Origin of the sequence: Lactiplantibacillus daowaiensis (assembly GCF_005405085.1) — a bacterium.
GTDB lineage: Bacteria > Bacillota > Bacilli > Lactobacillales > Lactobacillaceae > Lactiplantibacillus > Lactiplantibacillus daowaiensis.
Map to the genome: position 1 here is coordinate 1 of NZ_BJDJ01000001.1, position 57671 is coordinate 57671.

Sequence of the window (57671 nt, forward strand, 5' to 3'; positions counted from 1 at the left end):
GTAAAGAAAAGGAACCCCGTTCGCAAGTGAACGAAGTTCCACATAAACCCTCCATCAACACCCGTTGACAAAGAGCCCAATATGTAAATGTTGCGTACGCAACCGCCTTAACGTGGTACTGTTCGCCGCGGTCGATGTTTGGCCCGGTCGGCGAGCCCAATACTAATTAACAACGCCCCATCAACTCGTTGCATCGTTTGCTCATCTAAATGAGTTACGCGATCTTTTAAACGCTGCTTATCAATCGTTCGCACCTGTTCCAATAAAACCACTGAATTTTTTTCGATTCCAGTATGCGCAGCATTGATATTGATATGCGTTGGCATTTTTGTTTTTTGGACTTTCGCGGTAATGGCCGCTACAATGACCGTCGGACTGTAGTGATTCCCGACGTTGTTTTGAATGATTAAGACCGGCCGCATCCCGCCTTGTTCAGACCCCACGACTGGCGATAAGTCAGCATAAAAGATGTCGCCTCGCTTAATGTCAGCTGCGGCCATCGCCTCATCTCCCTTTATACAGACGCCTTGCAAACTAACGCCCCCACAGCTACGTCAATCTGCCTATTCTTGAAGTTAATCATAGCATGAAAGCCCGCCATTTAGCAACTGTAAGCGTATGACGGACCAACAACGCCCCTCGACTAATCAGCCAAGGGGCGTTGCTTTGTTTAACTTGATTTAATTTTTACACGACTGGATCACTTATTCAGCATCGGTATAAACACGTGGCAATCGTGTGGCTAACCCACAAGCAATCTCATAGTGGATCGTCCCACAATAATCCGCGATATCTTGCAACGAAATCGTCTGATCACCGTCAGTCCCAACCAATGTGACCGGCGTGCCGACTGGAACTTCGTGTGGTAACCGGACCATCATTTGATCCATGCAGACCCGGCCCACAATCTCACAAACTCGACCGTCAACTAAAACATGGAACCCTTGTAAGCGCCGTTCATACCCATCGGCATAGCCAATCGGAACGGTACCAATCCATTCTGCTTGCTTGGCAGTATACGTCGCACCATAGCTAATCGACTTACCCGCAGCGAGATGTTTCACAAACGATAATTCCGCAGTCAAACTTAACGCCGGCTGTAACCGATAGGGCGCACTTAACGCCGTGCCTGATGGATTCAAGCCGTAGAGGGCAACCCCAAAACGGATCATGTTACCATTGCAAGCTTGGTGCCATAAACTAGTGGCTGAATTTGAGACGTGTACATAGCGTGGCAACTCATCCACCGCCGCGATCAACGTCTTCCAATTAGTTAATTGTTGTATGAAGTACGTGTCATCTGCTTGATCAGCAGTTGAAAAATGGGTAAAGATGCCTTCGAAATCAAATGGCGATTGTGGTTGACGCAACGTTTGTACCGCAGCGGCCAAATCGGCTGGTGTTTGAAAACCGATTCGTCCCATCCCAGTATCTAGTGCCAAATGCACATGTAACGGTGCGTTAACTTGATTTGCCGCCAAGACAGTTGCGGCTTGTGTCAGCCAAGCTTGTGACCCAACTGCTACTGAAATCGCCTTTTCGGCAATTAAAGCCGCATATTCTGGTTCCACGATTCCTAAAACTAAAATAGGTTCCGTCAATCCCGCCTGGCGTAATGCTAAAGCCTCATCTAAAATAGCCACACAAAATCCCGTTGCGCCAGCTTGTTTAGCAGCTTGCGCCACTTGAATAATCCCATGTCCGTAGCCATTGGCTTTAACGACCGCCCACAACTCGGTCAAGGGATCTTTGCGTGTCATTTCCTCACTAATATTATGTTTAATTGCCTGCAAGTCGATTTGAACTTGTGTGTGGCGGTGTTCCCCAATTACAACCATCACTCATTGCCTCTTTCCAAAATTACTTGTGTCATGACGAATTGATCAGTATGTGATATCGAAACCCAAGCTGACCCGGCATAAGGGTGTTTGGTGATTTCCGGCCGCCCAGCCGCATTATCCAAGATTTCAATATCTTGGAAACTCACTTGAGCGCCAATCCCAGTCCCAAAGGCCTTACTGTAGGATTCTTTAGCTGAGAAGCGACCCGCGATAAATTCGACCCGGCGTTTAGCCCCATAAGTCGCAAAGACCGCGCGTTCGGCTGGTGTCAGCACCTTTTCCGGTAATTTTAACCCAGCTTGTAACATTGCATCGATTCGAGATAGTTCCGTTAGATCAATGCCAGTTCCGTAAATCACGACCCCATCGCCTTTCAAATATGATATTTCCAATTTACCACAGTCGCTTAGAATGTAACAGTCCGTTTACATGCAATCTTTTCACTCACGAGTGAAGTCTACGCACGTAATGGTTCCCTATCATTCTAGCATCTCTGGGTACTAAAAAAGTCGAGGCAAGCCTCGACTTCTCTTGAAAACTAGCCGTTAGCTAGTTCACTTTATTTGTCTTAATCGTTTGTCCGGATAGTGAAGTTCCGCTTGCTACTTTGCTTACGGCCATCATCATGGTTCCGGTTGTTGCTACGATTGTCTTCGCGACTCCGACTCTTGTAACCGTTGCTCTTACGATCGTTGTTATTACGACGATCCCGATCGCGGTCACGATCACGGCTCCGACCATTGTGTGAGTAATCACGGTGACGACCATTGCCGCCGCCCCGGTTACCATTACTACGGTTCCGGTTACCACGATAACCACCACCACGACGGTTACCGCCGCCACCCTTGTGACGAGGTAATGGACGTTCTGGGGTAATCTTAACAGGTACAGCCGTTGCATCGTCTTTAGTTAAGTCGTTCAATAAAGCTGCGACCAAGTCAGTTGCATCATACTTTTGTAGTAATTCAGCAGCTTGTTCAGCATACTTATCTGTTTCGGTCTTAGCAACCAACGTATCAACATCTGCTTCAGCAGCGGCGATTTGGCCGGCAAAAGCTTCAGCTTCAGTTGGTGGCTTCAATGGTAACATCCGCTTCTTAGTCAACTTTTCGATGACCCGCAAATATTCCATTTCATTTGGCGTTACAAAGGTCAATGAAACCCCTTTGTGTCCGGCCCGACCAGTCCGACCAATCCGGTGAACATAACTGTCTGGATCTTGTGGAATATCATAGTTATAAACGTGAGTCACACCAGAAACATCAAGTCCCCGGGCAGCCACATCCGTTGCCACTAAAATATCCAACTTACCAGCTTTGAATTGACGCATGATTTGTGTCCGCCGTTGTTGGCTCAAGTCCCCATGAATCCCCGCAGCATTGTAGCCACGAGCTTCAAGACCTTTAGACAATTCGTCAACGCGACGCTTCGTCCGACCAAAGACGATCGTTAATTCAGGTGCCTGAACATCGAATAAACGCGTCATAATGTCGAATTTTTCGTATTCTTTGGCTTTAACGTAATATTGATCAACCGTATCAGCGGTCATTTCTTTTGATTTAATCTTAACGTGATGTGGTTCCTTCATGAACTGAACCCCGATCCGCTTGATTTCAGGCGGCATCGTGGCTGAGAACAACATCGTTTGCCGTTCGTCGGGCACTTGTTTGATAATTGATTCGATATCTTCTAAGAAACCCATGTTTAACATTTCATCGGCTTCATCTAAGACCAACATCTTGACGTGGTCTAACTTAACGGTCCCACGACGAATGTGATCTAATAACCGACCTGGCGTCCCAACAATCACTTGTGGGTTTTGCTTCAGGTTTCTGATTTGGCGGCGGATATCCGCACCACCGTAGACAACTTGGACTTTCGCCCGTTCGTCTTTACCCAAACGGAAGATTTCTTCTTGGGTTTGGATGGCTAATTCACGCGTTGGTGAAATAACTAAAGCTTGGATATTATGATTGTCAAAATCCAAGCGTTGGAGGATTGGTAACGCAAACGCGGCGGTCTTCCCGGTCCCGGTTTGGGCTTGCCCAATCACATCTTTACCAGCTAAAACCATTGGAATGGTTTCGGCCTGGATGGGAGTAGCTTCCTCGTAGCCTGCTCGATTAACTGCTTTAAGTAGGCTATCGGATAAGCCTAATTCTGTAAACTTCAAATATGTTTCCTCCTAAGGATGACACCATGGGATTACTGGCAGCTAGAGAAAAATCCGTTCTCCGTGATGCGCATGCAAGTAAGCCAACGGTCTGACTTGTTTCTATCTTTCAAAATGGTACAACTGAATTATCATACACCGGTTATTCTAAATTAGCAAGCACAGGAAATCAACGGTCAACCCTTGCTAAATCACCAATCACAGGCCCCGACTCAATTGGTTATGCTTACAAGTCATGAAAAAAAGACTAACTTTTCAGTCAGTCTTTCATAATTATTTTAATTTTAAGCTTCTAGCGCCGCCAAAACATTTTCCAAATGAATCCCATGACTACCTTTTAATAAGACTTCATCATCCGCCGTCACGTTTTGTTTTAAATCACTAATTAATTGGGGTTGTTCATGCGTTGGGTAATAATGGATGGCCGCTGCCGGATACTTGGTCGCCAAGTCTTGCGCTAAAGCCCGCATATGTTCACCATTCAAATAAACGGTTTGAATAGTTTGCGGATCAAGCTCGGTTGCTAGACTAGCATGTAAGGCATCGGCTTGTTCACCAAGTTCCAGCATATCGCCTAATACCGCGATGCGCTTACCACTCGTTGGGGTCGCTGCAAATGCTGCTAAGACCCGTTTGGCGGCCGTTGGATTTGAGTTATACACATCACTCAAAATCGCTTCACCATGCTGGCCGGTTAACCATTCAGTCCGGTTCTCAGTTGGGACAAACTTAGCCAAGGCGTTCCGGGCTGCGGTATCACGAATATGGAACGTATCAGCAACTAGCAAGGCCGCCATCGCATTGTTTACATTATAAGCACCCATCATCGGAATCGTGAACGGCGTTTCTGGCCATAGGTTCGCTGTAAACTCAGTCGTCGCTCGACTTGTTTTGATCTCACTTGCCGCCAAGGTATTCGTTGTGGCTAAGCCGAAGGTCCGTTGCCGTTGGTCAACGTCTTGGGCACGGGCTTGTAACAACGGTTCATCACCGTTGAAGATAAAAGTCCCATCTTCTTTTAAGCCATGAATGATTTCCATCTTGGCGTCCGCGATTTTATCCCGGGTCCCAAAGAATTCAATGTGAGCTTCGCCAATCATCGTAATCACAGCCACATCCGGTTGGACTAACCGACTGAGAAAATCAAGTTCACCAAAATGATCCATGCCCATTTCAACGACCACAACCTCTGTATTGGGTTCCATACTCAATAACGTAATCGGCACGCCGATTTGATTATTGAAGTTTGCATGGGTCTTCGTCACATTAAATTGCGTGCTCAACACACTGGCAATCATGTCTTTCGTCGTTGTTTTCCCATTACTCCCCGTAACGGCCACAACTTTAGGATTAATCTTTTGTAAATAGTACTTGCCTAGTTGTTGGAGGGCCACTAACGTATCTGGTACCAAAATAACCGGCAAAGACGTCGGTGCTTGTTCAGCATGTTCAGTTGACCAGAGGGTTGCCACGGCACCATGATCGATTGCACTTTCAATAAAATCATGCCCATCATTAGCACCCATTAACGGGACAAACAAATCGCCGGCCGTTAATTGCCGACTATCAAATGCGACCCCCGTAACCTTAACATCAGGCCAAGCTTGTTCTGCATTAGTCGCTTGGACGGCTTTGGCAATTTCGGTAACTTGCATCTTCATAAGTTATAACTCTCCATTCACGGTTCTTCATTGGCTGAGAACCCGTATTCCTGACTATTCGTTCATTAATCGAGCGAGTCAGTTTTTCAGCTGACAAAAAAATGACTGTTCGCACTCAAAATTATACCACTTTGTCCCGTGAAAGTGGGCATCACCGATAATCAGCCACCAAAAAACGAGTTCAAGAGACCGCTCCCAAACTCGTTATAAGTCCCGTATCACGGGCACTAGGTGCTTATAAATGATCCTCAAAAGCCGTTTGATCATGCACTTGCAACTCCCATACACTCGTGACGAAGTTAAACTTCAACGTCGCAACATTATGGGTATGTTGGCCTTCATCATTGCGGGCAGGATCAAACACTTCAATGTCGTCATTCGCTACTTCAGTATGCACTGGAACTAACAACTGACGTTGCCGGACCATCGACTGATCAAAATAAATGAACAAACCATCTGCCATCAATTGAACCAACTGTTTAATGATTGGTTCTGGTACCCGTGGGACCCGAATCGTCCGCATAAACATCCGGCGACCATGATAAGCCGCTAGTGTATGCCGAACAATCGACGCATTCAACACATGGCTAAATGCTGAGATGTAATAGAAGTAAAACTTAATGCCACCATTGCGTTGTTCCAAAAAAACATAGTGGTTGCGTAATTTATAATTAAACGGCGAGCGAATCGGCCGATTCATGTGACCCAAATATAATAACTCCGCAATCTCAGTTGCCGTTAAAAAGTCCAAATCACCGACTTCATCATAATCCATCCACTTGACTTGATTGGGATGGGTCTGCAACAAGAAACGACGAATATCATTTTCATCATTGATGACGTTCAAACCAGTATGGGCATTCACCGCATGCTGCTCATCATCAACACCGACTAACGAGACTAAGTTATCGGGCAAGCGTTTGATACCGTGCACGAAATCGCTCTGGTCAATTCCATAGGCAAACACTAAATTATCAATTTTTTCTAAATTGGCGTAAATATATCTGCGTTGCAATCGACTCACTCTTTCAACTGTCTATTTATTAATTACATTATAAGCCGTTCAGCTCAAAATAGCTGGCTTGAATTACATCTTTTTTAATCGCGCGATCCGATCCGCAATCGGCGGATGCGTCGCTAGTAAATGGGCCCAAGACTTTTTCTTGATTGGATCAGCAATGTACAAAGCTGCACTACTGGGATCGGCTTGTTGCATCGGCTGACTATCGTCGATTTTGGTCAGTGCCGCAATCATGCCTTGGGGGTTACGGGTCAATTCAACACTCCCCGCATCCGCTAAGTATTCCCGATTTCGTGACAAGGCCATTTGGACCAAGCTAGCTGCTAAGGGTGCTAAAATAATCACCACAATCGCCACTAACATCAAAATCACTTGTAAACCACCATTGCCGCCTTCACGGTCATCATCTCGGCGCCGGCGACCGCCGCCCCACCAAAATGAATTCATGCCCCAATTAACCAGTAAGCTAATCGCAGCCGTTAACGCTAAGGCAATCGTTTGGAGCCGGATATCATAATTACGGACGTGGGTCATTTCATGACCGATCACGCCTTCCATTTCTTCTCGATTCAAACGTTGCTGAATCCCAGTAGTCACGGCAACGGCCGCATGCTTAGGGTCATTCCCAGTCGCAAAGGCATTCGGGCTAGGGTCATCAATAATAAAGACACGCGGCATCGGTACTTTGGCTACCAGTGCCATATCTTCAATGATATGCCATAGTTCTGGATCTTCATCAACACCATGCAATTCACGCGCATGATTCATATTCATGACCACATCGGTCGATTGTCCGACCATCAAACCCACATAAACCAACGACACGATCAGGGCTAAAATCAAGCCCCCAACAGTACTATCAAAGAACACGTACCCGACTGCCGCACCAATTGCGGCAACTAATAAGACAAAAGCGGCCATCACGTAAACCGTGTGCCGCTTGTTGCGGGCAATTTGCTCAAATAACATGGGCGTAACCTCTAATCTTGGTCATCATCATCAAATGAAACCGTTGGTGCGGTCTTTTCAGCTTCAGGAACAGCCAAAAATTCAGCCGGTTGAAAGTGATGAATCCCCGCCACAATATTTGTGGGAAATTGTTGTAACTTCATATTGTAACTAGCCGTGCTGGAATTGAAGAGTTGCCGCGAATAAGCAATCTTATTTTCCGTATTGGTTAATTCTTCCATTAATTTACCAAATTCTTGGTTTGCTTTTAAGTCAGGATAACTTTCAGCTAACGCAAAAATAGACTTTAATGAAGACGTCAATTGATCCGAAACCGCCATCGCTTGTTGATGATCACCAGTCGGAATCTGAGTCATTTGGTTCCGCAGTTCGACAACCTTTGCTAAAGTCGTCTTTTCATGTTTGGCGTAACCTTTGACCGTATTGACCAAGTTTGGAATCAAATCATTTCGCCGCTTTAATTGCACGTCAATTTGACTCCATGCTTCTTGTGTATACATCCGGGCCTTGACCAAGCCGTTATAAATAATGGCATAGATCGCAATAATCACCAGGATGATCGCAATAATAATTAATCCAACCATCGAGTGGTACCTCCTTCTATATTCCTACCCATTATTATTGTAACGTGAATTGGTCACGAACAACAACTGGTCGTGAAAATTTAATACTTGTTATTGAAATGACTCGTAAATGACTTTTGCACTTTGGCAGGCGCTTGTTTAAAGGCCCACTTTTGGACATACTTGCCGCGAATCATCAGACGGCCGGCACCTGTTTTATCACACGTGATCAACGTGACTAACTTCTGACCGACAACATCATCGATCACTTGTACATCGGTTGCCTTAATGAAGGTCCGTTCAGTCGTCTTATACGCATAAATGTGAGTCACATCTGACAAGTAGATCATCTGACCGACTTTGCTCTTATAGTAGAGTGGGCTAAATAATGCACCATGTTTGATCATGTGGTGACCAGCTAACGCATAGTTGCCTTGCCCCATCGTCTGATCAGCTTTCATGGTGCCCGCCGCTAAAGCGAGCGTCTCATTACTGACCCCTTTGCCAATTGGCAAGTACAGGTCAACTGATGGAATTGCAATCGAGCCAACCACATTGATGGCGCTTTTATTTAGTCGCGCTTTGGCCACCGTTTGAAAGTCGAGCGACTTTACTTTTGAAAAATTAAAATTGCCCGTTTTCTTTTGATTCTTTTTGACTGCTTTGGCCGTGACCGCCGGTGAATACGAACTGACCAACCAACTCTTAATTTGTTCATTAAAGATCAATGCCAGTGAAATCGCAATTAAAATTACGAAAACACCGCGCCCCAACCATTTCAATCCGGAATGTTGCTTTTTTTGCATGATTCCGCCTCCCATATACTCAACGACCCCATTAACGATAGTCTACCGTAAATATACCTTAATTTGACTTAATAAGAAAGGTAGCGGTTTTATTTCGCCTTAATAATTATTTAATACTTATCAAAATCATAACACTTGATTTATTTAATTGTTTTCTGATATGCTAGGTCCAACAAATATAGAAAGTAGGTTGGACCTATGGATATCTTGGTAAAAAATGATCTCACCCAATTAATGCAACAACGCGATGCTGGACCATTCATCGCCATCTATCTGAATACTGATGCCGTCTTAAACGACCTAAACCGCCGCCGCTTACAATTAAAACAACTTGTCGCTACGGCAGAACAGCAGTTGGCCCAACGCTTTCCCAAAGCCAGTTGGCGCCCATTCAAGGTTCAATTCGACCGTTTAGCTGCCGATAATAGCTGGTGGTTACAACACACCGGTCCGCATACTGGCCTGATTGCTAATGCCCAAAGTTTAATGGCCTTTGATTTACAAACGCCAACTGAAACTCAGGTCATCGTCAACAGCATGCCGGCGATCCGCCCAATCATTGCCGACCGTCAGCAGCAATTCGACTTTGACTTGCTCGCGCTTAGTGAAGACAGTATGGCCCTCTATCAACAACGGCAGGGGCAATTGATTTTAGCGCCGTTACCAGCAGATGCGCCGACTGATTTAAAACAAACCTTAGGTGACGAAAAACGCGGTGGTGATTTGAACTTTAACTCCAGTCCCGCTCACGGCGTTAATTACCACGGTCACAATGCGAAAGCCGAAGAACGTCAAATCGACCAACGTAACTACTATTTACAAGTCGATCAATATATTTTAGACCACTACTCCAAGCAATCACAGCGGCCGTTAATTCTAATTGGTTTAGGCCATAATCAAGCGGTCTACCGAAAGTTAAGCAAGAACCCGTATTTGTCACAACACTTAATGCTGGAGCAATCACCAAACGGCATGGACTTAACAGCGATGCAAGCCGCCGTTAAACCGATTCAAACCAAATGGCATACGCAACTGACTGATATCTTGCTCAGTCGTTACGATCAAGCTAAGTCGCGTCAACTTGCAATCGATGACCCATTCGACATGATTCGACCTGCCCTAGCTGGCCAGATTGACACGCTTATTATCGCCGACGATGCTCAAGTTAGCGGCACCTTACATCCAAGCGATGGCACCGTCACCACTGATTTGCCGTTACCAGATAACTTGATCGACGACCTAGTGGACGAAGTTATGAGTAAGCAAGGCCAGATTCGGATTATCCCAGCCAGTCGAATGCCAGTTGAAACTGCCGCTTTAGCACTACTACGCTACTAAGTATTAACTTGCTAAAAGCTACTGTAATCAAAAAAGTCAACCGACAATTGTTGGTTGACTTTTTTCAGTCTTATCGAATTAAGCTAAGCGATTGCACCTTGCCCATCACCACTTAGATTATACTTGACAGAACGCTAAAGTAAGCGGTACCATAGACTGGTAAAAATAGCGTGTTACTGATTCGATCAGGCATAACCTACATTACACACGTGTCACGTGCAATTGTAGGCTTTTTTTATGCAACAAACGGGTTTGCACACTCAGTTTGGGGGCGCTTAAGTGAAATACATTAAAAATTTCAACAACAACGCGGCGCTGGTCGTGGATGAACATCAGACTGAATGGATCGTACTTGGAAACGGCGTTGGGTTTGGACACCATCCCGGTGACCATATTCCAAAAGACAGGGTTGCTCGCTACTTTAAGGCCGATACAGCTAATAGCGAGGTTCTCGACACGCTGGGAAACTTTCCATCGGCAATTACAGATGCAACACTACAGGTAGTCAAAGCAGTAGAAACTACCTTGCAAGTACAGTTCACTGATTATCAATATCTAATCTTGGCGGATCACATTGACTTTGCCTGTACGCGTGCGCGCAACGGCATTACCCTATCGGACCCTGCCAATAAATGGGAAGTCCGCCAACTATTTCCGAAAGAATTCGAAGCAGCGCGTCAAGCAATACTAACGCTGGACGCAGCGTTAGGCATTGATCTACCCGATGACGAAGCGACATATCTTACTTATCACTTCGTTAATGTGAAAAATGAACAAGAAAATCTGCAGGACACCATTGCGATCTCACAACTCACTGTCAGTGTCATTAAAATTGTCCAATTGCAGTATCAGATGACATTAGATGCGGAATCTTTCAATTATAGCCGCTTTGTGTCACATTTGCGGTACTTCTTCATTCGTAAGATCAAAGGCGATACAGATGTTAGTCAAGCACTGGATCCTAGCTTATTGATGCTAATGCGCAGCAAATATCCACGGGAATCTGCCGTGGTTAATATCATTACAAACTATCTACACAAAGCTCGTGGGTGGGAGATGGCAGACAATGACAAGGTGTATCTTATCTTACATGTCTGGCGCGTCACGCACCGCGAACAAACTAAATAACCGGGTGTGTTACTGGTAAGCAGGCATAAACCCAAGGCAACCCCTCACCGGGGAGGCCTTGGGTTTTGCTGTTTTCAGACACAGAAAGGGTGACAAACATGGCTTACGAACAACTAGCTGACGAAATCATTAAAGGTATCGGCGGCAAAGACAATGTAATTAGTGTAGTTCATTGCACAACGCGGCTCCGTTTCAAACTAAAAGATGAGCATCAGGCCAAAACCGACTGGCTTAAGGCGTTGGACGGCGTGGTCACAGTCGTTAAAAGTGGTGGTCAATATCAGGTCGTCATTGGTAACCAAGTCGCCGATGTCTACGATACGCTGATTCGTCGTGCCAATCTGCCAGATGGCGGTATCGTACCGGATGATACGCCCAATGTTGCAGAAAATACCGGCAAGAAACTGAGTTTGTTGGATAAATTCATTGACCTTATTTCAAGCATTTTCACCCCAACACTAGGACTCTTAGCGTCTACAGGAATGATCAAAGGCTTTACTTCAATGTTTCGTTCATTAGGCTGGCTGGCACAAACTGACGGTACATTTATTATTCTCAACGCAATTGGTGATGCGTTCTTCTACTTTTTGCCAATCCTACTTGGTTACTCGGCAGCCAAGAAGTTCAAACTCGATCCATTTATTGGTATGGCGATTGGGGCGGTCTTAGTCTATCCAGCAATCGTCGGACTAGCACCGGCGAATATTGCGGCGGGCACTAAGCCATTGATGACACTTTTTGCCGGCACATTTCTTGAATCACAAGTGTATACCAAGTTTTTCGGCATCCCAGTGTTAATGATGAATTACACGTCATCAGTGATTCCTGTGATTCTCTCTGTTTGGGTAGCATCAAAACTAAAGGTCATCATTGACAGAGTCATTCCCGCAGTCGTTAAAACGTTTCTTTCTCCACTTTGTACCCTGCTAATCGTGGTCCCACTGACACTTCTAATCATCGGACCACTGGTAAGCTGGATGAGTGAAGGTGTATCCGCTGGCGTAATCTGGCTATACAAACTCGCCCCAATTTTGGCCGGTTTGATTCTCGGCGGTCTCTGGCAAGTTCTTGTGATGTTTGGTTTACACTGGGGATTAATTCCAGTTGCCATGCTCAATCTGTCAACTATTGGTAAAGATCCGATCCTTGCTTTAATTACCGGTGCTTCTTTCGCACAAACCGGCGTTGTGTTAGCCATTATTCTGCACACAAAAAACGTCAAACTCAAGGTACTAGGTACATCAGCCTTTATTTCCGGGATCTTCGGTGTAACCGAACCCGCAATCTATGGTGTCACCTTACCACGTAAAAAGACATTTATCTTCAGCTGCATTGGCGGTGGCATTGCCGGCGGCTTACTAGGTCTTTTTGGCAGCCAACAATATATTATGGGCGGTATGGGCATCTTCAAGTTTCCCGCTCTGATCAGCCCTAAAGGAATGTCATGGGGCTTTTACGGGGCATTAATTGCTAGCGCTGTAGCCTTTGCAGTTGGCTTTTTACTCACGATGTTTCTGGCTAAACGTCACGACATCGATCCAGAACCAGTCGCTGTAATGGCTAGTGACACGAACACGACTCCAGTTAGCACTCCCGCACCAAGTCCGACAACAACCGTTGCAACCGAACAGTTGCGCGCTCCAATCGCTGGCACCGCACTCCCTTTGACAGCAGTACAAGATGAAGTTTTTTCGTCTGAATCAATGGGACAAGGTGCAGCAATCGAACCAAGTGATAATAAAGTCGTCGCGCCGGCGGATGCCACAATCAGTCTGGTTTTCCCTACCAAACACGCAATTGGCCTGCATACAGATTTAGGGGCGGATATCCTGATTCATATTGGCATGGATACGGTACAACTAGAAGGTGAATACTTCACGGCTGCAGTCAAACAAGGTGACCATGTTTCGGCCGGGCAATTATTGATGACCTTTGATGCCACAGCCATCAAAAATGAAGGTTACGTTCTCACGACGCCAATCATCATTACTAATACGACTGATTACAATCAAGTTCAAGCGCTAACTACAGGCGTCGTCACCACAGATAACACGTTACTGACACTTACAAAATAATGATTATGGAGGTTAATATGACAACAACACATTTTCCAGATGGCTTCTTGTGGGGTGGCGCTACTGCCGCAAACCAATACGAAGGTGCTTGGCAAGCGGACGGTAAAGGTGAAAGTATGGCGGATCATTTATTAGGTGGCACTTTTGAGAAACGACGGCGTTTTGCTGCTAACGCTCATCAAGCGGGCTACTTTCCTTCCCATGAAGCTAGTGCTGGCTATCACCACACAGAAGAAGATATCAAGTTAATGGCAGGGATGGGCTTTAAGGTCTATCGACTTTCGGTAGCTTGGACAAGGATTTTTCCTAACGGTGATGAGACCGAACCTAACCGTGCGGGACTTGCATATTACCGTCATGTCTTTGAGCTTTGTCACCAATACGACATCGAGCCGTTAGTTACGATCTCCCACTTCGAGATGCCTTATCAGTTAACCGTACGCTATGGCGGATGGGCCAATCGTCATCTCATTGACTGCTACGTCAACTACGCCACTACGCTGTTCAAGGAATATGCCGGCCTAGTTAAATATTGGTTGACATTCAATGAAGTCAACATTGGCTTCTTGCTTGGCGGACACACCTCACTTGGTCTACCAATGGTTGATGGACGCCCATCCATTCTCGGTGAACAAGATGACACTCAGACTCAATTATCACTACAAGCCTTGCACCACCAACTTGTTGCCAGTGCTAAAGCAGTCCAAATTGCCCATGCGCTTGATCCCAACAACTTGGTCGGCTGCATGATTGCCGGACAAGTCACTTACCCACTGACTGCTGACCCAGCAGATGTCTTGTTAGCACAGCGCGTCACTGAACTGAACAACTTCTACTGTGGTGATGTCCAAGTACGGGGGAATTATCCAAGCTTTGCCAAACGCTATTGGGACGAGCATCACGTTACGCTAGCAATGCTACCTGAAGATCTCGTCACCCTCAAAGCAGGTACGGTCGACTTTTACGCCTTTAGTTATTACAGCTCGTCAGCAGAAACGACCGATCCAACGCAACGAGAGTTTACTGGCAATCTGAGTTTTGGTGTCAAGAATCCCCATCTAAAATACAGCGAGTGGGGCTGGTCAACGGATCCAAGTGGTCTACGCTGGTATCTGAATACTGTAAATAGCCGCTACCAACTGCCGATGATGGTCGTTGAGAACGGACTCGGCGCCGTTGATACCGTCACCGAAGATAACAAGATTTATGACGACTACCGTATTGACTATCTTAAGCAACACATTGAGTCAATGGCAGCTGCTTTAACTGACGGTGTAAACCTAATTGGCTACACCGCTTGGAGCTGGATTGACATTGTCTCTGCCGGTACTGGCCAGATGGGCAAACGCTATGGCTTGGTTTACGTGGCACGTGACGATACCCAGCAAGGTGATTACCATCGCATCCCCAAAAAGAGCTATTATTGGTACAAACGCGTGATTGCATCTAATGGCACTAATTTAGATGTTTCGATAGATTATTGAGCACCACTACCATATAGCTGAACTGAACTAATATGTAAACCAATAAATTAGCCAACGTACAAGTTTTAGCGTTGGGCCAAAAGAAAAAGCCAACCGACGACTGCCGGTTGGCTTTATTAGTATCAAAATTATTTGAGACCGTATTTCTTGTTGAAACGATCGACCGCACCATCGGCCTTGGTGAACTTTTGTTTACCAGTGTAGAATGGATGTGAATCTGAAGTAATTTCAACCCGGATCAATGGGTAAGTGTTACCATCTTCCCATTCAACAGTTTCAGCAGAAGTTGCTGTTGAACCTGAGATGAACTTGAAACCAGTCGTTGAATCTTGGAAAACGACTTGATGGTAATCTGGATGAATTCCTTTTTGCATAATAATACGCTCCTTTGCCCTGAATCATTTGCTGAAACAGAGATTATCATAGTTTTTAACAACGCTTGATAGTTTATCATGAATGCTGGGATGGCGTCAAGCAGCCGACCAGTGTCAATGCCGACTAAAACCCATCACCATACCCTACCGGCGTGGTCGCCGCGTCGACGTACCACTGAACTTCAATCCGGCCAAGTCATGCAAGAAATCGGTATTCGTTGCGCTGTGTTTTAAGAATTGTAGTAATTGTTCTGTATATTCCAACGCACTACCCGTCATGGAGCGGCGAATCTGCCAGATTGGCTCTAACGCGTCTCGACTAAGCAGCAGTTCTTCTTTTCGGGTACTTGATTGTTTCAAATCTAAGGCTGGGAAGACCCGCCGTTCGGCTAGCTCCCGTGACAACTGAAGTTCAGAGTTCCCTGTCCCCTTAAATTCTTCATAAATCATATCGTCCATCCGACTACCTGTATCGACTAATGCGGTCCCTAAAATCGTTAGTCTACCGCCTTCTTCAATATTACGTGCCGAACCAAAGAACCGTTTGGGCTTATAAAACGCGGTCGGGTCTAACCCACCAGATAACGTCCGCCCACTTGATGGCATCGTTAAGTTATAAGCCCGCGTTAACCGTGTAATTGAATCAAGCAAGATGACAACATCTTGCTTGTCTTCAACTAACCGGCGTGCCCGTTCTAAAACTAACTCAGCGACCCGCACGTGATTTTGCGGTTGCTGATCAAATGTGGAACTGACGACTTCACCTTTGATCGAGCGCTCTAAGTCCGTCACTTCTTCTGGACGTTCATCAATCAATAACATGATTAGCCTCACGTCTGGATAATTTGTCATAATCCCGTTGGCAATATTTTTTAATAGCGTCGTCTTACCAGCTTTAGGTGGCGCCACGATCAAGCCACGTTGACCAAACCCAATCGGCACAAACGTATCGATCAAGCGCGTTGATAAGACTTGCTTAGTTGTCGTCAACTTGAGCTGCGTTTGTGGGTACAGTGGCGTTAAGGCTGGAAAATGGGGCCGTTGTTTGGCTTCATTGGGGTCCTTACCATTAACCGTACCGACTCGCATCAACCCATAGTAGCGTTCATTCGGCTTCGGTGGCCGCGCTTGTCCAGCGACATAGTCGCCATTTCGCAAGCCGAAACGATGAATTTGGGATTGGGAAATATAGATGTCTTCTTGGGAAGGGCCATAATTAATCGGTCGTAAAAAGCCATAGCCTTCTTGACCAATAATTTCTAAGACACCTTCCATTTGAACAAAACCACGTTTTTTATCTTGTTCGCGTAAAACGGCTAATGAAAGTTCCTTTTTATTCATCTGTGAATAATATTGAATCTTATAGTCACGCGCATAGTTATAAATTTCTTTGAGCGTCTTTTGCTCAAGGTCGTGCATGGTTAAAATTTTTTCCATTCTCTTTGCGCTTTCTCAGCTAATGCTTGGTTAACCTAATTTTAGGTACACTAAATAAAGGGTCTAATGCCCCAGTTTTAGCGCTTGGTTAGCTTTAAACTTGAACTTCATCAGCGGCAATTTCTACATTAGCCCCTAATGAATGTAACTTATCAATCACGCGATCATAACCACGTAAGATGTTATCAGCCCGTGAAATCTCGGTTGTGCCACTGGCAATTAACCCAGCAATCATCAACGCTGCGCCAGAACGAATTTCGCCGGCTTCAACGTGGGCCCCTTGGAGATGTGACGAATGACCAACAACAATCAGATTATCTTGAACCCGAATATCAGCGCCCATTTTACGGAGTTGCGCAATATGTTGGGTGCGTTGTGGATAGATCGTATCAATGACCACACTATTGCCGTTAGCTCGCAGCAATAATGGGGTGATCGGCTGTTGTAAATCAGTTGCAAAACCTGGATACGTCATGGTTTTGACCCGCACTGGGCTTAAATCACTGACCCGGGGAACATAAATGCTGTCTTCATTAATTTGTAAGTCAACACCCATTTCGATCATCTTAGCGGTAAAGGATTCCATATGTTCTGGAATCACGTTTTTCAATAAGATGCCATCGCCAATCGCGGCTGCTAACGACAAATAAGTCCCGGTTTCAATCCGATCGGGAATAATCGTGTGGGTTGCCTGTGAACGCAAAGAATCAACGCCTTCAATCCGGATGACGTCAGTCCCAGCACCACGAATTTTGGCACCCATGTTGTTTAAGAAAGTTGCTAAATCAATAATTTCAGGTTCTTTAGCGGCATTTTCAATGGTTGTTGTGCCATGCGCCTTAACCGCTGCCAAAATAATGTTAATCGTCGCCCCAACAGAAACGACGTCTAAGAAAATCCGGGCACCGTGGAGGCCTTCAGTACCAGTCGAAATGAAGACTGAGTCATTCTTTTCAATGACATTAGCACCGAGCGCTTTAAATCCTTTAATATGTTGATCAATTGGCCGGGGACCAATATTGTCCCCACCTGGGAAGGTGACGGTTGCACGGTTAAAACGACCGAGCAACGCGCCCATAAAGTAATACGATGCACGCAAGCTTTTAATTGCGTGACTTGGCAATTCAGATTCTTCAATATGAGTTGGATCAATTGTTAATACATCATTTTCAAAAGTGGAATGGACATTCATCGATTCCAAAATAATTTTTAAATTGTGAACGTCTAAGATGTGCGGAACCGTGTCAAATCGGACCGGAGTGTCTGCGAGAATCGCAGCAGGAATCAGTGCGACGGTACTATTTTTTGCGCCACCGATCGTCAATTCCCCAGAAAGTCGTTTTCCGCCATGGATAATCATTTTTTTCATAACATAACTTTCCTCGCTAAATAAGTGTCACACTGTACAATTACAATCAATAACCATAATAAAGAATCTCTCACAAAAAAACAACCAATATCAGGAAACTGTAATCTTTTAACGTTAAATAATCGGAAAATATGGTTATTTAACCGTTTTCACGACTGATTTATGTCAATTGGTTAATTTTTGGTAACGTGATCGTCATAAAAAAGCACGACCGAAAAATCGGTCGTGCTTTTAGTAGTTATTTTTAATTAAGCGATCGCACTTATTTAGCCGTACCAGTTTCGTTAGCCGCATCAATAAAGGCTTTGAACAACCCTTCTGGACGATTTGGCCGTGATAAGAATTCTGGATGGTATTGGCAACCAACGAAGAAACGTTTCTTTGGTAATTCGATGATTTCAACTAAGCGGTTGTCAGGCGATGTTCCTGAGAATACCAAGCCCTTGGCCGTCATCGCTTCACGATACTTGTTGTTGAATTCATAACGGTGACGATGCCGTTCCATGACAACTTCTTCATTGCCATAAGCGTTAGCTGCAACTGTACCCGGCTTCAACTTGCATGGGTAAGCACCTAAACGTTGCGTGCCCCCCATATCTTCAACATCTTCTTGGTCCGCCATTAAATCAATGATGTTATCTGGCGTATTTGGATCGATTTCAGCTGAGTTCGCATCCTTCAAGTCCAAGACGTTGCGGGCAAATTCAACACTGGCCATTTGCATTCCTAAGCAGATTCCTAAGAATGGCACATCGTTTTCACGCGCATACTTGATGGCCGTGATTTTACCTTCAATCCCACGATCACCAAAACCACCAGGTACTAAGATCCCATCAGCATCACCTAACAAGTCTTCCACATTTTCTGGGGTAACTTCTTCAGCGGAAACCTTCTTCAAGTCGATTTCAGCATCGTCGGTATAACCAGCATGCTTCAACGCTTCGGTCACCGAAATATAAGCATCTTGTAAGGCCACATATTTCCCAACCAAGGCAATCTTGATAGTCCGTGATAAGTTTTGCACGTGATGTTCTAACTTAACCCAGTCGCTCATATCCGCCTTAGGTGCTTCAACACCAAAGTGATCCAAAACGATTTGATCCATATTTTGTTTTTGCACATTCAATGGAATTGAGTAAATCGTCTTAACATCTAAGGATTCAATAACGGCTTCTGGTTCAACGTCACAGAAAGAAGCAATCTTATTGCGCATTTCCCGGGTAATTGGTTGTTCCGTCCGAACAACTAACATATTTGGTTGAATCCCATAGCTCCGGAGTTCCTTAACTGAATGTTGCGTTGGTTTCGTCTTCATTTCACCAGCGGCCCGTAAATACGGAATCAAGGTCGTGTGAATGTAAAAGACGTTGTCAGAGCCTAAATCACTCTTCATTTGGCGCAATGCTTCGATAAATGGTAAGGATTCAATATCACCAACAGTCCCACCGATTTCAGTAATCACGATATCTGAATCTGTAGTGGTCCCAGCGCGCATGATTTTTTCTTTGATCGCGTTAGTAATATGTGGAATCACTTGCACAGTCGCGCCTAAATAATCACCACGACGTTCCTTTTGTAGGACTTCTGAATAAATCTTCCCAGTCGTTACGTTAGAGTACTTGTTCAAGTTAATGTCGATGAACCGTTCGTAATGTCCAAGGTCCAAGTCGGTTTCAGTCCCGTCATCGGTTACAAAGACTTCACCATGTTGGTAAGGACTCATCGTACCAGGATCAACGTTGATATATGGATCAAACTTCTGAATGGTGACTTTTAAGCCCCGATTTTTCAGTAATCTCCCTAATGAGGCTGCGACGATACCTTTACCAATTGACGACACAACGCCACCAGTTACAAAAATATATTTGGTCATGTGATAACTCCTTAAAGATTTATTTCGTGGGGATTTGCTAAATAAAGAAAACTCCCTATTCAATGAATAGGGAGCTTGATTTCGTTTGAATGTCCTTGGTCATAACGACCAAGGAGCCCAATAAAGATAATACAAGTAGATTTAACATTCGTCAAGTTAAATCACAAACTCGCTTTATTTATTGTTGTCGTCTTCGTCTTCATCATCGTAGTCGTCATCATCATCGTCATCGTTTAATTCAGATAATTGACCTTCGATGCCATCAGGTAACGTTTCTTCGGCAGCGTCGTCATCAGTATCATCGACCCCAGCAAGTTCATCGTACTTGTTAGAGCTTTCAGAATCATCATCGTCGTTGTCAGCGTCATCGTCATCTTCATAGTTGTCGTCGTCTTCGGGATCATCGTCATCATAATCAATGACATCATCGTCGTCGCCAGCGTCAGCTAAAAAGGCGTTAACTTTCTTGCGCTTTTTACGCTTTGGTCGATCTTCGTCTTCATCATCGTCGGTATGGATAACCGCTTCATCGATGGATTCAAATGGGTACCATGCACGCAGGCCCCACATATTGTCACCGAGCGAAATGAAACTACCATCGATGTTAAGATCCGTATAAAATTGTGATAACCGTTCCCGAATCTCTTCATCGCTTTTACCTAAATAAGATTGTACCGCGTTGGTCAAATCGGCGAACGCCATCACGTCACCATGTTGTGCCAAAATCGCATGCGCAACCTCGATTAAAGATAATTCGGACTTTTTCTGTCCATCAAATTGTTTTAGTTCCAAACTGGTGCACGTCCTTTCCACAGTTTACAGTTCATCATACCAAATCAAGCGGTGAATTGCAATCGCAACTTATAGTCCCCAATGCGTTGTTCGCCCGCATAAAGTTGGTAATTAATATTGACTTCACCTGAAAACGGTCGTTCCCGTAACCGCACTTGCAGTAAGGGCGTGACCGTTTCAACTGGTAAGATGCCCATTGGGGTGCGATAACGGGCTTGGACACGTTTGCCATTGGCGAAATGCAAGCGCAAGCGATTTTCCGCACTCCGGGTTAACACCACATCACCATTAGCAGCCAGTTTAATCGTCACTGGAATCGGTTCTGGGTGATCATCGCTCACTTCTTGATAACGTAAATAAAAGGCATCGCCCATTTGGACTAGCTGACCATCGACATCTAAAGCATAGTTGGCCGCCTCGCCGTCTTGAACTGCTTGCGTCTCCAAATGAATTGCGACGGGAACCCCCGTTGTTAAATCATCCATGTTTTTACCTCCAAATCGGTGTCGCCTGATCCGGGACTAGTCGGATCACCACATGACACCACCATAATCTTCCTAACAATTATAAGCCATCTCTATCAAAAAGACTAAAAATCCACCTACTGCTGGCAATTCTCCTGTGCACTGGCTAGGATTCGAGTATAATTAAATGCGAAACTACGTAATGAGGTGAAACTAACATGGCACAACCAACCATTGCCACGTTAACGCAACGTTATCAACCAGAAGAACTGCTCGATAGCTTTGCTTATATGAATGCATTACTCGCGTTAACAGCCCAACGCCAACAGCCGATCGTCCATTATTGGCAACTACCGACCACGGTGATTTTAGGCCTGCTCGATCAACAACTCCCCGCATTATCCGCGGGCTTAACTCAGCTCAAAAAAACGGGCTATCAAGTGCTCCTCCGCAATTCTGGCGGTCTAGCGGTCGTTGCTGATACGGGGGTCTTAAATGTCTCGCTATTCTTACCAGCACAACGTGACACTTATTCAATCGAAGCGGCTTATCAACTAATGACTCGTTACGTGCAAGCCGTTTGGCCAACGTTACCAATCGTTGCTGGTGAGATCAAACAGTCTTATTGTCCCGGTGACTATGACTTAAGCATCAACGGTCAAAAAATCGCCGGCATGTCGCAACGACGAACGGCCAACGCCTTGGTCATCATGCTCTATATTAGTATCAACGGTGACCAAGACCAACGCAGTCAATTGATTCAAGCCTTCTATACGACGAGCTTAGCTGGCCAACTTGATGACCGTTTTCCACAAGTTGACCCCGCTGTCATGACGACCGTTGCTGACCAACTCAACCAACCCTTGACGGTTGACCAAGCCATCGCCCGTTTCAATCAAATACTGGCGCAACATGGGGCCGTTGACCCTAACCAATTACCGCAATTAATCGAAGAACCTGAATTTCAGGCCCACTTAACGCATGCGTATCACGACATGCAACGCCGCCAACAACGGTTACACCAATAATAGTAACGAACGGAGGAATATTTTTGGCCTATCGTAATCAACGCTTACCAATGGAAAAGGTCTTTCGCGACCCCGTCCACGATTATATTTATATTCAGCATCAAGTCATTTTAGACCTGATCAACACGTCCGAATTTCAACGCTTACGGCGCATCAAACAACTCGGGACGACTTCTTTAACTTTCCACGGGGCGGAACACTCCCGCTTTGGTCACTGTTTAGGCGTCTATGAAATTACCCGTCGGATTTGTGATAACTTTGAACGCAACTATCCCACTAAGACACCCGGTGACGGTGGCTGGGATGATCATGAACGGTTAGTGGCTTTATGTGCCGCTTTACTTCACGATATTGGTCATGGCCCTTATTCCCACACCTTTGAACATATTTTCCACACTGACCATGAAGCGTTAACGGTGCAAATCTTGACCTCACCCGCTACAGAAGTTAATCACGTGTTACGACAAGTCTCACCTGACTTTCCGGCCCAAGTGGCAGCTGTCATTCAAAAAACGTATCCGAATCCACAAGTCGTCCAAATGATCTCCAGCCAGATCGATGCCGATCGCATGGACTACTTACTACGTGATTCCTACTTCACCGGCACCAATTATGGGAACTTCGACTTAACGCGGATTTTACGCGTGATGAAGCCGTATCAAGGTGGCATCACGTTTGCGATGGAAGGCATGCATGCTGTTGAAGACTATATCGTTAGTCGCTTCCAAATGTATATGCAAGTTTATTTCCATCCAGTATCACGTTCAATGGAAGTGATTTTGGATCATTTATTAGAGCGGGCCAATGATCTATATCAAAGCCATGACACTGACGCTGAAGCCACACCGCATATGTTGTTGCCATTCTTTAATAACAACTTTACGTTACATGATTATTTGCGCTTAGATGACGGTGTCTTAAATACTTACTTCAATCATTGGCGTGATAGTAAAGATGCCATCTTAGCAGATCTCGCCATGCGCTTTTTAGATCGCCGGCCGCTTAAATCCGCCCGGATCGATACTGAAACTAGTCAATTAGTCCCACAAATGCAAGCGTTGATTGAAAAGGCAGGCTTCAACAGTCACTACTACACTGATATCAACGATAGTTATGACTTGCCTTATGATGCCTATGATCCTAAGATGAAAAAGCCCCGCACGCAAATCGAATTGATGCAAGAAGACGGTAGCTTAGTTGAGCTTTCGACCGTCAGTGACTTAGTCCGGGCGATTACCGGGAAAGTTTCTGGTGACCGCCGCTTCTTCTTCCCTAAAGAGATGCTCAGTGGGACGGATCAAGTTGATTTGTTTGATCCGATATATCAAGCATTCCAACAACATATTCAAAATGATCGGTTAATTGTTTAGGAGGAATTTTTTTACATGTCAGTTAAACTTATTGCCATTGATATGGATGGCACCTTGCTCAATGAACACAGTGAACTCAACCCAGCAACCATCGATGCCGTTCAGGCCGCCCGTGACCAAGGCATCAAAGTGGTCATCTGTACCGGTCGCCCGCTCAGTGGCGTGAGCCCATTTTTGAAACAACTACACATCAGTGGCGATGATGAATATGCGATTACGTTCAACGGGTCAATGGCCCAAACGACTAGCGGCCGCATCATCACGAGTCACACGCTAACCCATGCCGATTATATCGATATCGAAGCGTTGAGCCGTAAATTAAATATCCATTGTCATGTCGAGAGTGAAGATCATATCTACACTGCCAACCGGAATATCAGTCCTTATACGGTCGGCGAAAGCGCCCTCGTCAATATGCCGATCCGTTATCGGGCCCCTGGTGATATGCGGGTCGACATGCCAGTCGTCAAATGCATGTTTATCGACCAACCGGAATTATTGGCCACCGCAATCACCCAAATTCCAAAGGCCTTTCGGGATAAATACTACATCGTCCAATCCGCACCATACTTCTTGGAATTCATGAATCCACAAGCTAGCAAAGGTGCCGCTTTAAAAGACTTAGCGGAACGTTTGAAACTAACCCCCGCTGAAGTCATGGCAATTGGCGATCAAGGTAATGATCTCAGCATGCTCAAATACGCCACCAATAGTGTCGCAATGGGTAATGCCATTCCACAAGCCAAACAATTAGCTAAATACGAAACTAAAACCAACATCGAAGATGGCGTTGCCCATGCCATCCGAACTTGGGCCTTAGCCTAAGTCACTGCACGAAAAAAAGGCCGCCAACGCACAAATTGCGCTGACGGCCTTTTTGGTACTCACGACTATCCAAACTCACCGGTCGTGGTATTTTGCTTGGTGACGCGACCACTGGCTGGGTAATACCGGTAAATATCCGTCAAGTTCGTGACATTTTCATCACTACTATCATGCATGACTTCAATTTGGTAATACTTGCTCGTTTGTTTGGCCACATTGAACTGATCATCTTGATCAAAACTAACCCCAGATGCGGCTTTAAACTTACTTAAAATCTGCTTGGTCGTTAACGTACTGCTACTGCTGTCACTGCTAGTTTCACTATCGGCTGAGCTAGTGGCGGTACTGCTACTCGTGCTGCTATCAGTACTACTGCTACTGTCACTACTATCTTGGGTGCTGCTAGCATCCGTTGTGGCAGTGCTGTTATCACTTGTTGAACTGCTACTCGTCGCGGTGACCGTTGAGCTGTCACTACCAGAACTCGTCGATTGTGACGCTTCATAATTCATGATGGCCTGCTTCATCGCCAACGTTTTTTGTTGCAGCTGCTTAACGACTGGATGACTAGCCGATAACTTATCTAACTTATCGATATTGGTTTTAGCGGCAGTTAATTCGTGCACACTCATTTCATCACGCGCACTATTATAATAACTATTCGCTAACTTAACTTGCTGATACTGTTTAATTAAAGCGGTCTTGGCAGCCATAAATGTGGCATCCGTTGTCGCTTGGTAATTAGACAACGTATTAAAATACGTCTTAGCCGTACTTAGCTGGTTTTTATTTAACGCTGTCGCGGCTTTTTGATAATGCTTTAAACCGGTCAATAAGTTTTTAACACTACTATTACTCGTGTCCCCGGTCTTCAAAGTCGCGATAGCCGCTTTAATTTGAAGATGTGAAATTTGTTGATCTGCCTTGGTTAAAATCTTGGCTGAGCCACTGGTCGTTACCGATGACGCGGTGCTACTGCTACCGCTAGTAACGTTCGCACAGCCTGATAGGGTCAATAGGCCCATTAAGAGCATCACTATTAACCCAAAATGTGGTCGATGCGCATGATCCACGGCGAATCCCTCCCTTTAACTTCGTTCATTATACCATGAACAACTTTCAACCAGCCTTTTTTCCCGCCAAACGCCAATTCCTTAGATAATTTTAATTAACCAAAAAAGATAACTTAGCGTTAAAATCCCGACGGCACTGAGGTTAGTCCACCGATACATCATAATCAATGCCAAGTACTCCCGAAAAATGGCAAACGGCAAATAATACCATGGCGTTCGAGCACCATAGCCATAAACATTCAGACGCATTTGCCGCGCTAAAATATTGGCTCGCAACACATGATAGTCACTAGTCACCATCGCGGCCCGGTAAAAAGGCTGTTTTTTGACAAGCAACGTATGTGAGAACCGCAGATTTTCGGCTGTCGAAGTCGACTGATTTTCTTCTTTAATCACATCCAACGGAATCCCTAACGCCACTAAATAATGGCGCATCGCTGTACTTTCTGGCAAGACTTCATCTGCACCTTGACCACCAGAAACCACAATCGTCACCGCATGGTGGTCATGGGCCCGTTGTTGCCGATACAACTTAGCGGCTGCTTTTAGTCGATAACTTAGGGTACGTGTGGGCCGACCATCTGGCATTAGCCCCGCCCCTAATACGATAATCGCATCTACTGGCCCTAAGCGGCCTAATCGCGTCGTACCACAGGCTACCAAATACGCTAAAAAACTAAACGTAAAATAAGCCGTTAAGACTAACGCTAATCCTAATAGCTTCCACAACCATTGCCAATGCCAGGTTAGGCCGTTGATCACCGACAACCCTAACATCAACACCAACAAAATGCCAACAATCGCTAACAACGTATAATGAAAATGCCAGCCTTCTTTACGTAATAACCGATAACTATACCGGACAAAACTAACCGCAACCACTAAGATCACGATTGGCAAAATAATATAAGCCGCCACCTTGAGGCCAACGATCACTAATTGCCAAAAGGGACTGGCTTGGGCGCTAACGGAACGATACCCGGCTAGAGCTAAGCCAGCTAGTGCAATCAACAATAAGTGGCCTGTTAACCAGCGGCGTCGGTCCGTCAACTGTAAGGTCACCGCACTCACTAATGCTAAACTCCCCCAGTAAAACCAATTCACGTTACTCACCTTCTCAATCTGCTTTCAACGCTATTATAGCTAAGTTTTCCAGGCGATACCAATGCCAAGTTTAATGGTACTAAAAAAGCGACCACCGTATGCGATGGTCGCCAAGCAAACCTGCTTAGTTTTCTTCGTTATGGAAACGATTCTTAAATAAAGGACTAACTGGTTTGTTTTCGTGGATAAATTTAATGGCTTGACCCATCAATTGACCAACGGAAACTTGCACAATTTTGTCGATTTGCTTTTCAGCGGGTAATTCGATCGAATCCGTCACAATTAACTTCTTAATTGGTGACTTTTCAATTCGTTCGATGGCAGGACCAGAAAGCACTGGATGGGTACAACTAGCATAAACATCCGTCGCACCAGCATCCATCAAGGCTTGGGCACCTAAAGTAATCGTCCCAGCCGTATCGATCATATCATCGATCATGATGGCCCGTTTGCCCTTCACGTCCCCGATAATGTTCATCACTTCAGCAACGTTAGCCCGTGGCCGACGTTTGTCGATAATCGCAATTGGCACCTTCAATAATTCGGCCAATTTACGTGCCCGTGTCACCCCACCATGATCTGGTGAAACCACAACGGCATTTTCATCCAAGTGATTGGTTAGGAAGTAGTCAGCCAACAGTGGCGCACCCATCAAATGATCCAAAGGAATATCAAAGAAACCTTGGATTTGGGCCGCATGTAAGTCCAACGCTAAAATCCGCGTGGCCCCAGCCGTTTCCAGCATGTTAGCGACCAACTTAGCGGTGATTGGTTCCCGTGAACGCGCCTTCCGGTCTTGACGAGCGTACCCGTAATAAGGAATGACCACGTTGATCGTCTTGGCACTCGCACGCCGTAACGCATCAATCATAATCAACAATTCCATTAAGTTGTCATTAACCGGTGCGGAAGTCGATTGAATGATGTACACTTGGTCACCACGAATACTTTCCTCAATGTTAATGCGAATTTCGCCATCACTAAAACGATCAACCGAGGTCTTACCTAGTTTAACCCCAACGGCTTCAGCGATCTTTTCTGCCAATGGTTTATTTGAATTCAAAGCAAAAATCTTTAACTTTGGATCAAAATACTGTTCTGACATAATTTCCTCCATTCGAAAATTTATTACTTCTTAAATAATATGCATTTTGGTCTTGAAAATCAAGCCCCTTTGGCGGTTGGAAATTGCGTCAGACTGGGCTGGAGGCGGATATTTCGGGTTTTCAGCGTGGTTCAGTTTTTAATATTAAAGTTTCGTGAGTTCGGTAAACCGCCTTAATGACCATTAAAGCAGTCTTAAACGTTCGTTGATGGTAGCGGTACCACTACCGTTGGTCGCAACAGAAATGCCCATTCGGTCGTCAACTGCCGAAAATCCGAACAATTAAGGCAAGCAAAAAAGCTTTTCAAACAGCCCGTTTGAAAAGCTTTTTACAATTAAATTACATATTTTCTGGTTCGTGTGGGAGTCGTTTCCAAAAATCGGGCTTATTGGTTTGCCGTGCCCGCGCAATTGCCATGTCATGGAAATCCACGTCATCAGTAATCGTTGAGCCAGCGGCGATAAAGGAATGATCCGCAACTTCAACTGGGGCAATGATGTTAGAGTTACTCCCAATAAAGGCTGAGTCGCCAACATTTGTATGATGCTTGTTGACCCCATCATAGTTGACGAAGACGACCCCACAACCGACGTTGATGTCTTCACCTAAAGTGGCATCACCCACGTAAGTTAAATGACCAACCTTAGTTCGATTGCCGATTTGAGCTTTCTTTACTTCCACGAAGTTCCCTAAATGCACGTGTTCACCAATTTCAGCTTGTGGCCGTAAGTGGCTGTATGGGCCAATATTGCTGTCCGCATGCATGATTGAATCTTCTAAGAAGGAAGCTGTAACCGTGACGCGGTCTTCAATCGTCATGTCATGGATTTCTGAATGTGCACCGATGAAACAATCTTCACCAATCGTTGTCTTACCCTTGATCAAAACACCCGGTTCAATAATCGTATCCGCACCGATTTTAACACCGGCGTCGATATACGTATCCGCTGGGTTGATGATTGAGACCCCATCAGCCATATGTTGTTCATTGATCCGGCGTTGCATGACTTTGGTTGCTTGTGCCAAAGCCGCACGGGTATTAACCCCCATCGATTCATCAAAGTCTGACATCCGATAAGCCGCAACAATATCGCCTTGATCTTTCATGATTTGAATCACGTCGGTCAAGTAATATTCACCTTGCGCATTGTTGTTAGTCACTTGATGCAGCGCCTTGAACAACGCTTGGTTATCAAAACAGTAAACCCCGGTGTTGATTTCATGGATTTCTTGTTCTTCTTTAGTAGCGTCTTTTTGTTCAACGATCTTTTCAACGATGCCTAAGTGATTGCGCACGATGCGTCCATAACCTTGTGGGTCGGGGGCATCGGACGTTAAAATCGTCCCGGCAGCTTTTTTAGCTTGATGATATTCAAATAATTCTTCTAAGGTTTCGGCCCGAAATAGCGGGGTATCCCCACTAATAATCAAGGTCATCCCATCTTTATCTTTCAATAATGGTTCGGCTTGCAAGACTGCATGGCCGGTCCCTAGTTGTTCGGTTTGTGCCGCATAAGCGGTCCGATCACCTAAAGCGACTTCAACATCTTTAGCACCGTGACCCACGATTGTCACCACGTTGTCCATTGAAACAGCTTCAACTTGGGTCAACACGTGATCAACCATCGACTTGCCACACACCTTGTGTAACACTTTGACTAACTTGGATTTCATCCGCGTCCCTTTACCAGCAGCGAGGATAATTGCATTTTTAGTGGTCATAACAAAACTAGCTCCTTAGTCTTCAGATAAGTTAATGATACCAAAGATTGGTACAGTTGTCGCAATTCTTCGATAACATCGCCCTGACATGTGCCCAAAGACAACGATACAACACCTAATTACTTTTGGTCTTCAGCCCCGAAGACCTTTTCTAAATAGTTCCCTGGGACAACTTTGATGGCCTTTTCGTTATCATTGACATTGGTGACCCGCAATAATGACGTATAATCATCGATCAATCGATTACCCGTAAAGGCGGCTTCCGCAAAGACCGTAATGCCAATCAAGTTCGCGTCGAATTCTTCAATCAACGTCTTCATCCCGTTGATAGTGCCGCCGCCCTTCATGAAGTCGTCGACGATCAAGACATTGGCGCCTTCACTCAAGCTCCGTTTCGATAATTCCATCTTTTTGATCCGTTCAGAAGAACCGGAAACGTAATTCACACTAACCGTTGAGCCTTCAGTAATCTTAGAATCGTTGCGCACGATGACAAATGGCACATTTAAGTAAGTCGCCACACTTTGGGCAATTGGAATCCCTTTAGTTGCTACCGTCATCACGGCATCAATCTTTTGATTCAAATATTGCGTTGCAATGACCCGACCAACTTGGCGTAAAATCTCGGGTTGACCTAAGATATCAGATAAATAAACATAGCCACCTGGTAACACCCGGCTCTTGTCCGCCACTAAATCGGTCATTTCATCAATAAATTCTTGGGCTTCTTCTTTTAAAATATAGGGGATAAATCGCGCACCACCGGCAGCGCCAGGAATCGTTTCCAAAATCCCAGTGCCCCGCATTTGAAAGGTGCGCTTTAAAATCGTTAAATCTTCACTAATCGAAGATTTTGCAGATTCGTACCGTTCTGCAAAAAACGTCAACGAGACTAATGTATGGGGCCGTTCTAATAAATAGCGCGTCATATCGATTAATCGTTCGCTTCTACGTACTTTCATGTTTCCACCTCAACCTAAATCATCTTTTTTAAAGTCTATGCAAAATGATAACACAAACGTTCGGAAATTAGCCAGACTTTTACAACTTTTTTAGGAAACAATCGGAATTTCTTAATATTTCTGCCAGAATCTTCAATTTTATCGGGCTAGACGCGTGGAAATTGAGAACATTCCCTTAATTTACTTTAGTTACTGCGGCTAGTCTGCCCAACTTTAGCCCCGCTTAGACCCAAAAAGAGCGGTCACTGCATTTGCTTGCAATGACCGCTCTTTTATTCAGCGCATTTAATTAACATCTAAATTTTAACCAATTAGTTCCAACTTAACTTCCCACTCGTAGGCGTTGATAGCCCAAAGCGGCAAAGTAAAATAGACATTCAATCGATGCGATAAAGAAACTGACCGGTAAATTGGTGGCATAACTTAAATACAACCCGACCCAAACACCTAATAACGCAAACAGGATTGACAGCCCAATCATTTTGCTAACGGTGTGCACAAAGTATCTTGCCGCCGCGGCCGGTAACGTCAACAAGATAAAGATCAATAGTGACCCGACAATTTGGGCCGCAACACTGACACTCATTGCGACTAACACTAAGAAAACCACCGAGATGGCCGTCGTCCATAAGCCGCTGACTCTGGCCCCAATCGCATCAAATGAATCAAACTTCAAGGGGCGATACAAGGCTAGCATCACTAACAGCACGATGCCAGATAATACCGCCACGCGAATCACATCCGCTTGCGCAATCCCAATGACACTCCCAAATAAAATACTCGTCGCATAACTAGACGTCTGATTCGATAAGGACAAGAACAAGATTCCTAATCCAATAAACAACGCTGAGATAGCGGAAATCGACGCTTCCCGCCGCGATTGTTTGACACTCATCTGACCGACGATCACTGAACTGATCACGGTAAAAATCAACATTCCAGATAAAGCGGTCCACCCCATAAAGATACCAAAGGCGGCCCCGGCAAAGCCAATTTCGGATAACGTGTGGGTCAAAAATGACAAGTTGCGGGCAATCACAAAGACCCCAATCGTCCCACAAATAATGGCAATAAACGTCCCCGCTAAGTAGGCGTGACGCATAAACGCTAAACTAAACATCGCTGGCCTCCTTCAATTGTTCAATCGACATCCCCGCCATCGCGCCAAACTGTTGTTGGCCGGGGCGTAATGCCAAGTAATGCTTGGCATACTTTTGGGCTAGTGGTAAATCATGGGTAATAAATAACACCGTGATGCCACTTGTCTGATTGAGATTTTGAACCAGGTCGAGCAATTCATATTTCATTTCATTATCTAAACTGGCAGTCGATTCATCAAGGATCAAGAGTTGCGGCGCTTCAACAATCGCTTGGGCTAAATACGCCCGTTGCTTTTCGCCACCCGATGCCATCCCTAATGGGCGCTGTTTAATTTTCTTAACATTAGTGACACTTAACGCCGTATTGACTTGCTGGTGTTCAGCTTTCGAAAGCCATGGTAACCAGCCACGGACGTTTAAGCCCACGAAGTCTTCAATCGTCAATGGATATTCTTGATCCAAGTTCCGAAACTGTGGCACATAGCCAATCTTAGTGGCTTTTCGACTTGGATAATACTTAATTTGACCGGTGGTGGGTTTGACTAGGCCGAGCAGTGCTCGAATCAAAGTTGTCTTACCAACCCCATTTTCACCGATGACCGTTAAAAAGTCGCCCCGTTGAATGTCAAAATTCAAATCTTTAAACACTGGATGATTAGGAAAACTAATCCCTAAGTGTTGGACGGCAATTAAGGGTTCCGTCATATTTTGGCCCCCATCTCTCTTTGTAAGGTAAATAGTAATGATTACTATTTTAGTTTACCTGATTCGTTTGATTTGTCAATAGGCCACTGCAATTGCCTTTTCGCTTAAAAGATAATCTTTATTGTAAAAAATCACAGAGAAATAAATATTGAAATATGACTTGTTTCAAAGATTTTCATATGTTACTTTTTCTATGAAAAGGAACTAATTAATTAGCGAACTATACATAAAATTTTCAGGCCAGTAACTAAACGACAAAGCTGATCCTACGCCACTAAAATAATATTAAATAGGGGTTGTAAATTTGAAAATTTGGCAGCATTTAAAAAAGATCAAATTCAAATCAGTCCTTTATGATCTGACGCTTTTAAGCAGTCTCTTTTTAGTATTCACTATTGTCGGAAAAGTAACCTTGTCACCGTTAAGATTTTATTTCGCGAATGCACTTTTCCTAACTGCATTACTGCTCTCTTGGTGCATCTATCGACATTTTCATAAATATCCTTAAAACCAATTATTCAAAAGTTTCACGACTCATTGTCAACCGTTGTTAATAATGAGTTTTTGACTTAGCGTCCAGCCATAAACCGGCTGGGCGCTTTTTTATGAATACCTCATCTGAAATTAAAGCAACGCTTGAAACCAGATACTGTTCACTTTAATAAGTGTTAGTTTCGCTAGTGGCTTATGCAATAAAAAAGTCTTTCAGCGCACAACTCCTAGTTGCGTCGTTGAAAGACCTTTTAAGCTTCAGTCACGGCTGGCCGTAATGCCATCAGTCGCTGTAGCTGTTGTTGATAATTTAAAAACAAGCCGGTAAACTTGCTGTCACTACTAGCATCCCAAGGTTTGGGCGTGCCACAGTAATGCAAGATTGCCGTATGCGCCATCACCCAGTGAATATCTTGTTCATTCAAACTGCGTGTCTGATAGACCAAGTACTTGCGGGTATCATAGTTCCAGATTTCCTCGGGAATTTCTAAAATATCGGTACCATACAAGAAATTTAAAATATCTTGATCGGGTAAAATCAGTGATGCACTGTATTTTTCAATCGTTGCTGTAATATCAGTTAACTTAATTTTTTCCCGGGCTTGGGCTAGATCTAACACTAAGACTCCGGAATTAAAGTAACTCGTTGTTGTGCCGAGCCGTAGCTGATTGACACTATCGACTAGTTTCGTCACACCACGATGTGCCGATGCAGCTAACATCTTGCCTTTCAAGTCTAATGCCCAAAGTGGCCGTAACGGATTGATGACTAAAATATCTGGATCTAAGTATAAAACCCGTTGCACAGTCGGCGGTAAGATTTCACCACTCAGTAGTCGGAAGTACATTTCTTTTGGATACCGTTCAATCAGTGGCACACTGGCCGTAAAGTCCGCGGTCACCCGTTCATTGCTCAACTCCCAACCAAACTGATCCGTCAACCACCGCAATTCGTCAATTTGGGCTGCCGTTAAACTGGCATGCACGACCCACAAATGAATCGACTCACCAGGATTATTGGCATGTAACGACGTTAACATGACTTTTAGCGGGTCTAAATAACCGGCATTTAAGGTCACTAGCACTTGGATTGGTTCTGACATCACTTTCACCTACGCTTTCAACGCGGCTAACCCCGCTTGTTCAGTCAAGAATTCATTAACCACGGCTTGATAACGGTCTGGATGGGTCCGAATCGCCTCAACATGACCGGCTTCGGCATCAATATATAGCCCTTTTTGTTGCGGTAACTGGTCATAAAGCTGATGGGCATTGCGTACAGGTACCGTCTGATCATGTGTGCCATGAATGATTAAGATTGGCAATCCACCCGTCGCCGCTTGGCGTAAATTCTGACCATCGCTAAAGGCATAACCGGCACTCTTTCTAGCCAAATGGTTCGCCATTGGCATAATCAAACTAGCCGGCAACTTGAACTTATGGGCGATCCGGAATTTGGCTTCCGCATATAGACTCGCATAGCCACTATCTTCAATGATGGCTTTAACATTACCCGGCAGTGGCTCACCACTGGCAGCCATGACCGTCGCCGCTCCCATTGAGATCCCCATTAAGACGATTTCAACATCTGTGCCTAACTGTTCTAACGCCATCGCGACCCAGCGTTGATAATCTAGTCGATCCAACCAGCCATAACCAATCGTATGGCCTTCACTATCACCAAAGGCGCGCGCATCTGGCATCAATACATCGTAGCCTAAGCTCATAAAAATGCGGGCATACGGTACCATTTGTTCACGCGAGTGGTTCAAACCATGCGCTAAGATCGCCAATCGTCCCGTGGCGTGGGGGTTCTGGATATAGGTCGCAACGAGGTTCAAGCCATCAAATGACTGCATTAACCATTGTTGTTTTAGCTGTTTATCATACCAAAAATTTTCAATCTCAGTATTTTCAGCCCGTGACAAGGCTTTGCCACGTTCTTTTTGGTCATCATTAACATGCATCGCCAATTGGTACGCAATCGCGCCACCAACCAGCGACCCTGTATAGGTCATTGCACCGACCACACCGGCTAATTTCAGACCAAGTTTCGTTGCGTTCTTCATCTTAACCACCTCACTTCTTAAGTTTAATTTAACCATAATTAACAATAGTTGTGCATCGATTACGACTGATTTTGGGCATTTTTAACAAAAAAACAGACGCCCAACACGCTTGCTGGTCGCCTGACACTTAACGATCAGTTAAATTAACTGGTCGGACTAAATAGACTTCTTTACAAAAGCCCTTCAACGAATTATAAACCCGCTGGGCCCGGGACTGCTTCCGACAGACGCCAAAGACCGTTGGCCCAGTGCCACTCATTTGCGCGGCATCAGCCCCAAAGGTCAATAATTGTTGCTTAATTTGCGTAATCTCAGGATACCGCTTTGCCGTAATCGATTCGAGCACATTCCCCATATTGGGTACGATCTGCTGTAAGTCACCCGCTTGAATGCCGGCTAATAAGCCATCAATATCTGGATGATCAGGCAGTTGATCATAATCGACTTGCCGCAAAATATTCGGCGTCGACACACTGATTTTGGGCTTTGCCAAGACGATCCATAATGCTGGTAACTTTGCTAATGGCGTCACGACTTCCCCTTTACCCGTAACGTGCGCGGTTTGACTATAGACACAATACGGCACATCCGAATCGATTTGTAAGCCTAGTTGCGCTAAGGTCTTTAAATCTAAGTTGAGTTCCCACATGCGGTTGAGGCCACGCAAGACCGCGGCAGCATCTGACGACCCACCACCTAAACCGGCCGCAACCGGGATGACCTTCTTGATTTTAATTCGAACCCCGCTTTTTATATGGTAGCGGCGTTTTAATAAGCTGACGGCTTGAAAAGCCAAGTTACGCCGATCATTTGGCAAAAAGCCACTATCAGTCGCCACTTCGATTCGGTTCGCCGGAATGGTCTCAATCTGCACATAATCGGCCAAGTCGACCGATGTCATCACCATATTCCACTCTTTATCGCCATTACGATGCTCAAACAGCGTATCCAAGCCTAAATTGATTTTCGCTGGCGCTTTTTCCACGATCTGCACGCGTCTCACCCTCTTTTATGACCGCGATTACAATGGGGTCGTTTACTTACTTTGATACAATTATACTAATATGAGGGCAAAATAAAAAGACCTTGCTGGGGGTCTTAATATTGTGAATCCGCACATGGCGAATTAGGCTTCAGTTGTTTCGTCTTCAAAGGCGATTTGAACGTTCTTTGTTAACACATCGGTGTAACTATAGGAAACCCGTTCAAATGAATTTTCTTGTTGATCTAAATCCACGACAAACACGGAACGATAGGTTTCTTTTAAGACACCATGACGTTCGGTGGTCTTTTTACGACCCGCTTGGGCAACGACTTTCATCCGTTGGCCGATCCGGGAATCGAGCTTATCCTTAATTGCAGCTAGTGAAATTGGCATTCAGCAACCTCCTCATGTGAAATAACTATACTAGCTTTTCATGAAAAAGTCAATATTATATCACAAGGTTTTCTGATGTGCAACTGTTTTATCATAATTAATGACTAAAGCAATTCACTTGCATGCAAGGCATCTGTTAACGTGATAAATTCGTCAACTGTCAAGCGTTCCGCGCGGATTTTAGGATCGATTTTAGCCACATCTAAGGCTTGTTGAATCGCCGTTTTTGTCTCAGGTTGTTTACCGAACAAACTCTGCATATTATTCCAAAGATTTTTCCGTCGATGGGCAAAGCCAGCCTTAACGACCTTGAAAAAGGCCGCTTCATCGAATGGGACATGTGTCCGTGGTGGTAACGCCGTTAACTTAACAATCGCGGAATCGACATTTGGTGCAGGGACAAACACGGTTCGTGGAACGACCATTGCCATTTCAGCAGCCATCCGGTATTGCACTGCAATCGTCAATGCGCCATAGGCTTTGGTACCTGGTTCTGCAGCCAAGCGATCAGCGACTTCTTTTTGCATCATCACGACAATATTTTCAAAGTGAACACTGCCAGCTAATACACCCATTAAGATCGGTGTCGTAATGTAATATGGCAAGTTCGCGACTAATTTCAATGGCCGATCAGCGTCTAAATGAGCCGCAATCATCGCTGGTAAATCGGCTTTTAAGATGTCTTGGTTTAAGATTTTAACATTATCATATTCAAATAACGTTTCATCTAAGATTGGTAATAACCGATCATCGATTTCAAATGCCAAGACTTGGTGCGCTGCTCGTGCTAAATATTCGGTCAATGCCCCAATCCCCGGGCCAATTTCAATCACATTATCATTTTGGCTAATATCCGCCGTTGCGACAATATTATGCAAGACATTTTGGTCGGTCAAAAAGTTTTGGCCCAAGCTCTTCTTCACTTGTAAGCCGTACGCGTTCATAATGGCCCGGGTGCGGGCTGGGTTTGCAATATCTAATTCGTTACTCATCGATTACTCCTCAGTAGTTAGTTGATCAACGGCTTGCCAAAAGTCCGCTGGTTGGATTTGAAATAGTTGCAGGCGCTTAGGTAACTGCTTGCCATTGACATAGCCAATCTTGAGCAATTCACCGAGTTGTTCGCGCCGTTGCCGGGCGGCTGGTCCAGCTAACAGGCCAGCTTGAATCAAATCAGTCCGACTGATCAATACTGGCGCCGTTGTTGGGTTTTCAGTATACAAGTTCGCCAATGCAGCTTGAATCGCTGCTGGACTAGCATGCTCAACACCTAGACTACCACCCGCTTTAGTGGGAACGCCTGCATCGCGGGGCAAAAAGGCATGTTGAACACCTGGCACAGCTTTAGAAATCGTCTTTCGTATCCGTTCGCCCGAATAGTCGGGGTCAGTGAAGACGATCACACCGCGACTAGCCTGCAGCCGTTTGATTTGTGCCAAGGTTTGCGTGCTGATCGCCGAGCCATTCGTTTCGATCGTATCGGCATTAACGGCCATTGCTAACCGTTTCGTGTCGTCCTTACCTTCGACGACAATCACTTCTTTAATCTTCTTCAATCTTAAATAAGTCCTCTGCATTTTGATAAGTTTGTGCCGCAATCGCTTCAGGGGTTGTTTCCCGTAACTTAGCCACGGCTTCAACCACGTAGCGGGTATAGGCGGGTTCATTTTGCTTGCCACGATAAGGTTCCGGCGTCAAATAAGGCGCGTCCGTTTCGACCAATAGACTTTCAAGTGGCGTTTGTTTGACTGATTCGTGGACCTCATCGGCATGTTTGAATGAGGCCACACCACTGTAAGAAATGTGCATCCCTAAGTCTAGGAAACGCTTCAACCATTCTGGATCACCATTAAAGCTATGCATGACCCCGCCAGTATCACGAATATCAGCAGCTTTCAAAATCTTGTACGTGTCTTCAAAGGCATCGCGATTATGCACTGAGATCGGCAAGCCCATGTCTTTAGCAATCGCCACTTGCCGTGCAAAAATTTTGCGTTGCACCGCTTGCGGCGATGTATCCCAATGATAATCGAGACCAATTTCACCTAGCGCCACGACTTTAGGATGTTGTAATTGGTCAATCAACACTTTTTCAGTCGCGGTCGTATAATTTTTAGAATCTTCTGGATGCCAGCCGACAATCGCGACTAGCTCAGGATAAGTTTCGGCCAGTTTAATGGCATCAGCATTCAATTGGGTATTAGACCCAACGATCGCCATCCGCACCACATCAAGAGCCTGTGCTTGTGCCAAATATTTCGGCACATCGGTGATGAATTCTTCACTATTTAAATGGGTATGGGAATCAAAAATTCGCATCATGACGCCTCACTTTAATTATTTTCAATCGTTTTTAGTAGTATCTTGCCGCCTGCCGGTTGGGGCTGATTGATGCTGGAACGTGGTGGCCACGATTTTGAACCCGTTACAACCCAACGGTTTCAAAACTCGGGCTTTACCTAAGCCGGGAAACCCACCCAGCCAAGGTAAACTTCACCACTGAGCATCATCAGCCCCGCCCTCTCGGCTAAGTAAGCACACTATTAAAATCATGCTCAGCGTCGGAAGTACCCAAGTGGGTCGCCGTGTCGAGTCAATTAGCTGGGTGATGTTTTCCAGCTTAGTGACTGGGCCGACCTTTAAGACGTGGGTTACGGCTTAAAGGCGCCCTGCAGACCGCCTTTTGGCTGCAGGTCTGCCCCACGGCGACCCGCTTGGGTACTGGAGACGACGATCTAAACACATTCTTACTGATTTTAACACGTTTCTCGGATTATTAAAAAAGCTCGCGGCTAAAATTAGCGCGAGCTTTAAATCAAACTGATTTTGTTTTACGCAATCACTGAGCCATTAACTAAGTTTTCTGGTACGGTGATCAATTGGATTTCGCCATCATGTTCTGCAGATAATAACATGCCTTGACTCATTTCACCACGCATCTTGCGGGCTTTTAAGTTGGCGACGATAACGACTTTCTTACCAATCAAAACATCTGGTTCTGGGTACCACTTGGCAATCCCAGATAAGATCTGCCGGTGATCAGAATCCCCTGCATCTAAGCGGAATTGTAATAACTTATCGGCACCCTTAACCTTTTGAACGGCGATCACTTCAGCAACCTTTAATTCAACCTTGTCGAAATCATCAATCTTGATTTCATCCTTGGTCAAATTCAACTTTGTATCAGCTGGGTTCCATTCGCCTTCAACTTGGGCCGCATGTTTGGCAGCTTCCATGGCCGCACGTCCTTTCTTTTTGTCGGACTGGGTCATTTGCCCTTTCAAGAAGTCGATTTCAGCATCCATATCAACCCGTGGGAAGATTGGCGTCCCTTTAGCGACAACTTTAGCGCCAGCTGGTAAGTCAGCAAACTTCAAATCAACTAATGTTAACGCCGTGGCGTCTAAGCCGAGTTGTTCGAAGATTTCTTTTGGTGCATGCGTCATCACGGGACTGATCAAACTAGCAATCACCCGTAAGCTAGCTGCTAAGTGCGCCATCACACTAGCCAACTTATCGGCATCAGCTGAATCGTCGCTCTTGGCTAATTGCCATGGGGCGGTTTCATCGATGTACTTGTTCGTCCGGCTGACCAATTTCCAAACTTCAGCTAATGCGTCGGATAAGTGCAATTGATCCATAAAGCCATCATAGTTCTTGATAGTTTCAGCTGCGACAGCTTCTAAGTCACCATCAAATTCAGTCACGCCAGCTTTGAAGGCTGGAATTTGACCGTCTTCATATTTGTTGATCATCGCAACGGTCCGGTTCAATAAGTTCCCTAAATCGTTAGCTAAGTCATAGTTAACCCGTGCGACGAAGTCTTCAGGGGTAAATAGCCCATCGTTACCATAAGGCATCGCCCGAACTAAGTAGTAGCGTAAAGCATCTAAGCCATAACGTTCAACTAAGGTTTCTGGATAAATGACGTTACCTTTAGATTTCGACATCTTACCATCTTTCATCAACAACCAGCCATGACCAAAGACCGTCTTTGGTAATGGTAAGTCGAGGGCATGTAAGATGATTGGCCAGTAAATCGTGTGGAAACGCACGATTTCTTTACCGACCATTTGGACGTTAGCTGGCCAGAACTTGTTGAACAAGGTCTCGTCGTCCCCAGCATAACCTAAAGCCGTAATATAGTTGATCAACGCATCCAACCACACGTAAACCACGTGTTTTGGATTGTTCTTGACGGGAACACCCCAAGTAAAGCTGGTCCGTGAAACCGCTAAGTCTTCCAAACCTGGCTTGATGAAGTTGTTGATCATTTCATTCATCCGGTTAGCGGGTTGAATGAAATCTGGATGGGCGTGGTAGTAATCTAACAACCAGTCCGCGTACTTGCTCATCTTAAAGAAGTACGATTGTTCCTTAACAAGTTCAACTTCATGACCACTAGGGGCTTTCCCACCGATGACTTTACCGTTATCATCACGATAAACTTCAGCTAGTTGGGTTTCGGTGAAGTATTCTTCATCGTCCACTGAATACCAGCCTTCGTAATCACCTAGGTAAATGTCCCCCTTCTTCAATAAGCGGTCGAAGATTTCTTGAACGGCACGTTCATGATAATCATCGGTTGTCCGGATAAACTTATCATTAGAGATTTCAAGCAATTGCCAAAGTTCCTTGATTTGTTTGGCCATTCCGTCAACGTAAGTCTTCGGATCAGTCTCAAGTTTTTCAGCTTTTTCTTCGATTTTCAACCCGTGTTCATCAGTCCCCGTTAAGAAGAAGACATCGTAGCCCTTAGCCCGCTTGTAACGCGCTAACGTATCACACGCAATGGTGGTGTAAGAGTTCCCGATGTGTAACTTACCCGAGGGGTAATAAATCGGCGTGGTAATATAAAATATTGGTTTCTTGGTTTCTGCCATGACTGTAATTCCCTTCAAACATTATAAATTAGCTTATTCTATCATTTTAGTTAGATTCTTTCTCATTGTATCATACTTCTAACCATGATTTCAGCGCGGTTAGTCTAAGGTTAACGGGGAATTAGTCAATTGGTCAAACAAAATGGCCAAGCATGCACTTTCAGTACCACTCAACAGCTCAATAACAGCAACTGCCAAACACAGCCAACCCCGTTTTGAAGGCATTAAAAAAGCGACTAGTTATGACTGACATTCCTAATCGCTTTTAACTGAATTGTGCTATTTTTCAATTGACTAACTTAGTTTTTTAACCTGTATTGAACTATTATGACTTGTGATTTTCGTGCCTAAAACAAGTCCAACTGTTGCGGTCCCAGGTCACCAAACGAAATGCCTAATAATTGCTTTAACGCTAGCGCATTATCAGCGGCGTCACCGCCAGAATTGTTATTGAAGATCACACAAACTTCGTCAGTCTGCGCTTGTAATTGTTCAACAACCGTTTTAAATTCAGCTAGTTCCGTCTCATTGTACCGGTATAGTGTTCGTTGCCCACGCCAACCTTTGCCTTTCGCCGACCAGCCCTTTTGGTTGCGTCCATGCAACCGTAATAATGCCAGCTTCGGACTCGTGACGACTGGTTCAAAGGACACGCCATCGTTCATCGCATGCGGTTCATCCACGACCACGTGAATCATGCCGAGATCTTTTAAAAAGTCAAAAACCGCATCTTTTACGCCTGGCTCATACCAACTTTGATTGCGGAATTCGACCGCAATCGGCACCCCCGGTAGCCACTGGACGATTCGTTGTAAATAATGGAAGTTACGCGTCGACCGCTCAAAAAACGGTGGAAACTGGAACAAGACCGCCTTTAGTTGGCCATGTTGTGTCAACGGTTTGAGCATCGCCCGGTACTCACGATAAGCCGCTTTTAACGCATCCATCGAAATCCCATCTTCATACGTATCATGTAAGGTCATCGTCTGGTTGGCTTTCAAAATAAATTGAAATTTATCCGGCACGGCCTTTTGCCACTTCGCAACCGTACTCACTTTAGGAATCCCGTAAAACGGCGTATCCACTTCAACAACTGGCAAGACGCCTGAATATTCAGTTAAAGTCAACTTGTCCGTTCCACCGAGTAAACTCGGGTGTTCTGTCCAAGTTGTTAATCCAATGGTGATCATACCTGCGCCAACTCCTCAAAAAATGCCACCGCATTTTGTTGTACCATGTCAAAATCAAATGGTAACTGTAATGCCTCTTCGTTAATCGCCATTACTTTAGCCGCCGAGTTCCGATAATCGATCAACCCCGCAAAGGGATAAACGCGAAATGAGGTCCCACAAATAACCACTAAATCGGCATGCCGTAGTAACGCTAACGACCGATCAACGTTTTGCTGATTAATGCCTTCATCATATAAGACAACGTTAGGCCGTAAATAACCATGGTCGGTATCATGATATGGCGACGATAAATAAGCTTGCCATGGCACGACTTTACCACATTCAGTACAGTAGATTTGGTACAAATTACCATGAAATTCAACCAAGTTTTGCGTCGCCGCGTCATTATATAAGTTATCAATATTTTGCGTGATGACCCCGGCTTTGCCTTGTTGTGTCAATTGCGCCATCACCTTGTGAATCACATTGGGCTTCGCATCCGGATAATACAAATTTTCTTTTAAATAATGGTAAAAGCCCATTGGGTCAGCCTTTAAATAGGCATGACTCAAATAATATTCCGCATTATGATGACCGGTGTACAGCCCGTTTTTTGAGCGATAGTCAGGAATACCTGATGGCGTCGAAACACCAGCACCGGTCATGAAAACGATATGCTTGGCGTTTAAGATGGTTTGTTGGGCATTGGTTAACATTTTTTAGGGACCTCCTTTGGTTATTTTTGGGTCGAAACGTGTTCGGCAAGCCTGGGGGTTCCGCTTGCTACGCTAAGTCAACCAGTCGAAAAGTTCACCGACTAATTGTCTTAGCTAGGCAATGCTCACCCCCAACCCGGCTTACCTCACACTCTAACGAATCGTAAACGGCATATTCAGCTTCGCGAACAAGTCCTTCACATTCATCGCATACAATTCCTTGAAGAATTCATCGCTATCTTTTTCAGCTGGTGCGGGTAAAACGAATGCATTTTGGCGGTCGTTCTTGTTTAGCCCAATAAATGCCCGCGTTTGTTGCGCGGTTTCGACCATTTCTGAGTGGTAAATGTCAAATAATTGCCGCACTTCTAGCCGTTGTTGGCGGTCGCTTAACACACTTTGCATCGTGACAAATTCACTGCCGTGTAATAATGGCAAATCCCAGGCCAACATTTGGTCATCAAAAGCCTTGAATAACTTAACGACTGTCCGCCGCATGGCAAATGGGCTTTCAACTGGCTTGGTGGCAATCACTTGATAGAGCTGCTTAGCGGCCGCCCAAGCCTTTGGAAAGTCAGCGTCAACTTTAGCAGCCCGTTCCTTAGTTAAGTCACCACCAAAGAAGACCAACAAATCAGTTAACGTCAATAAACGTAAGGTCATCATCGCGTCATCTTGGTTAGGGTCTTCAGAATCAATCGTGGCGTAGACCCCTTTGACGTATAAGTCTTCAATATCAGCATCAATCAAGTCATGGTCACGTTGGTTCTTGACAATTAAGACATGCGCGACCATATCGTAAAGTTCAGTCGCAATCGCCATTAATTGTTCATCTAACTTAGCGTTGTTCGTCGTTAAGTTAAACGTGATCTGAGGAAAACCTTGGAGCAATAACAATAAGTGCATTACTTCATGTGACGCCGTATAACTTGGCGCTGTAATATCAGTGACGTGAACTTCAATATCGCCATTTTGCATCAATTGTTCTGCTTGATCATGGCGGACATAGCCTGATTTTTGATCACCAAGCGTGACCGTCACATTACCAGGAAAGATGGAATTTGTCGCTGATAATAAGTCCGTTACTTGTTGCTTTAATTTAAGTTCAGTCATAATTAATTTTCATCCTTTGTTTGCCGTAAAGCGGCAATGAGTTGTTGGGTTGTGGTTAAATCTTGATGTGGCGCTTGTTCTAATTGTTGTAGAATCGTCGGCAATTCAGCGGGAGTCGCCCCCGCAGCCATGGCTAGTGACTTCAATTGCAAATGCATATGGCCTTGTTGAATCCCAGTCGTGACCAAAGCGCGCAAAGCGGCCAAGTTTTGCGCTAGGCCGGTCGCGGCAATGATCCGTGCTAACGTTGGCGCAGTTGGTTGACCGAGTAACTTATGATTAAGTTGGGCCACGTCATTGATCTTAATGGAGCCACCCACAACGCCCACTGGTAGTGGCAACGTCAATTGCCCCGTCAAAGTCTTGCCATCGGTCGTCCAAGTACTTAATCCGCGATACTGCCCATCTCGAGCCGCATAAGCATGCGCGCCACTTTCAAGGGCACGCCAATCATTGCCCGTCGCAATTGCGACGGCATCGATACCATTCATGATACCTTTATTATGCGTTGCCGCACGATAAGGATCTAATTGGGCAACTGTGCTAGCAGCCGCCATTTTTTGGGCGACCAAGGCCCCTGAATAACGCCCCGCTTGCAACAAAGCGACTGGCAATTCACAAGTCGCGGTCGCTAAACTGGCGGTCGCATAATTGGATAAAATGCTCATCAACGCATTGGTTTTGGTCAAAACACCAATCGACTTAGCAACGGCTTCTAACATGGTATTCAACATGTTGGCACCCATCGCAGCTTGCACATCGACAAATAGATCTACCGATAAGTACCCTTGGCCAAGTTGCCGGACCCGTAATTGCTTGGCGCCGCCACCACGGCGTTTCAAACTAGGGTGAGCGTCATCGGCAACGACTAACAAGTCCGCGGCATGCTGTTCAATCAGGGCCGCTGTTTTTGCTGGCTCAGTCAGTTGTTCTAAGACGATTTGCCCAATCATTTCACGCCGGGTCACCGTGGTATGAAAGCCACCCGCCCGTTTGACGATTTTGGCCCCATTACTGGCCGCCGCAATGACCGATGGTTCTTCAGTCACCATCGGAATGATCCGGGGCTGATCATCAATCACAAAGTTCACAGCTAACCCCATCGGCAATGGATAATCGGTTAAATAATTCTCAATAATCTCACTATGTTGCGGTAAATAATAGGTTTTAAAACGGGCAGTTTCAGCAGGCGTTAGCGCCGAATAATCCGCAACGATCGCCGTGCGTTCCGCCCAACTTTTTTGATAAAAATGGCGAAAATCAGCCGTCATATAATCAGTCCTATCTATAATGTTCAGTTTACTGATTTAAGTGTTCGGAAATAATCCCCTCGCGAACCCCACTCTCAGAAAAGATCACCCGGTCACTATCAAGCATTTGTAGTAAGGTCACTAGTGGCAACATCCCGCCCACGATAATATCGGCCCGGTCATATTCCATCCCCGAAATATCTTGGCGACCTTGACGCGAACGCGTTAACAAGTCTAAAAAGGTATGATAGACCGTTTCCGTCTTCAAGCGGTACCCGTGAATATCTTCCACTTTAAGCTTTTGTTGCCGCCGACGATTGACCCGTGCCAGCGTTCGGTTAGCCCCACCGAGTAAAATAATGGGATAATGAGCAGCTTCTGACAACCACCAAACATCCGCTAAGCGATTACGTAAAAACATTTGGGCGCGAAACAAATTGGCTGACGGGACGACATCATCCAGCTCAAATTGTTCTGACAAGGTAACAGCACCAAATGGCACGCTAATCAGATGCTGCGAACGCCCACCTTTGACCAAGATGAGTTCGCAACTGGCACCACCAGTATCTAAAATCAAGCAATCATTAATGACCAATGAATTGGCCACGCCTAAATAATCGTAATACGCTTCATCATCACCCGACAATACTTTTAAATCTAAGCCGACCTGGTCTTTGACCGTGGCCAAAAATTCAGCTTGGTTTTTAGCCATGCGAACTGCCGCAGTCGTGATCCCAATCACATCCGTATTCGGCATGCGTTGATAAATCTTTTTAAAGGCCAATAAGGCTTTGATCGTGCGATCGATAGCCTTGGGTTGTAAGACATGGGCGGTGCCCATCCCTTCTGACAGCCGGGTATCTTCTTTGATGCGTTTAATTTCTTCGGCGGTACCATTCGCATGTAAGCGATTGACCGCCATTCGGGCCGAATTCGATCCGAGGTCCACAATTGCTAAGTTTTTCATCGTCGTCCGCTCGCTTTTCATTTAGGGTAGTTTGGTTTTATTTTACCATTATTTACTAAGCGTGGGCACTAACGACCGCCGACACAAAAAAGCCCGGTGCCATTGCCCCGGACTTTATTTACTTAACGGCGATGCCGCTAAAATTTTGCGAACATCATCAGTTGATTTTGCATCCATCATCGTATTCCGCAACGCCGTAGCCCCAAGTTCAGGCCGGGCATAGATCTTAAAGAAGCGTTTTAGTGATGGGAAACGTGGCACATCATAGCGTTGGGCAAAGTCATCAAACAAATCCAATTGAACCTGCAACAACCCTAGTAATTCCGCCAATGAATGTGGCTGTGGTTGCGCTTCAAACGCAAACGGACTGGCAAAAACGCCCCGCCCAATCATGATGCCATCTAATCCGGGATGTGCTTTGGCTAACGCTAAACCAGCTTGATAATTTTCGATGTCACCATTAATTTGTAATAACGTTTCTGGCGCTAGTTCATCGCGCATTTTGATCAAGTCATCGATAACTTCAAAGTGCGCTGGGACTTTACTCATCTCTTGTTTCGTTCGCAAGTGAACCGTTAACACGGCCACATGCTGCCGCAATAAAGTCGGGATCCAGTCACGAAATTCGGCTAACTTGCTGTAACCTAGTCGCGTCTTAGCGCTAACTGGTAATCCCGCCGTCTTGGTAGCGGCAATCACTGCGGCGGCCCACGCTGGGTTGCGAATTAAATCACTGCCACCATGATTTTTAATGACCGTCCCATCTGGACAGCCCATGTTAACGTCAATGGCTTGATAACCTTGGGCCTTGACTGCTTGCGCCGCACTAGCGAAATCGGCCGCCGTATTCCCCCATAACTGGACAACTGGCATTTGCGGTTCAGCTGGCGCCACATAGAGTCGCCCATGAACTGGAAATTTCGTCTTCGGATCGGTGATACTTTTGGCATACACAAACTCCGTAAAGAAGGCATCCGGTGCCGCGGCTTGCGTGATGACTTGGCGAAAGACCGTGTTACTAACAGCTTCCATCGGGGCCATCGTAAAAAACGGCCGCTGTTCAGCTTGCGCCTTCGCCGCAATTTGTTGCCAATAGGTTAATTCAGACACAGTTATAATTCCTCTATTCTGTATAATCGTGCTTTAAGTTTAGCATTAAACTGAAGTGTGCCCAAACAAAAAGTGTGACCCACTGCACGGTCACACTTAGTTCTGTTATAACGCTGCCAAAGCACTGGCAATCGGTTGGTCACCTTGCTTCATCATAATGACCTTTTCTTGCGCATGAGCTGTTGTTAGCACACCCGCTAAAACACTCACAACATCGGCAATCGAGTTCTCACCTAGAGTCGTCTCATCAAAACTCACTTTACCCGTGGCAGGCGTCTCGGTCAAAACTCCCGGCTGCACAATCGTGTATGTCAAAGTGGTACGGTGCATCAACCACTCATCGGCATAACGTTTGGCAATATTGTAGTCCGTAAGTGTCTTCAAATACCCGTCATGCCACCGTTCTGGTTGCAACGCATAGGCTGAACTCAGTTGAATAAACCGGGTGACACCACTTTGTTCGGCAGCCTGCATCACTTTAATGGCCCCGTTTAGATCTGTCTGTAACAAATCACGCCCACGTGAGCCCGCGACAAAGTAAACCGCATCAACACCGGTCATCACCGGTCGCATCTCTGAAACCGCAGCATGCAAGTCTAATTGAGCGGTCTGGGGTAAATCAGGTTGATGCTGACCATACGTCCCAATCACTTGATGCCCTTGTGCACTTAACTTTTGTGCTAATTGAAAGCCGACCCGGCCACTAGCACCGACAACTAAAATTTTCATTATTTTCCCTCCTAATCCTTGAGTGTTAACATCGCTAACGTCGCTACTCGACTCGTCCGAAAATCATTGATAGCCGCATCTGACGCATACCCTAATCCAATGCCCATTAATAGCTGTTGGGTACTATCAAGTCCTAACAACCGCCGCAGTTCATCGGGATACTTCACCAATTCATACGCTGGCATCGACTGCACGCCATGATCAGCCGCACTGAGCATCAGTGTCTGGGCAAAGGCGCCTGTATCAAAAATTTCCCAACTATTTAGTGGCGCTGGTACCGTCAAATAAACTACTGCAGGACTATTGAACAAACTTAACTGCGTAGCGCCGTATTCGCGGGTACCCACATTTTTTTGCATCAAATACTGGCTTAAATCATTGCTCCAATCAGCCATGTTACGACGTGGACTTGCGGCCCAATTCGTCCGATGGGCCACTTCGATATCGGCACTACTGGCAACCCCTTGTTGGGTTCGTTGGCTAAACGTCGCACGAATCTTTTTAAGGGTCGCGCCAGTCGCAATTACAACTTGCCAGGGTTGTGCATTCGCCCAAGATGGTGTCTGCTGGGCCGCCGCGACGATGGCCGTTAACGTTTCGATTGCGACTGGCTGTGAACTGAAATCACGAATTGAATGGCGTGCTTGTAATGCTTGTGTAAATTCCATTTTATTACCCTCCGTTAGGTGTCATTTGGTACACTTGTCTTAGCAATCATTTAACTTCGAGACCTAGTATAACTGGGTAATGCTTTAAATAAAACGTGGTTTCAGCCCACACTTTAGTCACTTAAAGTGTGCACTTTGCCCACCAAGGAGGCTCTATCATGACCGACACCGCTTTATTACTTGCAGCAATCAAATGTACGGCGCTGGACCCGTTGACGACGTTAATTGCCACTTACTTAGACCAGCCCGTTTATATTATTGATGCGACCGGCACGATAATTAGTTCAAGCACCACGGAACGACCACCGATCACGGCTGCCTGGTTGCAAGCTGATACGACCCAAGGGGCCTTTCAAGCGGGTACGAGTGACTATTTACGGCGCCCCATCAACACCTTTGCCATGAAGACTTGGTATTTATTCGTGGCCCAATCCAAAGGGTACCCGGTCACGGCTAGTCAGTTGGATTTAGCCATCCAAATTATCAATCATTTTAATGACCGCTATGCCGCTAATCCGAATCAAAGTGAATTAAACAGTTTATTCGCGCAATTATTGGCCGACCCACAAAGAACAGACATTACGGCATTTCGGCCGTTACACAATCAATCGTTAGTTGCCATCACCGCCACTGCGATGGTGGCGCGCCCAAATCAAACGGCTTTCAAACACGCCTTGCAACAAGCATTGCCAACTATGCCATTAACCGAAGATGCGCAACAAAATCTCGTATTAGTTGTACCAGCGACTACCGCACAATTCGAAACTGATGCCTTGGTTGCTTTAGCTGAACAATATCATTATTGCTTCTTTATTTCTGAGCCTTACACTGATCTGACAAAAACACGCGACTTTCTAAGTATTTGTCGGCAAGCGTTTAAAGCAGCTCAAAAACTCGACCAATTGCAACCAGTGAATTTAACGCAAGCCTACAATATTTACGTCATCTTAGACCATATGCAAGATTTAACCTTGCTGCGTCATACCATGTGCACGCAGTTATTAACCCTACAACACTATGATCAGCAACATCACACGGCACTTTTTGATACGTTGTATGTTTACTTAGAAAATGACTGCCGCTTGAGCCTAACTGCCGATCAGTTGCACTTACACCGCAATAGTTTGACCAAGCGGCTGCAACGGATCGATGACTTGATTCACATTGACTGGGAACAACCACACAAAACGTTTGGCTTACGTTTGAGCTACCGAATTTTTAATTATTTGGCCAATTAAACAACACAACAAAGAACCCGACACTATTTTGATGAGTGCCGGGTTCTTTGTTGTGTTTGCATAATCGCTATTATTTAGCTGTAAGTCAGTAGTAATGGCAGCCGCCAAAGTTAGCTTTGGTAAACGCTAGTCGCACCTAAACTTATTTAGCGAAGTAGTTGATCCCAATGGCAGCTTGCATTTCGCGCCACGTTTGGTCAGCGACAACGTTAGCTTTCGCTGTCCCGGCTTCCAAGATTTGTAGCACTTGGGCTGGGTCAGCTTCATAGATAGCTCGCCGTTCACGGATTGGCCGTAAAACACCATCTAAAACGTCGATCAAATAACGTTTGATCTTCACATCACCTAAACCACCATGTTGATATTGCGCTTTTAAGTCTGCAATCTTGGCCTTGTCTTCACCAAAGATATCTAAGTAGGTGAACACAACGTTGCCTTCAACCTTACCAGGATCTTCAACATGAATATGGTCAGGATCAGTGTACATTGACATGACTTTCTTTTGGACGGTATCCGCATCGTCGGCCAAGTAAATCGCATTGCCTAAAGATTTACTCATCTTCGCATTGCCATCTAACCCCGGAATCCGGCCCAACCCTTTTGGTGGGAAGTAGCCTTCTGGTTCAACTAAGACGTCTTGTTGATACGTCTTGTTGAAGCTCCGAACGATTTCACGCGTTTGTTCCAACATTGGTTCTTGGTCATCACCAACGGGCACCGTGGTGGCCTTAAATGCCGTGATATCAGCGGCTTGGCTCACGGGATAAACAAAGAAGCCAGCAGGAACACTCTCACCAAACGCTTTTTGTTTGATTTCAGTTTTAACGGTTGGGTTCCGGTTCAACCGTGAAACGGTCACCAAGTTCAAAAATTGATTCATCATGTCAGTTAACGCTGGAATTTGTGATTGAACTAAAATCGTCGACTTTTCAGGGTCGATGCCAACTGCCAAGTAATCCATGGCCACTTGTAATAAACTCTTACGAATTTTCTCTGGATCATGGGCATTATCAGTTAACGCTTGGTTATCCGCAATCATAATGTATGAGTCGTAGTCACCGGTATTTTGTAACGCAACCCGGTTACGCAATGAACCGACATAATGGCCGATGTGTAATTGACCGGTTGGGCGGTCACCCGTTAAAAGTACTTTCTTCGTCATATGAAACATCCTTTCTTCGTACAGCAATCAGATCAGATGAGGCGATAAAAAAAGCGCCCCATCGACTAGTCAATAGTCAATTAGGACGCATTACCGTGGTACCACCTAAATTGCAGAAACTGTTTCTGCCACTCATTCTACCGATAAGGGTGGGTTCCCGGTTCGCACCGAATCTCCAAAAAGCCAATTCATTTGCCCATCCGTGCTTACAGCCATGACACGGTCTCTGGTTGGCGGGCGCCTTACTTTCTTTTCTTCAACGATTAATTAATCCTAGTGTAAGCGTTACGCGCAGTGGTGTCAAAAGTTAATTTAGCAATGACTTTTGATAAATTGGTCATTGGCAGTTTATCCGTGCCACTGAAAGCCACCTTAGATGCTTAACTCGTTCTATTTAATATAACTCAGTCCGCCGATCTGCAAATACCGGCATACTGCCCCGAACCTTGACCACTTGTTGCAGGTCTAAAGTGGCGGTCACGACGGCTGGTTGGTCAGTCGTTTCAGCTACCACTTGACCAAGTGGATCTAACACCAACGACTGTCCACCAAAGTCATTGTCCGGATCCGCGCCGACTCGATTAACGGCGACGACATAAGCTTGGTTTTCGATGGCCCGTGCTTGTAACAAAATCCGCCATTGGGGCAACCGTACCGTTGGCCATTCTGCGGCGACAAAAATGACTTGCGGGCCTTGCGCGGCTTGTTTACGTAACCATTCCGGAAAACGGATATCATAACAAATTACACCCATTGCCGACACACCATCTAGTTGGAAGACATTTTCAGTCTGACCGGCCGTGATATATTGGTCTTCACGCATCAACCCAAAGCGGTGCACCTTATCGTATTGACGCAACAACTGGCCTTGACGGTCAAAAATCAACATTTCATTATAGTAGCGTTGCTCGCGAGCCACCGCGACCGAACCCCCTACCAAGTTCACATGATACTGTTGTGCCAAGTCACTTAAGAAGCGCTTGGTGCGCGCACCATCAGTATCCGCTAACTGGGCTAAATCAGTTAACGCATAGCCGGTGTTCCACATTTCTGGTAATACCACGACTTCAGCACCTTGGGCTGCGGCTTGTTGAACCGCCGCTGCGACCCGTCGATAATTTTCATCGGGATCGCCAAACTTAATATCGATCTGTGCTAACGCAACTTGCATCTTGCCACCAACTTTTCTATTAGAATTATTAAAATTATCTTAGAATAAAGTGGCAGTAGTTGCAAGTCATGCTTTTCATTAAATCGCAACCGCTTTGATTGACACGCCACCAAAATCCGCCTAGAATTGTTCAAGCAATTTATAGGAATTTAAAGACTGGAGGCCGTTCGTTTGCCAACACCAAATCAAGCACAACAACAAGAACAACAACGCGTCGACACTGTTATTAAACAAGTTAAGGCCCGCGCAAAACAAACAGATCAGTTACTCGATAAAGCACATCGCGAAACCGATGTGATCCAAAAGAACTATGGCGATAACAACTCCGTCAACACTTTTGAAGTCGATGACCGCATCGAAACTAACGCCGAACTACAACAACAAAAACAAATGGTTGAACGGGCCGTAGAATCTGAATCCATCTTGACCCGCCAAGTTGGGGTCTTAAAAGATCTCAGTAACTCCCCCTACTTTGGCCGGATCGATATTCAAGATAGCCCGGACGAAGATGCCGAACAGCTCTACATCGGGACGGCATCTTTTGTCGATGAACACCAAAACTTCTTAGTCTACGACTGGCGGGCCCCAATCTCATCGGTCTACTACAATGGGACGCTGGGAGAAGTCCAATACCAAACCCCAGCTGGTCAGCAGACAACAGAACTAACTAAAAAACGGCAATTCCAAATCGACCATGGGCAAATCAAAAACATGTTCGACACGAATGAGACCGTCGGCGATGAAATTTTACAAGCCGTACTCGGCGAACAAAACGATGCCTACATGCAAAACATCGTCGCCACAATTCAAAAAGAACAAAATGACATTATTCGCGATACTTACAGTGATTTGCTTGTCGTTCAGGGGGTGGCCGGTTCGGGCAAGACTTCCGCTATCTTACAGCGGATCGCTTTTCTGCTTTACCATTCACGGGCATCCTTAGAAGCTGATCAAATGGTCCTCTTCTCACCAAACCGATTATTTAGTCACTATATTTCAGACGTGCTCCCTAGTTTGGGTGAACGGAACATGCGCCAAGTGACTTTAGCGGAATTTTTAAGTGCCCGCTTCCAAGGGTTGAGCGTCCAAAGCTTATTTGACCGTTATGAAGTCGATCAACAAGCTGATGCCACAAATGCCGCAGTTCGTGACTTCCAAGAAAGTGCGGCTTTCATGACTCAAGTTGACCGTTATTGTCACCAGTTGCCAGCTAATGCCTTGCGCTTTACAGATATTGTCTTTAATGGCGACGTCTTCTTCACTCGCGCTGAAATCACGGCAATTGCCGCTAGTTTGCCGGCGGCGATGCAACCGGCTGACCGATTCTTAGCCATCAAGAACACGTTGATCAAACGCTTAAAACGGCGCATCGACCAAGAAGCCCAAGCGGATTGGGTCAATGAACAGATCGACCAAATGTCTGATGAAACGTATCATGACTTACTCGGTGACAAACGCCGCGGTGACTTCCAATCATTAGATGATGAAGTGTTCTATATTGGCAAGCAAATCGTGACCAAGCGCCTCCGCCAAGTTTATGATGCCATCTATAATGGTTACTTCTTAGACACGTATGAACAATATAATGACTTTTTAGGCCAAATCGACCGGCCTGAAACGATTGCACCAGCGACTTGGCGGCAACGTTGCCAACAATTCCAAGCCGGCATCGAATATCACCGGATTGCCTTGATCGACTGCGCGCCGCTGTTATTGCTGCGAGATATTTTAACTGGCAGTGGTGAAAATCGCCGGATGCAATATATTTTCGTCGATGAGATGCAAGACTATTCGTTAGCGCAATTGCTCTATATTAAGCATGCCTTTCCATTAGCCAAATTCACCTTGCTTGGTGATAGTGAACAAGCCTTGTTCAAAGACATCGAAGCCCCACGACAACTTTTAGAACGGCTGCGTGATGCCTTTAACGTGCGTCGCGCTAACCTAATCACATTAAGTAAAAGCTATCGTTCGACCATGCAGATCACCAACTTTGCGAAGGCTTTATTGCCAGATGGCGACCAGATTCAAGCCTTTACGCGTGAAGGTGACTTGCCAAAAGTGATGATTCGCTATGGCGAAGATAATGCTCAGCAAGGCCTATTGACTGAAGTGAACCGGCTACTAACGACAACGTCGACCGTAGCGGTTTTGACCCGGAACTTAGCTGAAAGTAAACACGTTTATCAGTTCTTAAAACACCATACCGTGACGACTTTAATGGCCGATAGTGACCGCACGATGCCTCAAGGGGTGATCGTGTTACCAATCTACTTAGCCAAAGGGTTGGAATTTGACGCCGTCATCGCTTATGATATCTCGGCGACTAACTATCCGGATGAACAGTCAGTCGGCTTGTTATATACGATTGCTTCGCGAGCGATGCACCACTTAACGTTACTCAGTATCGGTGACGTTTCGCCACTGATCGCCAAGTTAGATCCAACTTTATTTACGATTGAACATCAAGTGCGGGTTTAAAGACCTGTAAAAAGCCGCTCCCAATCAATTCTTGGGAACGGCTTTTTGCGTCGTGCGACCTCATTTATTCGATTTTCTGGCCATTAAAATCAAAAATAACACGATCATCATAAAGAAAACGAATAGTTCCGTTAATGCGATTAAAGCGAAACGAACGCCGAACGAGATATTAACCAGGCAAATCACAATTAACACAGCGCCATACTTCTGAATAAACTGCATGATTCTACTATCCGCATGGCGCTTTCTAAGATAGAAAATCCCACCAATCACCATCATGTAACTAATCACATATATTAATACTGGTAAGTTATGCATTGTAGACCTCATTTCCAAACCATCAGTAAATTCAAGCAGTGCCGTCACTGCTCACCAGCAATCCAGGCTTAGCCTAACATCTGAGTGAGGCGTTAGTCTTCACTTTCATGTAAATTTACCGTCAATTTTCAAGTAACTGTAACGGTTACGTTTAGGCCGATTATCGTAATGCTTGATTTATCAGTAATTGCTATTCACGAAATGTAACTTACCAAAAAAGTGGTGTTAATCGTCATCAACTGACAATTAACACCACTTGCTATGCGGGGCTGCAATCCCCTTGCGTCATCGTTGCTAAATTATGTGTGACGGTTGCCCGCCAGAAAGACCACCAATGCTATGTCCGCCAGCTTTAAGCTGACTTATCACTGACCACTAATTTGGGTGCCCGATGAATCGCGTCTTTTAAAACAAACGGCGCAATCATCGTGACCAAAATAATGACTAAAATAATATCGGAATAATAATCGCTCGACAACAAATGGGCTGAAAACCCGATTTGTGCTGTAATCAAGGCCATTTCACCACGAGAAATCATCCCCGCGCCCACTAAATAGTTACTATGGCCACTAAACCCATTCAAACGCGCGCCTAAGCCGCACCCAACTAACTTGGTGAACACGCCTAGGACCGTCATAACTACGATAAATGGTAATGACTGCCAGAAGCCTTCAAAAGTCATGTTTAAGCCCACGCTGACAAAAAACAAGGGGATAAACATCGTATAGCCGACGGGTTCGATACTGACATCGACCACCTTTTGATAATCTGTCTGAGCAACTGCAACGCCGGCGAAAAAGGCACCAATTGCCCCACTTAAACCAACGAGGTCAGCTAACCAGGCCATCGCTAAGCAAATAATAATGGCCATGATCGTCGGACTGGCGGCCATCAACAAGTGGTCACTTAATTGCATCAATACTGGTGCCAACCATTTAACGACCACAAAGACGCTACCGAAAAAGGCCACCTGTTCCAATAACACGATGCCCAGATTCGTTTGCGTGACACCACTCGTTTGTCCCATCATCGAAATCATGATACTGAGTAAGATCACACCAATAATGTCGTCGGCGACTGCGGCACCTAGAATCGTGGCCCCCTCTTTGGTATCTAGGGCCTTGAATTCCTTTAATACTTCCACGGAAATCGAAACGGACGTTGCCGAGAAGATCACGCCAATGAACAACGCTTCAAACCAACTGAATTGAAACAAGCGACTCGCAATGCCCATGACAACGACCGGAAAGATCACCCCAATAATCGCCACGATAATTGCGGGGCGTAAATACTTACGCAACAGCGCTAAATTACTTTCCAAGCCACCAATAAACATCAAGACGACCACGCCAATATCTGAAAACGTCTGGACGAGATGGGTCAATTGCACGACATTTAAAATGGCTGGCCCTAAGACGACCCCCACTAAAATCTCCCCGATAACTGCGGGAATCCCTAAACGGTGCGCAAAGTGGCCCGCTAAAGTCGTTGCTAAAATCAAAATACATAATGTGCCTAAAAAACTCAACCGGGGCCCTCCTTAAACAACTTGTTCTTTCCATCATACACCTTTTAAGTTTAATTGAGGTCTAAGCTTCTAGCCGCCCACCAACGCCGAATGCCATACCAGCCTAAGCCAATCGCCAAGCCAAGCATCGCGGGTACCACCCAGTCGAGCCCTAATTTAGCTAACGGCAACGTCTTACTGTCCCAAGCCAATAACGCTTGCACCCAGCTATGTTGGGTAATGATAGTTGGTGCTGAACGTAACGCATCCAAAGCGGCCGGAATTAGCGTCAAGCCTGTCGTCCACCGATAAACGGCGGCATCGCGTTGAAACAAGGGTGACGCAATCGACAAGATGATCAACGTGATTGCCAGTGGATATAAGAACATGAGCATTGGCGTTGACCAAGCAATGATCGCATCTAACCCAATATTGGCGATTAAAAATGAGGCGCCACAAGATAGCCGATTCCAGGCCCGATAACTAATTTTAGGAAACTTCGCGTGCAAGGCTTCTGAAAATGATGACGCTAAGCCTACCGCCGTCGTTAAACAAGTGAGCGTCGCCATGATGGCTAAAATAATTTCCCCCGGAACGCCTAAGAATGCTTTGGCGATTTGTGAAAACGCAATGCCACCATCGGTTGATAGCTTAAAGCGCGTCAATGACGTCGCCCCTAACCAGATCAAGCCCAGATAAATCGCCGCTTCAAGCAGAATACTCAACAAGCTTGATTTTGCAGCGGTTTTGGCAATGGCGGTGGCTTCATGCTGGCCTAAACTTTTAATCGTCGTTACAACCGCAATCCCAAAGAGTAAGGCCGCTAAGGCATCCATCGTGTTATATCCTTGCAAAAAGCCATTTAAAAAGGCCCCTTGTTGATA

At 45.4% G+C, this 57671-nt stretch carries 52 protein-coding genes (1 of these 52 running past the window's edge); 9 read left to right on the forward strand and 43 right to left on the reverse strand.

Translation table 11 applies throughout. The features are described from left to right. Nucleotides 1–107: 107 nt before the first annotated feature. The 9 genes from FFM75_RS00005 to FFM75_RS00045 all read right to left on the reverse strand — a co-directional run bounded on the left by FFM75_RS00005 (nt 108) and on the right by FFM75_RS00045 (nt 9034). Nucleotides 108–500, reverse strand: coding sequence for a type II toxin-antitoxin system PemK/MazF family toxin (locus FFM75_RS00005; RefSeq protein ID WP_137627134.1), 393 nt, complete (start codon nt 498–500; stop codon nt 108–110). A gap of 204 nt (nt 501–704) precedes the next feature. Further along, on the reverse strand, nt 705–1838 hold the full coding sequence (alr, locus tag FFM75_RS00010) for an alanine racemase (protein WP_137627135.1): 1134 nt from the start codon (nt 1836–1838) through the stop codon (nt 705–707). After that, nucleotides 1838–2200: a holo-ACP synthase gene (gene acpS / locus FFM75_RS00015; RefSeq protein WP_137627136.1), complete on the reverse strand. Its 363-nt coding sequence runs from the start codon at nt 2198–2200 to the stop codon at nt 1838–1840. The genes alr and acpS overlap by 1 nt, the downstream gene beginning before the upstream one ends. A 209-nt stretch (nt 2201–2409) precedes the next feature. Continuing rightward, nucleotides 2410–4014, reverse strand: coding sequence for a degradosome RNA helicase CshA (cshA, locus tag FFM75_RS00020; RefSeq protein ID WP_137627137.1), 1605 nt, complete (start codon nt 4012–4014; stop codon nt 2410–2412). Nucleotides 4015–4298: 284 nt separating this feature from the next. Continuing rightward, nucleotides 4299–5675: a UDP-N-acetylmuramoyl-tripeptide--D-alanyl-D-alanine ligase gene (locus tag FFM75_RS00025; RefSeq protein WP_137627138.1), complete on the reverse strand. Its 1377-nt coding sequence runs from the start codon at nt 5673–5675 to the stop codon at nt 4299–4301. 235 nt (nt 5676–5910) lie between these two features. After that, nucleotides 5911–6699: a hypothetical protein gene (locus FFM75_RS00030; RefSeq protein WP_171001396.1), complete on the reverse strand. Its 789-nt coding sequence runs from the start codon at nt 6697–6699 to the stop codon at nt 5911–5913. 63 nt (nt 6700–6762) lie between these two features. Further along, nucleotides 6763–7665, reverse strand: a complete 903-nt coding sequence (gene htpX, locus FFM75_RS00035) for a zinc metalloprotease HtpX (RefSeq protein ID WP_137627140.1) — start codon at nt 7663–7665, stop codon at nt 6763–6765. 11 nt (nt 7666–7676) lie between these two features. Beyond that, nucleotides 7677–8249 carry a LemA family protein gene (locus FFM75_RS00040; RefSeq protein ID WP_137627141.1) on the reverse strand — a complete coding sequence of 191 codons (573 nt, stop codon included), beginning with the start codon at nt 8247–8249 and terminating at the stop codon, nt 7677–7679. Nucleotides 8250–8329: 80 nt separating this feature from the next. After that, a complete protein-coding gene (locus tag FFM75_RS00045; protein WP_137627142.1) occupies nt 8330–9034 on the reverse strand; it encodes a class A sortase in 705 nt (234 codons plus the stop codon). A gap of 198 nt (nt 9035–9232) precedes the next feature. On the opposite strand from FFM75_RS00045, the gene FFM75_RS00050 reads away from it, so the two are divergent. From FFM75_RS00050 to FFM75_RS00065, 4 genes are all read left to right on the forward strand, one after another. After that, nucleotides 9233–10372: a baeRF6 domain-containing protein gene (locus FFM75_RS00050; RefSeq protein WP_137627143.1), complete on the forward strand. Its 1140-nt coding sequence runs from the start codon at nt 9233–9235 to the stop codon at nt 10370–10372. A gap of 279 nt (nt 10373–10651) precedes the next feature. Further along, a complete protein-coding gene (locus FFM75_RS00055) occupies nt 10652–11500 on the forward strand; it encodes a PRD domain-containing protein (protein ID WP_137627144.1) in 849 nt (282 codons plus the stop codon). Nucleotides 11501–11598: 98 nt separating this feature from the next. Next, on the forward strand, nt 11599–13575 hold the full coding sequence (locus FFM75_RS00060; RefSeq protein ID WP_137627145.1) for a beta-glucoside-specific PTS transporter subunit IIABC: 1977 nt from the start codon (nt 11599–11601) through the stop codon (nt 13573–13575). A 17-nt stretch (nt 13576–13592) separates the two neighbouring features. Beyond that, a complete protein-coding gene (locus tag FFM75_RS00065) occupies nt 13593–15059 on the forward strand; it encodes a glycoside hydrolase family 1 protein (RefSeq protein ID WP_137627146.1) in 1467 nt (488 codons plus the stop codon). 128 nt (nt 15060–15187) lie between these two features. Here the strand turns inward: FFM75_RS00065 and FFM75_RS00070 are convergent, their stop codons facing one another. The 6 genes from FFM75_RS00070 to FFM75_RS00095 all read right to left on the reverse strand — a co-directional run bounded on the left by FFM75_RS00070 (nt 15188) and on the right by FFM75_RS00095 (nt 21389). Beyond that, entirely contained in the window at nt 15188–15433 is a 246-nt protein-coding gene (locus FFM75_RS00070; RefSeq protein WP_137627147.1) for a type B 50S ribosomal protein L31, read from the reverse strand. Nucleotides 15434–15577: 144 nt separating this feature from the next. After that, the gene (gene rho, locus FFM75_RS00075; RefSeq protein ID WP_137627148.1) at nt 15578–16870 is read right to left on the reverse strand and encodes a transcription termination factor Rho; all 1293 of its coding nucleotides are present in this window, start codon (nt 16868–16870) and stop codon (nt 15578–15580) included. A 94-nt stretch (nt 16871–16964) separates the two neighbouring features. Next, nucleotides 16965–18239, reverse strand: a complete 1275-nt coding sequence (locus FFM75_RS00080; protein ID WP_137627149.1) for a UDP-N-acetylglucosamine 1-carboxyvinyltransferase — start codon at nt 18237–18239, stop codon at nt 16965–16967. Between the two features lie 262 nt (nt 18240–18501). Continuing rightward, on the reverse strand, nt 18502–20112 hold the full coding sequence (locus FFM75_RS00085) for a CTP synthase (protein ID WP_137627150.1): 1611 nt from the start codon (nt 20110–20112) through the stop codon (nt 18502–18504). Nucleotides 20113–20286: 174 nt separating this feature from the next. After that, the gene (rpoE, locus tag FFM75_RS00090; protein WP_137627151.1) at nt 20287–20904 is read right to left on the reverse strand and encodes a DNA-directed RNA polymerase subunit delta; all 618 of its coding nucleotides are present in this window, start codon (nt 20902–20904) and stop codon (nt 20287–20289) included. Nucleotides 20905–20948: 44 nt separating this feature from the next. Continuing rightward, nucleotides 20949–21389, reverse strand: coding sequence for a YwiB family protein (locus tag FFM75_RS00095; RefSeq protein WP_137627152.1), 441 nt, complete (start codon nt 21387–21389; stop codon nt 20949–20951). A 197-nt stretch (nt 21390–21586) separates the two neighbouring features. Between FFM75_RS00095 and FFM75_RS00100 the strand changes: the two genes are divergently transcribed. From FFM75_RS00100 to yidA, 3 genes are read left to right on the forward strand one after another with little or no spacing between them, the layout of a single operon-like run. Continuing rightward, on the forward strand, nt 21587–22396 hold the full coding sequence (locus tag FFM75_RS00100) for a lipoate--protein ligase family protein (RefSeq protein ID WP_137627153.1): 810 nt from the start codon (nt 21587–21589) through the stop codon (nt 22394–22396). A gap of 23 nt (nt 22397–22419) precedes the next feature. Next, a complete protein-coding gene (locus FFM75_RS00105; protein ID WP_137627154.1) occupies nt 22420–23766 on the forward strand; it encodes an HD domain-containing protein in 1347 nt (448 codons plus the stop codon). A 15-nt stretch (nt 23767–23781) separates the two neighbouring features. Further along, a complete protein-coding gene (yidA, locus tag FFM75_RS00110) occupies nt 23782–24591 on the forward strand; it encodes a sugar-phosphatase (protein ID WP_137627155.1) in 810 nt (269 codons plus the stop codon). A 65-nt stretch (nt 24592–24656) separates the two neighbouring features. On the opposite strand, the gene FFM75_RS00115 is transcribed toward yidA, so the two are convergent. The 23 genes from FFM75_RS00115 to FFM75_RS00225 form a co-directional block, all read right to left on the reverse strand. Then, a complete protein-coding gene (locus FFM75_RS00115; RefSeq protein ID WP_137627156.1) occupies nt 24657–25664 on the reverse strand; it encodes a hypothetical protein in 1008 nt (335 codons plus the stop codon). A gap of 81 nt (nt 25665–25745) precedes the next feature. After that, complete coding sequence (locus FFM75_RS00120) at nt 25746–26768, reverse strand: YdcF family protein (RefSeq protein ID WP_137627157.1); 1023 nt, start codon at nt 26766–26768, stop codon at nt 25746–25748. A 124-nt stretch (nt 26769–26892) separates the two neighbouring features. After that, the gene (locus tag FFM75_RS00125; RefSeq protein WP_137627158.1) at nt 26893–27873 is read right to left on the reverse strand and encodes a ribose-phosphate diphosphokinase; all 981 of its coding nucleotides are present in this window, start codon (nt 27871–27873) and stop codon (nt 26893–26895) included. A gap of 340 nt (nt 27874–28213) precedes the next feature. Next, nucleotides 28214–29596: a bifunctional UDP-N-acetylglucosamine diphosphorylase/glucosamine-1-phosphate N-acetyltransferase GlmU gene (gene glmU / locus FFM75_RS00130; protein WP_137627159.1), complete on the reverse strand. Its 1383-nt coding sequence runs from the start codon at nt 29594–29596 to the stop codon at nt 28214–28216. Nucleotides 29597–29715: 119 nt separating this feature from the next. Then, nucleotides 29716–30558 (reverse strand): pur operon repressor, encoded by an 843-nt coding sequence (gene purR, locus FFM75_RS00135; protein WP_137627160.1) that lies wholly within the window; start codon nt 30556–30558, stop codon nt 29716–29718. A gap of 322 nt (nt 30559–30880) precedes the next feature. Then, complete coding sequence (locus FFM75_RS00140) at nt 30881–31678, reverse strand: metal ABC transporter permease (RefSeq protein ID WP_137627161.1); 798 nt, start codon at nt 31676–31678, stop codon at nt 30881–30883. Next, nucleotides 31671–32363 (reverse strand): metal ABC transporter ATP-binding protein, encoded by a 693-nt coding sequence (locus FFM75_RS00145; RefSeq protein WP_137627162.1) that lies wholly within the window; start codon nt 32361–32363, stop codon nt 31671–31673. The genes FFM75_RS00140 and FFM75_RS00145 overlap by 8 nt, the downstream gene beginning before the upstream one ends. 743 nt (nt 32364–33106) lie before the next feature. Further along, nucleotides 33107–33958 (reverse strand): glycosyltransferase family 8 protein, encoded by an 852-nt coding sequence (locus FFM75_RS00150; protein WP_137627163.1) that lies wholly within the window; start codon nt 33956–33958, stop codon nt 33107–33109. Nucleotides 33959–33967: 9 nt separating this feature from the next. After that, complete coding sequence (locus FFM75_RS00155) at nt 33968–34924, reverse strand: alpha/beta hydrolase (RefSeq protein WP_137627164.1); 957 nt, start codon at nt 34922–34924, stop codon at nt 33968–33970. Between the two features lie 127 nt (nt 34925–35051). Next, nucleotides 35052–35918, reverse strand: a complete 867-nt coding sequence (ispE, locus tag FFM75_RS00160; RefSeq protein ID WP_137627165.1) for a 4-(cytidine 5'-diphospho)-2-C-methyl-D-erythritol kinase — start codon at nt 35916–35918, stop codon at nt 35052–35054. A gap of 132 nt (nt 35919–36050) precedes the next feature. Further along, entirely contained in the window at nt 36051–36302 is a 252-nt protein-coding gene (locus FFM75_RS00165) for a Veg family protein (protein ID WP_137627166.1), read from the reverse strand. Between the two features lie 104 nt (nt 36303–36406). Beyond that, a complete protein-coding gene (gene rsmA / locus FFM75_RS00170; RefSeq protein ID WP_137627167.1) occupies nt 36407–37294 on the reverse strand; it encodes a 16S rRNA (adenine(1518)-N(6)/adenine(1519)-N(6))-dimethyltransferase RsmA in 888 nt (295 codons plus the stop codon). Nucleotides 37295–37297: 3 nt separating this feature from the next. Then, nucleotides 37298–37858 carry a ribonuclease M5 gene (gene rnmV, locus FFM75_RS00175; RefSeq protein ID WP_137627168.1) on the reverse strand — a complete coding sequence of 187 codons (561 nt, stop codon included), beginning with the start codon at nt 37856–37858 and terminating at the stop codon, nt 37298–37300. After that, entirely contained in the window at nt 37845–38621 is a 777-nt protein-coding gene (locus tag FFM75_RS00180) for a TatD family hydrolase (protein ID WP_137627169.1), read from the reverse strand. Before FFM75_RS00180 ends, rnmV begins: the two co-directional genes overlap by 14 nt. Nucleotides 38622–39133: 512 nt before the next feature. Further along, nucleotides 39134–41185: a methionine--tRNA ligase gene (gene metG / locus FFM75_RS00185; protein ID WP_137627170.1), complete on the reverse strand. Its 2052-nt coding sequence runs from the start codon at nt 41183–41185 to the stop codon at nt 39134–39136. A 347-nt stretch (nt 41186–41532) separates the two neighbouring features. Further along, on the reverse strand, nt 41533–42375 hold the full coding sequence (locus FFM75_RS00190; RefSeq protein ID WP_137627171.1) for a DUF72 domain-containing protein: 843 nt from the start codon (nt 42373–42375) through the stop codon (nt 41533–41535). Then, a complete protein-coding gene (locus FFM75_RS00195) occupies nt 42372–43073 on the reverse strand; it encodes an NAD-dependent protein deacylase (RefSeq protein ID WP_137627172.1) in 702 nt (233 codons plus the stop codon). The genes FFM75_RS00190 and FFM75_RS00195 overlap by 4 nt, the downstream gene beginning before the upstream one ends. A 153-nt stretch (nt 43074–43226) precedes the next feature. Then, complete coding sequence (locus tag FFM75_RS00200; RefSeq protein WP_137627173.1) at nt 43227–44186, reverse strand: IpaB/EvcA family protein; 960 nt, start codon at nt 44184–44186, stop codon at nt 43227–43229. A 2-nt stretch (nt 44187–44188) separates the two neighbouring features. Next, nucleotides 44189–45457, reverse strand: coding sequence for a hydroxymethylglutaryl-CoA reductase, degradative (locus FFM75_RS00205; protein WP_137627174.1), 1269 nt, complete (start codon nt 45455–45457; stop codon nt 44189–44191). A gap of 28 nt (nt 45458–45485) precedes the next feature. Further along, a complete protein-coding gene (locus FFM75_RS00210; protein WP_137627175.1) occupies nt 45486–46403 on the reverse strand; it encodes a Ppx/GppA family phosphatase in 918 nt (305 codons plus the stop codon). Nucleotides 46404–46517: 114 nt separating this feature from the next. Next, nucleotides 46518–47513, reverse strand: coding sequence for a tRNA dihydrouridine synthase (locus FFM75_RS00215; protein ID WP_137627176.1), 996 nt, complete (start codon nt 47511–47513; stop codon nt 46518–46520). Nucleotides 47514–47618: 105 nt separating this feature from the next. Continuing rightward, nucleotides 47619–48242 (reverse strand): NAD(P)H-binding protein, encoded by a 624-nt coding sequence (locus FFM75_RS00220; protein WP_137627177.1) that lies wholly within the window; start codon nt 48240–48242, stop codon nt 47619–47621. 11 nt (nt 48243–48253) lie between these two features. Beyond that, nucleotides 48254–48910, reverse strand: coding sequence for a nitroreductase (locus FFM75_RS00225; RefSeq protein WP_137627178.1), 657 nt, complete (start codon nt 48908–48910; stop codon nt 48254–48256). 158 nt (nt 48911–49068) lie between these two features. Between FFM75_RS00225 and FFM75_RS00230 the strand changes: the two genes are divergently transcribed. Beyond that, complete coding sequence (locus tag FFM75_RS00230; RefSeq protein ID WP_137627179.1) at nt 49069–50148, forward strand: helix-turn-helix domain-containing protein; 1080 nt, start codon at nt 49069–49071, stop codon at nt 50146–50148. A gap of 142 nt (nt 50149–50290) precedes the next feature. Here FFM75_RS00230 and trpS read toward each other — a convergent pair whose 3' ends face one another. Continuing rightward, entirely contained in the window at nt 50291–51310 is a 1020-nt protein-coding gene (gene trpS / locus FFM75_RS00235) for a tryptophan--tRNA ligase (RefSeq protein ID WP_137627180.1), read from the reverse strand. A 394-nt stretch (nt 51311–51704) separates the two neighbouring features. Continuing rightward, nucleotides 51705–52481 (reverse strand): carbon-nitrogen family hydrolase, encoded by a 777-nt coding sequence (locus FFM75_RS00240; RefSeq protein ID WP_137627181.1) that lies wholly within the window; start codon nt 52479–52481, stop codon nt 51705–51707. A 171-nt stretch (nt 52482–52652) separates the two neighbouring features. Between FFM75_RS00240 and helD the strand changes: the two genes are divergently transcribed. After that, nucleotides 52653–54962, forward strand: coding sequence for an RNA polymerase recycling motor HelD (gene helD, locus FFM75_RS00245; protein ID WP_137627182.1), 2310 nt, complete (start codon nt 52653–52655; stop codon nt 54960–54962). Nucleotides 54963–55022: 60 nt separating this feature from the next. On the opposite strand, the gene FFM75_RS00250 is transcribed toward helD, so the two are convergent. From FFM75_RS00250 to brnQ, 3 genes are all read right to left on the reverse strand, one after another. After that, the gene (locus tag FFM75_RS00250) at nt 55023–55280 is read right to left on the reverse strand and encodes a hypothetical protein (protein WP_137627183.1); all 258 of its coding nucleotides are present in this window, start codon (nt 55278–55280) and stop codon (nt 55023–55025) included. Nucleotides 55281–55632: 352 nt separating this feature from the next. Then, complete coding sequence (locus FFM75_RS00255) at nt 55633–56808, reverse strand: cation:proton antiporter (protein WP_137627184.1); 1176 nt, start codon at nt 56806–56808, stop codon at nt 55633–55635. 50 nt (nt 56809–56858) lie between these two features. After that, nucleotides 56859–57671 carry the 3' portion of a branched-chain amino acid transport system II carrier protein gene (gene brnQ, locus FFM75_RS00260; protein ID WP_137627185.1) on the reverse strand. It continues 558 nt past the right edge of the window, so only the last 813 of its 1371 coding nucleotides appear in the window; the start codon falls outside the window, past its right edge; it ends in the stop codon at nt 56859–56861.

Excerpts from the sequence above, each read along its gene's own strand:
- rsmA (WP_137627167.1), bottom strand. The coding sequence starts at position 37,294 with ATGAGTAACGAATTAGATATTGCAAACCCAGCCCGCACCCGGGCCATT.
- FFM75_RS00210 (WP_137627175.1), bottom strand. The coding sequence starts at position 46,403 with ATGAAAAACTTAGCAATTGTGGACCTCGGATCGAATTCGGCCCGAATG.
- FFM75_RS00005 (WP_137627134.1), bottom strand. The coding sequence starts at position 500 with ATGGCCGCAGCTGACATTAAGCGAGGCGACATCTTTTATGCTGACTTA.
- FFM75_RS00225 (WP_137627178.1), bottom strand. The coding sequence starts at position 48,910 with ATGGAATTTACACAAGCATTACAAGCACGCCATTCAATTCGTGATTTC.
- purR (WP_137627160.1), bottom strand. The coding sequence starts at position 30,558 with ATGAAAGTACGTAGAAGCGAACGATTAATCGATATGACGCGCTATTTA.
- FFM75_RS00150 (WP_137627163.1), bottom strand. The coding sequence starts at position 33,958 with ATGTCAGAACCAATCCAAGTGCTAGTGACCTTAAATGCCGGTTATTTA.
- FFM75_RS00220 (WP_137627177.1), bottom strand. The coding sequence starts at position 48,242 with ATGAAAATTTTAGTTGTCGGTGCTAGTGGCCGGGTCGGCTTTCAATTA.
- rho (WP_137627148.1), bottom strand. The coding sequence starts at position 16,870 with ATGGAAAAAATTTTAACCATGCACGACCTTGAGCAAAAGACGCTCAAA.
- FFM75_RS00140 (WP_137627161.1), bottom strand. The coding sequence starts at position 31,678 with ATGTTTAGTTTAGCGTTTATGCGTCACGCCTACTTAGCGGGGACGTTT.
- trpS (WP_137627180.1), bottom strand. The coding sequence starts at position 51,310 with ATGACGAAGAAAGTACTTTTAACGGGTGACCGCCCAACCGGTCAATTA.
- FFM75_RS00080 (WP_137627149.1), bottom strand. The coding sequence starts at position 18,239 with ATGAAAAAAATGATTATCCATGGCGGAAAACGACTTTCTGGGGAATTG.
- FFM75_RS00165 (WP_137627166.1), bottom strand. The coding sequence starts at position 36,302 with ATGCCAATTTCACTAGCTGCAATTAAGGATAAGCTCGATTCCCGGATC.
- glmU (WP_137627159.1), bottom strand. The coding sequence starts at position 29,596 with ATGACCACTAAAAATGCAATTATCCTCGCTGCTGGTAAAGGGACGCGG.
- FFM75_RS00025 (WP_137627138.1), bottom strand. The coding sequence starts at position 5,675 with ATGAAGATGCAAGTTACCGAAATTGCCAAAGCCGTCCAAGCGACTAAT.
- FFM75_RS00050 (WP_137627143.1), top strand. The coding sequence starts at position 9,233 with ATGGATATCTTGGTAAAAAATGATCTCACCCAATTAATGCAACAACGC.
- FFM75_RS00200 (WP_137627173.1), bottom strand. The coding sequence starts at position 44,186 with ATGACTGAACTTAAATTAAAGCAACAAGTAACGGACTTATTATCAGCG.
- FFM75_RS00085 (WP_137627150.1), bottom strand. The coding sequence starts at position 20,112 with ATGACCAAATATATTTTTGTAACTGGTGGCGTTGTGTCGTCAATTGGT.
- yidA (WP_137627155.1), top strand. The coding sequence starts at position 23,782 with ATGTCAGTTAAACTTATTGCCATTGATATGGATGGCACCTTGCTCAAT.
- FFM75_RS00065 (WP_137627146.1), top strand. The coding sequence starts at position 13,593 with ATGACAACAACACATTTTCCAGATGGCTTCTTGTGGGGTGGCGCTACT.
- FFM75_RS00125 (WP_137627158.1), bottom strand. The coding sequence starts at position 27,873 with ATGTCAGAACAGTATTTTGATCCAAAGTTAAAGATTTTTGCTTTGAAT.
- alr (WP_137627135.1), bottom strand. The coding sequence starts at position 1,838 with ATGGTTGTAATTGGGGAACACCGCCACACACAAGTTCAAATCGACTTG.
- FFM75_RS00205 (WP_137627174.1), bottom strand. The coding sequence starts at position 45,457 with ATGACGGCTGATTTTCGCCATTTTTATCAAAAAAGTTGGGCGGAACGC.
- FFM75_RS00180 (WP_137627169.1), bottom strand. The coding sequence starts at position 38,621 with ATGCGAATTTTTGATTCCCATACCCATTTAAATAGTGAAGAATTCATC.
- htpX (WP_137627140.1), bottom strand. The coding sequence starts at position 7,665 with ATGTTATTTGAGCAAATTGCCCGCAACAAGCGGCACACGGTTTACGTG.
- FFM75_RS00230 (WP_137627179.1), top strand. The coding sequence starts at position 49,069 with ATGACCGACACCGCTTTATTACTTGCAGCAATCAAATGTACGGCGCTG.
- FFM75_RS00040 (WP_137627141.1), bottom strand. The coding sequence starts at position 8,249 with ATGGTTGGATTAATTATTATTGCGATCATCCTGGTGATTATTGCGATC.
- FFM75_RS00060 (WP_137627145.1), top strand. The coding sequence starts at position 11,599 with ATGGCTTACGAACAACTAGCTGACGAAATCATTAAAGGTATCGGCGGC.
- metG (WP_137627170.1), bottom strand. The coding sequence starts at position 41,185 with ATGGCAGAAACCAAGAAACCAATATTTTATATTACCACGCCGATTTAT.
- FFM75_RS00095 (WP_137627152.1), bottom strand. The coding sequence starts at position 21,389 with ATGGATGATTTAACAACGGGGGTTCCCGTCGCAATTCATTTGGAGACG.
- FFM75_RS00070 (WP_137627147.1), bottom strand. The coding sequence starts at position 15,433 with ATGCAAAAAGGAATTCATCCAGATTACCATCAAGTCGTTTTCCAAGAT.
- FFM75_RS00100 (WP_137627153.1), top strand. The coding sequence starts at position 21,587 with ATGGCACAACCAACCATTGCCACGTTAACGCAACGTTATCAACCAGAA.
- FFM75_RS00045 (WP_137627142.1), bottom strand. The coding sequence starts at position 9,034 with ATGCAAAAAAAGCAACATTCCGGATTGAAATGGTTGGGGCGCGGTGTT.
- FFM75_RS00145 (WP_137627162.1), bottom strand. The coding sequence starts at position 32,363 with ATGACGGAACCCTTAATTGCCGTCCAACACTTAGGGATTAGTTTTCCT.
- FFM75_RS00240 (WP_137627181.1), bottom strand. The coding sequence starts at position 52,481 with ATGCAAGTTGCGTTAGCACAGATCGATATTAAGTTTGGCGATCCCGAT.
- FFM75_RS00195 (WP_137627172.1), bottom strand. The coding sequence starts at position 43,073 with ATGTTAACCAATGCCCAACAAACCATCTTAAACGCCAAGCATATCGTT.
- FFM75_RS00190 (WP_137627171.1), bottom strand. The coding sequence starts at position 42,375 with ATGATCACCATTGGATTAACAACTTGGACAGAACACCCGAGTTTACTC.
- FFM75_RS00250 (WP_137627183.1), bottom strand. The coding sequence starts at position 55,280 with ATGCATAACTTACCAGTATTAATATATGTGATTAGTTACATGATGGTG.
- FFM75_RS00155 (WP_137627164.1), bottom strand. The coding sequence starts at position 34,924 with ATGAAGAACGCAACGAAACTTGGTCTGAAATTAGCCGGTGTGGTCGGT.